The organism is Streptomyces sp. NPDC058665, from assembly GCF_042714995.1.
GTDB lineage: Bacteria > Actinomycetota > Actinomycetes > Streptomycetales > Streptomycetaceae > Streptomyces.
In genome coordinates this window covers 1-56488 of the sequence record NZ_JBHXRX010000017.1, presented here as the reverse complement: position 1 = coordinate 56488, position 56488 = coordinate 1, and the positions used below count along the sequence as shown (strand labels likewise).

Below are 56488 nucleotides of genomic sequence, written 5' to 3'. Positions count from 1 at the left end.
TCGCGACCGTACGGTGGCCGAGCACGGGCTGCGGCTCCATGTGGCGTCCGTGCAGGAGTACATCGACGCCGGCACGCTGCGCGAGCGCCCCGACGGCACCCGCAACCCGCTCCAGACGCTTCCGCTGACGGAGAAGATCCAGGCCGAGCGGTTCGACGCGGTCTTCGGCGGTGGCCGCCGCGACGAGGAGAAGGCGCGCGCGAAGGAGCGGGTGTTCTCGCTGCGCGACGAGTTCTCGCAGTGGGACCCGCGCCGGCAGCGCCCCGAGCTGTGGCAGCTCTACAACGGACGGCACGCGCCGGGCGAGCACGTCCGGGTCTTCCCGCTCTCCAACTGGACCGAGCTGGACGTGTGGCAGTACATCGCGCGCGAGGAGATCGAGCTGCCCGAGATCTACTTCGCGCACGAGCGTGAGGTCTTCAACCGGCACGGCATGTGGCTGACCGCCGGCGACTGGGGCGGCCCCAAGGACGGCGAGCCGACCGAGAAGCGCCTGGTGCGCTACCGCACCGTCGGCGACATGTCCTGCACGGGCGCCGTCGACTCCGAGGCCACCACACTGGACGCGGTCATCACGGAGATCACCGCGTCCCGCCTCACCGAGCGCGGCGCCTCCCGCGCCGACGACAAGATGTCCGAGGCCGCCATGGAAGACCGCAAGCGCGAAGGGTACTTCTAATCATGACGACCACCGGGCAGAGCAGCACCGAGCAGCGGGCCGAGCAGTTGTCGGCCACCACCCTGCTGCGCTTCGCCACCGCCGGATCCGTGGACGACGGCAAGTCCACGCTGGTGGGGCGGCTCCTGCACGACTCGAAGTCCGTGCTCACCGACCAGTTGGAGGCCGTGGAGCGCGCCTCGCTGGGCCGTGGTCAGGACACGCCCGACCTGGCGCTGCTGACAGACGGGCTGCGCGCCGAGCGGGAGCAGGGCATCACCATCGATGTCGCCTACCGCTACTTCGCCACGCCCCGGCGCCGGTTCATCCTCGCCGACACCCCCGGGCATGTGCAGTACACCCGGAACATGGTCACCGGCGCCTCCACCGCGGAGCTGGCCGTCGTGCTGGTCGACGCGCGCAACGGGGTCGTCGAGCAGACCCGCCGGCACGCGGCGGTCGCGGCCCTGCTGCGGGTCCCGCACGTGGTGCTGGCCGTCAACAAGATGGACCTCGTGGAGTACGCGGAGCCCGTGTTCGCCGCGATCGCCGAGGAGTTCACCGGGTACGCCGCAACGCTCGGCGTACCCGAGGTCACCGCGATCCCGATCTCCGCGCTGGCCGGGGACAATGTGGTGGAGCCGTCGGCGAACATGGACTGGTACGGCGGGCCGACCGTCCTGGAGCATCTGGAGACCGTCGCCGTCAGCCACGACCTGGCCGGCTGCCCGGCCCGTTTCCCCGTCCAGTACGTGATCCGGCCGCAGAGCGCGGAGCACCCCGACTACCGCGGCTACGCGGGCCAGATCGCCTCCGGTGTGCTGCGTGTCGGCGAGGCGGTGACCGTACTGCCCTCGGGCCGTACGAGCACGATCGAGGGCATCGACGCGCTCGGCGCGAGCGTCGACATCGCGTGGGCGCCGCAGTCGGTGACGATCCGGCTCAGCGACGACGTGGACGTCTCGCGCGGCGATCTGATCGCGCCCAGCTCCGGCGTCCCCGCCACCACGCGCGACGTCGAGGCGACCGTCTGCCACGTCGCCGACCGGCCGCTGACCGTGGGCCAGCGGGTGCTGCTGAAGCACACGACCCGCACGGTGAAGGCGATCGTGAAGGACATCCCGTCCCGGCTCACGCTGGACGACCTGTCCCAGCACCCCGCCCCGGGTCAGCTCGTCGCCAACGACATCGGCCGGGTGGTGATCCGTACGGCCGAGCCGCTCGCGCTCGACGCGTACCGCGACTCGCGCCGTACCGGCTCGTTCCTGCTGATCGACCCGGCCGACGGCACCACGCTGACGGCCGGCATGGCGGGCGAGTCGTTCGCCGCCGAGCCGCCGTCCGCCCCGGCGGCGGACGCCGCGGCCGACGACCAGGGCTGGGACTTCTGATGGCCACGAGTACGGCGGATGTGCTGGACATGTTCGCGACCTTCGCGAAGGAGGGCGGCCGGGTGGGCAGCGGCGCGCTCGGCGCGGGAACCGGCGGGGTGGCGCGATGTGCGTGCTGACGTACGCGCACCGCACGCGCGCCCAGCGAACCCCCGGCACCCCGGTGCCGAACCCGCCGTACCCGTCGTATCCGTTCCGCCGAAGACCCGCCGACCGCCCGGCCACGCAGCCTCGCCACCGAGGGACGTGAGCACGGGCCGACGAGAGGAAACCCTCCCGTGCCAGCCACCCGTACCGCCCCGTTCCGCCGACGCGCACTCGCCGCTGTCGCGGCCCTGCCCCTGCTCGCCGTGGCGCTCGGCGCCTGCGGCTACGGTTCCGAGAACGATACGAAGGACGAGAAGGTCGCCCCCGCCGCCGAGGGCGAGAAGGTCGGCGGTCTCGGCGAGGTGAAGATCGGCTACTTCGCCAACATCACGCACGCCACCGCGCTGGTCGGCCTCCAGGAGGGCCTGATCCAGAAGGAGTTGGGCGGCACCAAGATCAAGCCGCAGGTCTTCAACGCGGGGCCCTCGGAGATCGAGGCGCTCAACGCGGGCGCGATCGACATCGGCTGGATCGGCCCCTCCCCCTCGATCAACGGCTTCACCAAGTCGAAGGGCCAGAATCTGCGGATCATCTCGGGCTCGGCCTCCGGCGGTGTCTCGCTCGTCGTGAACCCGAAGAAGATCAAGTCCCTGGACGACCTCAAGGGCAAGCGCATCGCGACGCCGCAGCTCGGCAACACGCAGGACGTGGCGCTGCTCAACTACCTGTCGGAAAAGGGCCTGAAGGTCGACACCAACACGGGCAAGGGCGACGTCACCGTCATCCGCCAGGACAACAAGCAGATACCGGCGTCCTTCGAGTCCGGTTCGCTGGACGGCGCGTGGGTGCCCGAGCCGACCGCCTCGAAGCTGGTCGCGGGCGGCGGTTCGGTACTGCTGGACGAGAAGAAGCTGTGGAAGGACGGCAAGTTCGTCATCACGAACGTGATCGTCTCCCAGAAGTTCCTCAAGGAGCACCCGGACGTCGTCGAGGCGGTGCTGCGCGGCTCGGTGAAGACGAACGCCTGGATCAACGAGAACCCGGACAAGGCCAAGACCGCGGCCAACGCCAAGCTCAAGGCGGACTCCGGGGCGGCGCTGCCGCCCGAGGTGCTCGACCCCGCGTGGGAGAACGTCGACATCACTGACGACCCGCTGGCCTCGACGCTCGGTCTGTCGTCCGAGCACGCGGTGAAGGCGGGGCTGCTCGAAGACCCGCTGCTCGACGGCATCTACGACCTGTCGCTGCTCAACAAGGTGCTGAAGGCGGACGGCAAGCCCGAGATCGACGACGCCGGTCTCGGCGTGAAGTAGCCGGCACCCACCCGACCCGCCGCAACCGGACCGCCCCAGGACCCAGGAGGTGTGACTCATGACCACCACACTCGTCAAGCAGGCCACAACGGTCGGCACCGAGCCGTACGCCACCCGTCTCGACCATGTGTCCAAGTCGTTCGGCCGGCCCGGCAGCGCGCAACTCGTGCTGGACGACGTCAGCCTCGACGTGGCACCCGGTGAGTTCGTGACCCTGCTCGGGGCGTCCGGCTGCGGGAAGTCGACCCTGCTCAATCTGGTCGCCGGGCTCGACCTGCCGTCGGCGGGGGCGATCGATGTCCCCGGCGGCAGGCCGGCCCTGATGTTCCAGGAGCACGCGCTGTTCCCGTGGCTCACCGCGGGCAAGAACATCGAACTCGCCCTGAAGATGCGGGGCATGCCCAAGGCCGAGCGGCGCGGCGAGGCCGAGCGGCTGCTCGAACTCGTACGGCTCAAGGGCTCGTACGGCAAGCGGGTGCACGAGCTGTCCGGCGGTATGCGCCAGCGGGTCGCGCTGGCCCGCGCGCTGGCGCAGGACAGCCAACTGTTGCTGATGGACGAGCCGTTCGCGGCGCTCGACGCCATCACGCGCGATGTGCTGCACGAGGAGCTGACCCGGATCTGGGCCGAGACGAACGTGTCGGTCCTCTTCGTCACACACAACGTCCGCGAGGCCGTCAGGCTCGCGGAGCGGGTGGTGTTGATGTCGTCACGGCCGGGGCGGATCGCGCGGGAGTGGCGCATCGGCATCCCGCAGCCGCGCCGGATCGAGGACGCCGCGGTGGCCGACCTGTCCGTGGAGATCACCGAAGAGCTGCGTGGGGAGATTCGCCGACATGGCCAGCACTGAGGCCGACGTGGCCGGCACCAAGGTGTCGAAGGAGGACCATCTGGCGGGCCTGGAGGCCGGCCTGGACGCGCTGGACACCAGGACCGCCGAACGGGTGCCGCTGCGCACCGTGCTGCTCTCGAAGCTCGTTCCGCCGCTGGTGGCGGTCGTCCTGGTGATCACGGTCTGGCAGGTCGCCGCCGTCTCCGGGATCAAGCCCGACTACGTCCTGCCTGGGCCGCTCGACGTCTGGCACTCCATCGAGCGGATGTGGCTCGAAGGCACCCTGATCGGCTACATCTGGACCAGTGTGTCCCGGGGCGCGCTGGGCTTCGTGATCTCCGTCGCCATCGGTACACCGCTCGGGCTGCTGGTCGCGCGGGTGAAGGTGGTACGGGCCGCGATCGGACCCATCCTGTCCGGGCTCCAGTCGCTGCCGTCGGTGGCCTGGGTGCCCGCCGCGATCATCTGGTTCGGCCTGACGGACGCCACGATCTACGCGGTGGTGCTGCTGGGCGCCGTACCGTCCATCGCCAACGGCCTGGTCGCGGGTGTCGACCAGATCCCGCCCCTGTATCTGCGGGCGGGCCGCACCATCGGCGCCACCGGCGTCAACGGCATCCGGCACGTCCTGCTGCCCGCCGCGCTGCCCGGCTATCTGGCAGGCTTGAAGCAGGGCTGGGCGTTCTCCTGGCGCTCACTGATGGCCGCCGAGCTGATCGCGAGCTCGCCGGACCTCGGTACGGGACTCGGCCAGCTCATGGAGAACTTCCGCACCTACAGCGACATGTCCGGTGTGCTGGCCACGATCATCCTCATCCTGATCGTCGGCATCGGCATCGACCTGCTGTTCTTCTCTCCCCTGGAGCGCCGCGTCCTGCGCAGCCGCGGTCTCCTGGTCAGGAGCTGATCCTCGTGACCCGCATGACCCGTACGGCCCGTACGGCGGCTCGCCCGGTGCTGGTCGTCGTCGCGCACGGCAGCCGCGATCCGCGGCACGCCGCGACCGTGCGCGCACTCCTTCGCCGGGTGCGGGCGCTGCGTCCGGGGCTGCGGGTCGAGGCGGGGTTCCTGGACTTCAACACCCCCGCGGTGCCACGCGTGCTGGAGAGGCTGGAGGCGGAGGGCGTACGGGACGTGGTCGCCCTACCGCTGCTGCTGACGCGCGCCTTCCATGCCAAGTCCGACATCCCGGCCGTCCTGCACGAGGCACGGGCGCGGCTGCCCAGGCTCATCGTGCGGCAGGCCGATGTTCTCGGCCCCTCCGCACTGCTGACCGAGGCGCTGGAGCGGCGGCTGTACGAGGCCGGGCTCGGGCCCGGCGACAAGGGCTCGACCGGGGTCGTCCTGGCATCGGCGGGCTCCAGCGACCCGGAGGCGATCGCGGTGATCGCTCATGTCGCGCGGGAGTGGCGGCGCACCGGCTGGTGTGCCGTGCGGCCCGCGTTCGCCTCCGCCTCCCTGCCCCGCACGGAGGACGCGGTGCGCGAGCTGCGGGCGGCGGGGGTACGGCGGGTGGCCGTGGCCCCGTACGTGATCGCGCCGGGCCGCCTGCCCGACCGTATCGCGCGGGGCGCGCGCGAGTCGGGGGCGGACGTACTGGCCGATGTGCTGGGCCCGGCACCGGAGTTGGCGCGGCTGATCGTACGGCGCTACGAGGCGGCGATGGCCGCCAGGGAAGTCGCCGTACTCACCGCCTGAAAGGGGCCTGAGGGGCGTCAGACCGTCCAGAGCGGGTTACGGCCGCTTGCCGCGAGTGCCCGGTCGAAGGTCCCCGTCGTCCCGGGGACGGGTACGGGGTCGCCGAAGCCGTCGTACTGCCGGTACATCTCGGCGTACTCGTCGACAACGCCGAGTACGAACGCCGCCGTCTCCTCCGAGAGCCGGAACTCCTGCCCCGTGGCCCGTGCCAACTCCCAGCCGTGCAGGGCCATTTCCAGGGTCATGAGAGTGGCGACGGTGGTCGCCGGGGTGGCGCCGGCGCCCTCGCCGATCGCGCCCTCCCAGACAGCGGGCGGGGCCCACGCATCGACGGCGCGGTCCAGCGCGACCCGGTACCGCTCGGGCCAGTCCGCGTCCACGGTGAAGTCGCGCGTGGTGAGCGCCTCGGGCATCTCGGTACGCAGGGCGCGGTGCTCAAGTCCGTGCGAGGTGTAGAGCACCAGGTGGTTGACCAGGGCCCGGACGTCCCACTCCGCGCTGGGTGTGGGCGCCGCGAGCCGGTCGGCGGGTACGGCGCCGGCGATGCGGGCGGCCTCGGCGGCGCATTCCCGCATCGCGGGGTGGACGGTGCTGATGGCGTTCTTCGTGTCGCTGTTCATGCCGCTCACCGTAGGGAGGGCGGCGGGCACCGGTCTTGAAGAAAGGCGACAGGACAGGTGCTGGAAGGCGGGCGCACCACGCGCCGGTTCATACCCCCGCGTCGATGATCCTCAGCAGTTCGGCGATCGGCAGGGACCCCGCCGGCCGGTGCTCGCGGGCGAAGGTGTTGGCGACCCGCTGAAGGGCCTCGTTGACGGGCGTCGGCACCCCGTGCAGCCGCCCCAGCAGGGCGATCTCACCGTTGAGGTAGTCCGACTCGATCGTGCCGGTGCCCCGGCTGAGACTCTGCCAGGACGACCCGCCGCCGCCCTCCGGGACGGCGTAGGGGTCGAAGCTCATCAGGGCGCGGGCCTCGTCCTGCTCCGCCGTGCTCACGGCGTCCACACCGGCGGCGGCGAGCACCGCGCGACCCTCCGCCAGGGTACGGGCGGCGAGGTCACGGGCCTCGTCGCCGAGGAGACGGCCGGAGACCGCCTCCACCGCGTTGGCGAGGTTGGCGATCAGCTTCCCGTACTTCCAGCGCATCGGGTCCGGCACGACCGGGGCCAGCATCCGGGACTTCTCCAGGTCGGCGGCGATCCGGGTGACGGTCTCGTCGGTGCCCGAGGGGTAGCGCCCGATGTGCAGGGCGCCGGTGTACGGGGTGCCTGCGGCGGAGACCACACCCGGCTCGACATGGGTGGCGGGCAGCCAGACGCACATGGCGTACACGTGCCGGAAGCGGCGCAGGGCGAGCCGTTCGCTCTCCACCCCGTTCTGGGCGCAGACCAGCGGAAGCCGCTCGCCGGCGGTCCCGCCGCCGTCGACCGGCCGCACGGACCAGGCGTCCAGCGCTGCGACACTGTCCTGTGTCTTCACCGAGAGCAACAGGGCGTCGTCCGCGCGCAGTTCGAGCTCGTCGGGCCGCTCGATCACGGGCGGCCGGTGCACGCGGGTGCCGTCGGGCGTGGTGAGGCGCAGACCGTGGTCGCGCAGCGCCTCGTGGTGCGCGCCGCGCGCCACGAGTACGACGTCGTGCCCGGACTCGGTGAGCCGGCCGCCGATGCTGCCGCCGACGGCGCCCGCCCCGATGATGATGTAGCGCATCCCCGACTCCGTTCCGTTCGACCACGCGTCCGATTCCTGCCGAGCATAGATCCGGCGCGGGGCGGTGCGGAGAGCCGGGTCGGGTCGGGTCGGTGGCCTCGTACGGGAAAGGGCTGACCGGGGCGGGGGTGCGCGTCTAGGCTGCCGCCATGGCTGTCATGTCGCGCCTTTCGCCGCGCCGCTGTTGTTGTCGCTGACGCCTGTTTCTCTCCCGCTCTCCCCCTTTCCTGGACCCTTCCGTCCTCCCCTCCTTCGAGGAGTCATGTGATGAGCCCTGCTCGTCGTTCCGTACTGAAGCTGCTCGCCGCCGCGCCCGTCGCCCCGGTGGCCGCGCAGATCGCCACCGCCGCGCCCGCCACGGCCGCCCCGGCTGTTCCGAGCGCCGGGCCGACCGTGCCCGGCATCGTCAAGCCGCTCCCGCCCGAGCTGTTCACCGTTCGCGGCACCAACGCCGAGGCCAACTTCGCCGCCCTGCGCGACACCGGCCTCCACACACCCGTGGACCGCTTCTTCGTCCGGAACCACACGGCGACCCCCGTGCTGGACAAGGACTCCTGGAGCCTGACGGTCCGGGGCAGCGGTCTGCGCGGCGGCCCGGTCCGGTTCACGTACGACCAGCTGCGCCGGCTCCCCTCCGTCACCCGCGACGTGGCCGTCGAGTGCGCGGGCAACGGCCGCAGCTTCTACACCTCCCAGCAGGGCGACACCGCCACCGGTACCGCCTGGACGCTCGGGGCGATCGGGGTCGCCCGCTGGCGCGGCGCACGGCTCTCCGACGTGCTGCGCCGGGCCGGGATCGGCGCGCACGCGGTCGACGTGATGCCCATCGGACTCGACGCCGACTACGTCACCGAGGGCGTGAACCTGGGCCGGGTACGGCGCCCGCTGCCGGTGGCGAAGGCGCTGGACGACGTGATCCTCGCGTACGAGATGAACGGCGAGCCGCTGCCGTACGACCACGGGTATCCGGTCCGGGTCGTCGTGCCGTCCTGGGTGGGGATCGCCTCCATCAAGTGGGTCGGCGACATCGAGGTGAGCGCCGAGCCGCTGAACTCGCCCTGGAACACCGACTTCTACCGGCTCTTCGGTCCGTCCTACCCGCCCGGGGGCAGCGCCCCGCTGACCCGGCAGACCATCAAGTCCGGCATCGAGATCGCGCCGGACACGGTCCTGGCCGCCGGGCGCACCCATCTGCTGACCGGCCGCGCGTGGTCGGGCCACGCGCCGGTGCGTCAGGTCGAGTTCAGTACCGACGGCGGAACCCGCTGGCAGCGGGCACAGCTCCGGGACACCCCGCGGCGTAACAACTGGGTACGCTGGTCCGCCTCTTGGCGCCCGCACGCCACGGGGCCCACGCATCTGCTGGCGCGCGCCACCGACTTGGCCGAGAACTCCCAGCCCGAGCGCTCGGTGCCGAACACACAGGGCTATCTCTTCGACGCCGTGGTCAGGGTCCCCGTCACCGTGAACTGACGTACCGCTTCGTCCTGTTCCGTAACCCCTTCTGTGTCAGGCGTATAGCGGGGGTACGAAGCCATTGTTGCCGTATCGCACATCAGGACCGGGCCTCTTGCCCCTGGCTTCGTACCGCCGCTAGCTTCGCGAACATGTCCAGATCCCAGCGGCTGAGCAGACGGCGTGCCGTCGATTTCATGCGCGTCGCTACCGCTCTCTGTAGCTGACCTCACCACCTCGTTCCGTGACGGCCACAGCGATACAGAGAACCCGGGAACAGACATGCCCAGAGCACTCCGTGCTGCCCTGCTCGCCTCCGTACTGATCGGATCGGCCGTCCTCACCGGCTGCGCCGACAACACCGCCACCACCACCGCGTCCTCGAAGGATCTCTCCGACGTCGAGATTCCGAAGACGGTGGATCCGGACACCGAGATCACGATCGGGAGTCCGGAGACCGAGGTGGCGCTCAAGCTCTCCGGCCAGATCGACAAGCTCCCCTTCAAGGTCAAGTGGGCGAACCTCAGCGGCGGTCCGCAGTGCTCCGAGGCGTTCCGGGCCAATTCCCTGGACGTGTGCTCGGCCGCCGAGATCCCGTCGATCCACGCCCACTGGACCGGGCTCGACACCAAGCTGGTCGCCGCCGCGTTCCGTACGGACCCGGTCAAGAACCCGATATACGAGCTCGGCATCGCGCCGGGCGCCGACATCGACAGCCTCGCCGACCTGCGGGGCAAGCGGATCGCGTACAGCCCGGGACAGGCCCAGGGCGCGCTCGTGCTGCGTATCCTCGCCAAGGCCGGGCTCACCAAGGACGAGGTGAAGCTGGTCGAACTGCCGAGCACCGGTGATGTCTATCCCACGGCGCTCGGCGGCGGCCAGGTCGACGCGGCGCCGCTCGGCGGGGTCAACATCAAGCGCTATCCGGCGAAGTACGGCAAGGACGGCGGCAAGACGATCCCGCACGGACTGCGGGACGACCCCAGCCATCTCTGGGTGCCGACGGAGTCGGTGAGTGACCCTCAGAAAGCCGCGGCCATACGGGAGTTCGTCACCTACTGGGCCAAGGCGGAGGTCTGGATCGACACACACCCCGAGGAGTGGATCGAGGGCTGGTACATGAAGGACCAGGGGCTTTCGCGCGAGGACGGCGAGTATCTGGTCAAGACCGGCGGGCACCCCGCGATTCCGGGGGCCTGGACGGAGGCCATCGCCGACCAGCAGAAGACGATCGACCTGCTGGCGAAGGAGACCGGCAGGGAGTCGTTCGACGCGAAGATCCTCTTCGACCGGCGCTACGAGAAGACCGGGGCCGAGGCGGTCGCGGGCACCGGCGCCGGGACCGGGACCGGGAAGGGAGCCGGCTCATGAGCACCGAAGCAGCCGCGGAAGTCACCCTGAGCAAGGCAGAGTTGGCGACGGACCCCGGCCCGGCCCCCGCCACCTCCCCGTCGGCCGGTGACTCCCGCACCACCCGGCGGCTCCGGCCTCGCCGCCGGCTCGGTCTGGGGCGCCCCGTACCGTACGGCTGGGCACTCGGCCCGCTGCTGCTGCTCGCCGTATGGGCGGCGGGCTCCGCCACCGGCCTCATCGACGCCCGTAATCTCTCGGCCCCCTGGACCGTCGTGACGACGGCGGGCGATCTGATCGCGGACGGCCGGCTCCAGTCGAATCTCGCCACCTCGGCCCAACGCGCCGCGCTCGGCCTGCTGTTCGGCGTCGCGGCCGGTCTGTTCCTGGCGCTCGTCTCGGGCCTCAGCAGGATCGCCGAAGGGGTGATCGACGGCCCGGTGCAGATCAAGCGGGCCATCCCGTCGCTCGCGCTGATCCCGCTGCTGATCCTCTGGTTCGGCATCGGCGAGTCCATGAAGGTCATCACGATCGCGCTGGGCGTCTTCGTACCCGTCTACATCCACACCCACAACGGGCTGCGCACCATCGACAACCGCTATGTGGAGCTGGCCGAGACGGTGGGGCTGAGCCGTACGGCGTTCCTGCGGCATGTCGTGCTGCCCGGCGCGCTGCCCGGTTTCCTGCTGGGCATGCGATTCGCCGTGACCGGCGCCTGGCTGGCCCTGGTGGTGGTCGAGCAGGTCAACGCGACCAGCGGGATCGGTTACATGATGGAGCTGGCCCGGACGTACGGGCAGACCGACATCATCATCGTCGGCCTGGTCGTGTACGGGCTTCTCGGGCTCCTCTCGGACGCGCTGGTACGTCTCGTCGAACGGAGGACGCTGTCATGGCGACGCACGCTGGCGGGCTGACCGCCGACCACCCGGCCGCGACCGTACGGATCCGGAGTCTGGTCCGCTCGTTCGGCGACCGGAACGTCCTCGACGGGCTCGATCTCGACCTGGGCGCAGGGGAGTTCGTCGCGCTGCTCGGCCGCAGCGGCTCCGGCAAGAGCACGCTGCTGCGCGCGCTCGCCGGTCTCGACCACGACGTGAGCGGCACCGGCGAACTCGACTCCCCCGACCCGGTGTCGGTCGTCTTCCAGGACGCCAGGCTGCTGCCCTGGAAGCGCGTGCTCGACAATGTGGTCCTGGGACTCGACGGACCCGATCCACTGGCACGCGGGCGGGCCGCGCTCGCCGAAGTCGGCCTGGCGGGGCGGGAGAAGGCCTGGCCCGTCGAGCTGTCCGGCGGTGAGCAGCAACGCGTGTCGCTGGCCCGTTCGCTCGTACGCGAACCGGGACTGCTGCTCGCGGACGAGCCGTTCGGCGCGCTGGACGCGCTGACCCGCATCCGGATGCATGTCCTGCTGCGGCGGCTCTGCGCCAGGCACCGTCCGGCGGTCCTGCTGGTGACGCACGACGTGGACGAGGCGATCGTGCTCGCCGACCGGGTGGTGGTCCTCACCGAGGGCCGTATCGGCGCGGACATCCCCGTGGAGCTGCCCGCGCCCCGCGCCCACGGCAGCGCGGCGTACGCCGCGCTGCGTGAACGGCTGCTGGAGGAGCTGGGGGTGGACAGCGAATCGAGCCCGGCCGGCCATTGAGGGCACCGCGGCCGCGATCCGGCCTGGTCCGAACGACAGACCCTAGTGCGCGGCGGGAATCTCCAGGCCCTCCGTCAGCGGGCGGAAGTTCCGGTTGGTCTTGCAGCCCAGGTTCTCGTACGTGTTGACCTTGGTCTTCGGGTCGGTCTTCGTCAGGTGGTACTTGCACGCCTGCTTGACGAAGCGGCCGTTGATCCCGCCCGGGAAGTCGACCTCCTTGTTCCACAGGTACGGCGACTCGTAGCGGTTCAGCGCGGCCGTGGCGTTCACGTCGATGCCGCCGGGGGCGTCGATCTCGTACACCCAGCCGGTCTTCGCGGCGCCGTAGGTGGCGAACTTCTGCGCCACCCACTTCTCACAGCTGGTGCTGACGTGCGCGCTGTCCTGCCCGCCGCCCTTGACGATGTACTCGGCCAGCGGCACCATCGCATCGCCGCGCGGGGTGAAGCCCTTGTCGAAGAGGTCCTGCACGTTCTCGCGGGTGTCGCCGCGCCACAGGGTGTTGGTGTCGTCGCGCCACTGCCAGCGCTCGGACACCGAGGTCTGCCTGACGGTGTCGGCGATGAGCGGATTGGTCGTCGTACGCCACCAGTCCCAGGCGCGGTAGCCGGCGACCGGGCCGCAGGGCGCGGTGTCGAGTTCGGGGGCGAGGACCGGGGTGAGCTCGGGGGCGCGCGGCGCCGGAACGGGTGCCGCGGGAGCCGCGGACGCGGCGGTCGGGGCGAGCGCGGCAGTGGCGAGAGAGGCGGCGGCGAGGACCCGCAGAGCGGCCTTCAGCATGGTGGTGAGTACCCATCAGTCGAGCAACGTGACGGGCCCCTTTATAGCGGTGCAGGAGCCACATAACGGGCGCCAACGAATAGATCCACTCGAATGGTGGGCACCCGGCGTGGTCAGGAGCACTCCGGCGTGAAGGCCGTGCCCTGGTGGAAGTAGAGGAGCCAGCGCCCGTCGGTCAGCATCCACTGGGAACTGCGGTGGGCCCAGACCCCCTTGTGCTCGGTGTCGAACGTCAGCAGCACCAGGTGCGGGGCGAGTTCGACGCCGTGCATCCCGGTCGTCGTGACGGGATGGGCCGCGGGCGGGTCGTACGTGGTGAGGGCCGCGAGGATCGACCGCCGGTCCCAGCGCCGGCCCGACGAGCCGAGCGCCCTGAACTCCGGGTGGAGCAGCGCTCCCGTCAGCTCGCCCGACGAGCGGACGACCGGGTCGAGCAGGTGCAGTTCGGCCTCGATGGCGGCGACGACCGCGGGCGACTCAGTCATGGGTCAGCTCCACCAGCTTCGTGACGGTGTTCCAGTTACGGCTGGTGGCGACGGCTCCCTCGTACAGGCGCGGCCTGGAGAGCGCGTCGGCCAGTTTCGAGCGGCCGAGGCCGTCGGGGACGTACAGATACAGCGCCCTGTCGCCGAACCGGAACTCCTCAGGAAGGTACGACTCCTGGTCGATCGCGGCGAACCGCCCGGGGTCCACCGCCTCGGACAGATACGTGACATGGAGCTGCTTGGCCTGGAGGGAGGCGGCGGGGAAGGGGCAGGCGTCGGCGACGGCCTTCAGATAGGCGGCGTCACGCACCACACAGTCGACGGCGAAGCCGAACCTGTCGTGGATGGCGTCGCCGAGCGCGGCGGCGAGCGTGGAGTCGTCGGCACCCGTGCTGTCGGTGAAGACGGCGTTGCCGCTCTGGAGGTAGGTGACGACGCCGCTGTGGCCGAGGCCGGTGAGCACGTCACGCAGAGCCGCCATCGGAACCTTCCGGCTCCCGCCGACATTGATTCCGCGCAGCAGCGCCCCGTACCTGGTCGTCGTCATGGGTCCACGATAGGTCGGCGGGCGCCCCGGACCGCCCCGGCGCGGGGACGACGGCCGCCGCGCCCCGTGGGGGAGAGCGCGGCGACCGCCGGTCCGGCAGGCGGGGCCTGCTATCGGGCCTCGGTCACTCGACCACCTTCAGCAATTTGTTCGGGGTGCCCGGGTCGGCGTCGGTGATGGCGTCGGGGGTGGCTCCGTCCGTCAGGGCCGTGGCGACGTCGGCCGGCGCGGCGTCGGGGTGTCCGGCCAGATAGAGCGCCGCCGCGCCGACGACATGGGGCGTCGCCATCGACGTACCGGAGATGGTGTTCGTGTCGGTGTCGCTGCCGTTCCAGGTCGACGTGATGTCGGAGCCCGGGGCGTAGATGTCCACGATCGGGCCGTAGTTGGAGAAGACCGACTGCTGGTCGTCCACGGTGGACGAGGCGACCGTGATGGCTTCCTCCACGCGGGCCGGGGAGGTCTCGCCCGCGTCGCTGGTGTCGTTGCCCGCCGCGACGCCGAAGGTGACGCCCGAGGCGATGGCCTGGCGGACGGCCTCGTCGAGGGCGGGGTCGGCGCCGCCGCCGAGGCTCATGTTGGCGACGGACGGGCCCGTGTGGTTCGCGGTGACCCAGTCGATGCCGGCGACGACCTGCTCGGTGGTGCCGTTGCCCGAGTCGTCGAGTACACGGACGGCGACGATCTTCGCCTTCTTGGCGACACCGTGGGCCGCGCCGGCGACCGTACCGGCGACATGGGTGCCGTGGCCGTTGCCGTCGTCGGCGTTGTCGTCGTTGTCGACCGCGTCGAAGCCGGACGAGGCGCGACCCTCGAAGTCGGCGTGGGTGACGCGGACTCCGGTGTCGATGATGTACGCCGTGACGCCCTCGCCACCCGCGTCCGGGTAGGTGTAGGCGTTGTCACCGGCGGCGGCGGTCTGGTCGATCCGGTCCAGGCCCCACGACGGCGGGTTGTCCTGGGTGGCGTCGATGGAGAACTTCTTGTTCTGCACGACCTTGGAGACGGCCGGGTCGGCGGCGAGACGCCCCGCCTCGGTGGCCGAAAGGCCGCTGGCCGAGAAGCCGTTGATGGCGGAGCCGTAGGTGCGGTTGAGCTTCCCGCCGTACTCGGCGGCGAGGTCCTTCTTGTTGGCCTTCTGGTCCAGCAGCACGATGTAGCTGCCCGCGACCGCGCCCTTGGCGTCGGCCCCGTACACCGTGCCGAGGGGGGTGGCCGCCCCCGCCGTGGGGGAGGTGAAGGCGGTGATACCGGCCACCGCCGCCACCGCGGTTATCGCCGCGGTCAGTCTCATCCGGTTGGCGCGCTTGTGAGTTGACATGAAGAGGCTTCTCCTCGTGAACTTTTGTGGGGGGAAAGCCCGCCGGACGAAGAACTTCCGGCGAGCTGGTTCGAACCCTGGCTGATTGACGCGCTCAGATCAAGACCCCCTGGCCGCCGCGGCGTTGAGAACGACGTCTCTTCACACGAAATCGGCCAACCTCACCCAACTCGGACCGTGCCTTCCGCCTCCGTCGGCGGCGGGTTAGTTGTAAGGGGCTTCGATCCTCGTTGTCAGGGATGTGCCCTCCCCGTGAGGAGGAGAAAGTGCGCTCCCAGGCTCACCGGGTGGCAGGAGGAGAAGGCCGGAATCCGACCCTAAGTTCGAAGAGGGGCAGCGGCGCAGGGCCGCTCTCGGGCCCGAGGGGACGGACCGGCGATGGGTACGACAGAGGGAAGACGACGCGGACGCGAGCACGGCGGGCCGCCGGGGCGGGGGCCGGGAACGGCGCCCGCCCCGCGCGGGATCGCGGCACGCGCCGGTGGCTGGAGCGCGCGGCACCGGTGGACGGCGGTCACCGTATGGGTGCTGTTCGTAGTACTCGCCATGGGACTCGGCTCGGCGGCGGGCCGGGTCGACGTCAGCGACAGCGACCAGATGTCCGGCGAGATCAGCCAGGCGGAGCGGATCATCGAGGACTCGGGTCTTGAGGAGCCGGTGAGCGAGTCGGTCCTCGTCCAGGGTGTCGACTCGTCAACGTCCGCCACGGACAAGGAGTTCCGCGACGGGGTCGCGGCGGTCATGGCCGCCGTCGAGCGTACGGGTGAGGCCGTCGACGTCACGTCGCCGTACGACACCAGGACCATCTCGAAGGACGGGCGCAGCGCGCTGGTGCAGTTCAACATGCGCGGCGACCCGGAGACCGCGAGCGAACGCGTCGAGCCGGTGATCAAGGCCGTCGACGGCGTACAGGAACAGCACAAGGACACGCTGCGGATCGCCGAGATCGGCGGCGCCAGCATGAACAAGACCTTCGAGGACGCGTTCGGCGACGACTTCAAGCAGGCGGAGATCTCCGCGGTACCGGTCGCGCTGGGCATTCTGCTGATCGCCTTCGGCGCGCTGGTCGCCGCTCTGCTGCCGATCGCGCTGGCCCTCACCGCCATCATCGCGACGATGGGGCTCATGGGCGTGGTCAGCCATGTGATGCCGATGAGCGAGACGGCCAACTCGGTGATGCTGCTGGTGGGTCTGGCCGTCGGCGTCGACTACTGCCTGTTCTATCTGCGGCGTGAGCGCGAGGAGCGCGAGGCCGGCCGCGACGCGGCCACGGCGCTGCGGATCGCCGCGGCGACGAGCGGGCGAGCCGTCATCGTCTCCGGTGTGACGGTCTGTGTGGCCATGGCCGGCATGCTCTTCACCGGGCTGGCCGAGTTCAAGGCGATGGGGCTCGCTTCGCTGATGGTGGTCGCGGTGGCGATGGTCGGTTCGGTGACCGTGCTGCCCGCGCTGCTTTCCCTGCTCGGCGAGCGCGTGGAGCGGGGCCGGGTGCCGTTCCTGAACCGCCTCAAGCAGTCGAAGAAGCAGCGGGCGGCGGCCGGGGGCGCCGGGGCCGGCGGCACGGGTGAGAGCCGGGTCTGGCGCGCGGTGCTCGGTGGCGTGCTGCGCCGGCCGAAGACGGCGCTGGTGGTCGCCGGGGGCGCGCTTGTCGCCATCGCCCTGCCGGCCGTCGGTATGCAGACGCAGAACCTCACGCTGGACCAGGAGTTCGGCGACTCGCTGCCCATCGTCCAGACGTACGAGCGGGTCAACGAGGCGTTCCCGGGCGGAGCCGACCCGGCCGAGGTCGTGGTGCGGGCGGACGACATCAACGCCGCGCCCGTACGGCAGGCACTCGCCGACTTCCGTGCGCGGGCGGTGAGTTCGGGCGCCTCGCAAGGGCCTGTCGAGATCGTCACGCACGACGCGCAGAACATCGCGATCATCGAGGTGCCGCTGGTCGGCGGCTCCGACCAGGACCGGGCGGAGAAGAGCCTCGGGCTGCTGCGGGACACCGTACGGCCGGCCACGTTCGGCACGGTCGACGGCGTCGAGGCGCCGATCTCCGGCCAGGTCGCCGGGTCGAAGGACTTCAACGACCAGCTCGCCGGGGCGGTGGCACCCGTCTTCGCCTTCGTCGTGATCTTCGCCTTCGTCCTGATGCTGCTCTGCTTCAGGTCGCTGACGATCGCGGTGACGTCGATCGTGCTCAACCTGCTGTCGGTCGGCGCCGCCTACGGCATCCTGACCGCCGTCTTCCAGCACGGCTGGGGCGCGTCGCTGGTCGGCGCGGAGGGCGTCGGGGCGATCATCTCCTGGCTGCCGCTGTTCCTCTTCGTGATCCTGTTCGGTCTGTCGATGGACTACCACGTCTTCGTGGTGTCCCGGATCCGCGAGGCGCGGATGCAGGGCCGTACCACCCGGGAGGCCATCACCCACGGGGTGGTGACCACGGCGGGTGTGGTGACGAGCGCGGCGGTGATCATGGTCGCGGTGTTCGCCATCTTCGGGACGCTGTCGATGCAGTCGATGAAGCAGATGGGTGTGGGCCTGGCGGCGGCGGTGCTGATCGACGCGACGATCATCCGGGGCGTGCTGCTTCCGGCGATCATGGCGCTGCTGGACGAGCGCAACTGGTACTTCCCCAAGTGGCTGCGGTGGCTGCCCGACCTGACGCACGACGAGTCGGTCGTCGAGGGCGGGGCCGGTGCGGGTGACCCGTACGAGAAGGCCGGCGAGCAACCGGATCCGGTACGAATCTGACGTACCGTCACTGGTTTGGGCGTCGCATGGCGCCGTACGCCCGACCGGCCTCCACCGGCCGGGCGTACGGCGTCGTGCGGTGCGTGGGATCCGTACGGTGCGTCAGGCGGTACGTACCGGCAGGGCGTCCTCGATGATGTCGGCCGCCTGGCGCGCGCCGCCCTCCTTCGCCATGTCCTGCCTGATCTCCGCACCTCTGCGGGCGACTTCGGGGTCCGCCACGAGCGCGGTCACCGCCTCCCGCAGCGCCCCGGCCGTTACCTCGTCCATGGAAAGACGCCGGGCGACGCCGAGTTGGACGAGCATGTCGGCATTGCCGAACTGGTCGACGGCGAGCGGTACGGCGACCATCGGCGTGCCGGTGGCGAGCCCTTCCTGGCTGCCTCCGGCGCCCGCGTGGGTGATGAACGCGTCGGCCTTCCTGAGCACGGCGAGCTGCGGCACCCAGGAGTGCACCTCGATGTTCGCCGGGACCTCGCCCAGTTCGGCCGGATCGACGAACTTGCCGATCTGGAGCACGACATGCCAGCCGGGCAGCGCGCCGAACGCCTCGACGCAGGCGCGGTAGAACGCGGGCTGCTTGGTGTTCGCCGAGCCGAGCGAGACCAGGAGCACCTTCCCGGCCCCGGCCGGCCGCTCCCACTCGCCCTGGTCGGCCCGCTCCCCCTGGCACGCTCCGACGAAGGTGTGGACCGACTCGTCCACCCGGTCGGCGAAGAGCTGAAGTGCCCTGGGAATCAGCACGATCGAGCGCCCGGGACGCGCGACGAACCGGTCCTGGTCGACGCCCATCCCGTTCTCGTCCAGCCATGCCCGGAAGCGGGCGCGGTAGGCCCGGCCGCGCTCCGACCCGTCGAGCTGGGCGTTCTGGGCGGCGCCGACCTCCTCCTCGTACCCCTCCCAGGCGACCAGGTTCGGGGAGAGCTGGAGATACGGGACGCCCCACCGGCGCGCCAGGACCGGCGCGGGATAGGAGGTGATGTCGCTGATGACGAGGTCGGGGCGGTCGTTCTCGAACGCCTCGGCCAGCTGGGGCAGCGCCTGCATCCCGTCGGCGAGGAAGGGCTCCAGATGGTCGATCAGCTCGGTGCCCCAGGCCTCCGGGTCGTCGTCCGTCGGCAGGGTGGAGGTGTAGATCACCGGCTCCGCGCCGGTCCCGGCGACCTTCTCCGCGAACGAGGCCGGGATCCCGTAACTGACGCGGTGCCCGCGGGCGACGAGTTCCCTGATGACTTCGAGACTCGGGTTCACGTGTCCGTGGGCGGCGATGGAGAACATGGCGATGTGGGCACGCTGTCGTGAGGGCATGACCGCACCGTAGCATGTAGCGAGACGAGACGTCTCGTTGCTTCTGAGGGGCTCAGTCATGCCGCAGCCCCGCGTACAGAGCCAGCCAGGCCCGGGGTGGCACATGCGCGACGATCTCGGCGCGGTCCACGCGCGCGGCGTCGAATGCCGCGTCGAGCTGTCGACGCGGGTGCCCGGCCCTGCGCAGCGACGCGTACAGCGATCCGCCGACCCCGGAGAAGCCCAGCCCGACCAGACGCCGGTAGCAGGCGAGTTCGGCGGCGGGCAGCAGCGGGCGCGGGCGCCGCTCGATCCGCAGGATGCCCGCGTCCACGCGCGGCACCGGGCGGAACTCTTGCCGGCCGATCCGGCCGAGCAGCCGCCACTCGAACCGCGGCCAGGTCTCCACCGTCCGCAGGGACCAGCGGCCGAAGTCGCCGGTGCGCTTGCGGGCGTATTCGAGCTGCGTGATGAGGGTGGCATCGGTCAGCGCGGGTGCGCGCAGACACCAGCCGACGATGTCGGCGGTACGCGAGAAGGGCACGTTGCCGACGACGGCGAAGCGGGCGCGCGGCGGAACCACGGCGACGAAGTCGCCTTCGTACACCCGCACATGGGGTGTGGCGGCGAAGCGGGCACGGAGCGGCGGGACGAGCCCGGGGTCGATCTCGTACGCGCGCAGCTCGCGGCAGTACGGCGCGAGCGCGGCGGTCAACGCGCCCCGGCCTGGGCCGACTTCGAGCAGCAGCCCGGCGGGGTCGGGGCGGGCGGCGCGTACGAAGCGGGCCGCGGTGGCGGGATCGGTGAGGAAGTTCTGCGAGAGCGTGCGGGCACGGTGGTGCTGCCGGCTGCGGGCCATGGCCTGCGTCCTGTCTCCTGAAGGGCTTCGTGGGCAGACGAAGGCCCTGACCGGAGCAGGGTCGAGCGGTGCACGGACCACGGACCACGGGTCAACGGACCACGGGGCGTGGATCGGTGCGCTCGGGGATGCGCTGAATCAGCGGTCGAAGATCCCCTGGCCGGTCAGGGCGCCGGGGACGCGCCGCAGCCGGGTGAAGGCGGCGACGGAGCCCCGGACGGAGCGGATGCTTGCGATCTCCATGCAGGTGCAACCCATGGCGCGGACATTAGACAGACCGGATCGTCTCGCACAACTGATTACCGGGGGGCTCGGCGAGGGAGCTCAGCGCTGGTAGCGGGCCAGGAACCGGGTGCCCCGGCGGCCTTCGTCAGGGTGCTGACCAGTGAGGGGTTCATCGAGCGAACCCGCGTGAATGCGAGACTGAGGGCCGATCTCGCCGGAGCGACCGGAGAGTGACGGGAGGGGTCCGATGGACGAGGCACGGGCGCGCGCCGTACTGGACGCCACGGAGCTGCCGCACGGGCCGGGGCCCGACGCCGAGTTGCTGGCGCTGGGCGAGAACGCGGTGTTCGGCGTCGGCGAGCTGGTCGTCAAGGTCGGCCGGAGCCTGGCCGAAGCCCCGGAGCTACTGGCCCGCGCCGAGCGTGAACTGGCCGTCGCGGACTGGCTCGCGGCGAGCGGTGTCCCGGCGGTCCGGGCCGCGGAGCCCAAGGCCCGCACGGTGGACGGCCATCCGGTGACGCTCTGGCGGCGGCTGCCCGCTGCCGTACGGCCCGCGGGCCCCGCCGACCTGGCGGAACTGCTCCGGCTCGTCCACGCCCTGCCCGCGCCGCCCTTCGAACTGCCGCGCAGGGAGCTGCTCGGCGGCGTGGAGCGGTGGCTGCGGATCGCCGGCGACGCGATCGACCCGGCCGACGCCGGCTATCTGCGCGAGCGCAGGGACGGTTTCGCCGCTGCCGCGGCGGCGCTCACCCCGCACCTCGCGCCGGGGCCGATCCATGGCGACGCGCTGCCCCGCAACGTCCATGTCGGCCCGGACGGACCGGTCCTGGTGGACCTGGAGACCTTCGCCACGGATCTGCGTGAGCACGATCTGGTGGTGATGGCGCTGTCCCGGGACCGGTACGGGATGTCCTCGGAGGCGTACGACACCTTCACCGCCGTGTACGGCTGGGACGTGCGGGACTGGTCGGGCTGCGGGGTGCTGCGAGGGGCGCGGGAGACTGCGAGTTGTGCGTGGGTGGCCCAGCACGCGCCGACGAATCCGGGGGCGCTCGCGGAGTTTCGGCGGCGGGTGGCGTCGCTGCGGGACGGTGACGCCGGGGTGCGCTGGCGGCCCTTCTGACGGGTGGGCCGCTGCGCGGGGCTGTACCCCTACCCGCCCCTTCCCACAACCGGGGCTCCGCCCCGGACCCCGTACGGCCTCCGGCCGTGCCCTCAAACGCCGGGCGGGCGGATTTTCGGGGCTCTGCCCCGGACCCCGCGCCTCAAACGCCGGCGGGGCTAGGTGCGAGGCCGGACAGGCACGTTGCCCCCCGCGCTCAGCTTGTCGCGGGTACCAGTTCGCGCAGTGGCCAGTCCGCGTCCACCACCGCTTCCGCGTTGCCCTTGCGGCGCAGGAAGCTCTGGAAGTCGGCCGCCCACTCCGCGTACCAGGCGATCTGCCGCTCGTGCAGCGCCGCCGCCGTGAGGGACGCGACCTGGCGGTGGCGGGCCGCTATCGCCGTCGCCACCCGGACCGCCGCCAGCGCGTCCTGGCCCGCGTTGTGCGCGCCCTCCAGCACCACCCCGTACTCCGTGCAGACCGCCTCCAGATTCCGCTTGCCCCGGCGGTACTTGTCGACGGCGCGGTCGATCGTGTACGGATCGATCACCGGGCCGATCGGCCCGCCGCCCATCCGGTCGTTCAGCGACGGCAGCCCGTGCCGCGCCAACTCCGCCGCGAGCAGCGTCAGATCGAATGACGCGTTGTACGCCACGACGGGCACGCCCCGTGTCCAGTACCCCGTCAGCGTCGCCGCGATCTCGTCCGCCACCTCACGTGCCGGCCGCCCCTCCGCCGATGCCCGCTCGCTGGTGACCCCGTGGATCGCCGACGCCTGCTCCGGGATCCGGATGCCCGGATCGGCCAGCCAGTCCCACCGCTCCCCCACCGCGCCGTCCCGTACCGCGATCACCGCAGCGGTCACGATGCGCGCCTCCAGCGGCTCCGTGCCGGTCGTCTCCAGATCGAATCCGGCCAACGGCTCCCCGTGCCAGCTCATCCCCGTCCTCCTTCACGCTTCTCCCCGTTCGACATTCACCTTCGCACGCGGCACTGACAACGCCGGGCGGAGCCTTGACCCGGCCTCAGGAGACGGGGCGCGAGTCGGCCCACACCGACTCGAACTCCTCGCGGTACGTCTGGAACAGCCCGTGCTCGGTGTCCTGGCCCACCCGCACCACATCGCGTCCCGCGCCCCGCAGCACGAGCACCGGCGCCTCCATGCCGCGCGCCCGTCTCAGATACGACTGCACGACCGCGAGGCCGTCCGCGCCGTCCCCGTCGACCAGGTACGCGGTGAAGCGGGGCGTCTCGTCGAAGACATGGATCTCGAAGGCGTCCGGGTCCCGGAGCCGCGAGCGCACCCGGCGCATGTGCAGGATGTTCATCTCCACGGAGCGGCTCAGCTCGCCCTTCTTGAGGCCCAGTTCGCGCTCGCGGCGCTTGACCGAGCTGCTGGCCGGGTTGAGGAAGAGCAGCCGTATCCGGCAGCCGGACTCGGCGAGCCTGACGAGGCGCCGGCCGGAGAAGTTCTGCACGAGGAGGTTCAGGCCTATCCCGACGGCGTCGAGGCGCCGCGCGCCGCCGAAGAGGTCTTCGGCGGGGATCTGCCGCTGGAGACGGACCCGGTCGGGATGGACCGAGACCACGTCCGCGTACCGGTCGCCGACCAGATCCTCCACGGCGTCCACCCTGAGCCGGTCCGCGGACGGTACGGCCGTCCCGCTGCCCAGGATCTCCAGCAGCCGCGCGGACGCCCGCTCGGCCTGCGCGAGCACGGCCTCGGACAGCGCCCGGTTGCGGGAGACAACGTTACGGGCGACCTCCAGCTCGTCCAGGGCGAGCTCCACGTCGCGGCGGTCGTCGAAGTACGGCTGGAAGCCCGGCCAGTGCTGGACCATCAGCTCCCGCAGTTGCGGGAGCGTCAGGAAGCTGAGGACGTTGTCGTCGGCCGGGTCGAGCAGATAGCCCTTGCGGCGCGACACCTCGCGGACCGCGACGGCACGCTGGACCCACTCCTGGCCCGCCGGTCCGGCGGCGGCCACCACCCAGTCGTCGCCGTGCACCGGCTCATAGATCGGCTTGAGAATCGCCGAGACGACGGCACGCAGCCGCTGTTCGACCAGATTCAGCCAGATATAGGCCCGGCCGGCCCGCTGGGCGCGCGTACGCACCTCGCTCCAGGCCTCCGGACCCCAGTCCAGTTCCGCCCCGATCTCCATCGGCCGTGCGAGGGAGACCGCTCCGGGCGGGATGTCGCCGGAAACCCCCTCGTGACCTGGGTCACCTGGGGGTAGCTCCAGCCCTCCCGAGCTCACCCGCGCACCGCCTTCCCTCCCCTTTCAACGATCAAGGAAGGGTACTGCGCAAACGGGAGGAGGTGCAGCCGGATGCGCAGGCTCGTTTCTCAACTCCTGTGGCGCGGGCGGGCGTTCTGTGTGCCGATCTCGGCCGGAGTGGGATGATTCATAGGCATTGGGCCTGGTGACGGGGGGTCGGACGAGGGGCATCGTATGGTCTGAATCCGGCCATATGCCACGTCAGGACACGGTCCGGCAACGGGGTGGTGCCCGAAGAACCCGAAGTTGACCCACCGCTTCGTTCGACAGCTTCCGGCCCGGCTTCCGAACGGGCCTCCTAGGAGGTTGCGCCTCTTTCGGGGAGTATCTGATCGAAGAAGGCCCCCGCACCCGGATCAGAAATGGAAGAGTCATATCTATGCAGGTCTGGCCGGGACAGACGTATCCCCTCGGCGCCACCTACGACGGCGCCGGAACCAACTTCGCGGTCTACTCAGAGGCCGCGCACCGGATCGAGTTGTGCCTCCTGCACGACGACGGATCAGAAACGGCGGTGGAGCTACGCGAGACGGACGCCTTCGTCCGGCACGCCTATCTGCCGGGGATCATGCCCGGCCAGCGGTACGGCTTCCGGGTCCACGGGCCGTACGCGCCCGAGAACGGGCAGCGCTGCAACTCGGCGAAGCTGCTCCTGGACCCGTACGCCCGCGCGATCAGCGGCAGCATCGACTGGAACGAGTCGGTGTACGGCTACCACTTCGGCAGGCCCGACTCGCGCAACGACATGGACTCCGCCCCGCACATGATGACGGCCGTCGTGGTCAACCCGTACTTCGACTGGGGCGACGACCGCCGCCCGCGGACCGACTACCACCGCACCGTGATCTACGAGGCCCATGTGAAGGGCCTGACGATGCTGCACCCGGAGCTGCCCGACGAGCTGCGCGGTACGTACGCGGGGCTCGCCCATCCGGCGGTGATCGAACACCTCACGGAGCTGGGGGTCACCGCGCTGGAACTGATGCCGGTGCACCAGTTCGTCAACGACCACCGGCTGGTGGACGCCGGTCTCAACAACTACTGGGGCTACAACACCATCGGTTTCTTCGCCCCGCACAACTCCTATGCCTCCTGGGGAGACCGGGGCGAACAGGTGCTGGAGTTCAAGCAGGCGGTGAAGGCGCTGCACGAGGCGGGCATCGAAGTGATCCTCGATGTCGTCTACAACCACACGGCCGAGGGCAACCATCTGGGCCCGACGCTCTCCTTCAGGGGCCTCGACAACGCCTCCTACTACCGTCTCGGCGCCGACAACCCCCGCTACTACACGGACACCACCGGCACCGGGAACTCGCTCCTGATGCGCAGTCCGCACGTGCTCCAGCTGATCATGGACTCGCTCCGGTACTGGGTGGAGGAGATGCATGTCGACGGCTTCCGCTTCGACCTCGCCGCCACGCTGGCCCGCCAGTTCCACGAGGTGGACCGGCTTTCGTCGTTCTTCGACCTGGTCCAGCAGGACCCGGTGGTCAGCCAGGTGAAGCTGATCGCCGAGCCGTGGGACGTCGGCGAGGGCGGTTATCAGGTGGGGAACTTCCCGCCGCTGTGGACCGAGTGGAACGGCAAGTACCGCGACACGGTCCGTGACCTGTGGCGGGGCGAGCCGCGCACCCTGGCGGAGTTCGCGTCGCGGCTCACCGGCTCGTCGGACCTGTACCAGGACGACGGGCGGCGCCCGCTGGCCTCCATCAACTTCACGACCTGCCACGACGGCTTCACCCTGCACGACCTGGTCGCCTACAACGACAAGCACAACGAGGCGAACGGCGAGGGCAACAGGGACGGCGAGAGTCACAACCGCTCCTGGAACTGCGGGGTGGAGGGCGAGACCGACGACCCGGAGGTGCGGGAGCTGCGCGACCGTCAGGTGCGCAACTTCATCGCGACGCTGATGCTGTCCCAGGGCGTGCCGATGCTCAGTCACGGCGACGAGTTCGGCCGTACGCAGGGCGGCAACAACAACGCGTACTGCCAGGACAACGAGGTCGCCTGGGTGCACTGGCCGGAGAAGGGCGACGAGAAGAACAAGGGCCTGCTCGCCTTCACCCAGACGATGGTCTGGCTGCGGCGCGACCACCCGGTGTTCCGGCGGCGGCGGTTCTTCCACGGCCGTCCGGTGGAGGGGATGCACGACGAGCTGTCGGACATCTCCTGGTTCACCCCTGAGGGTGAAGAGATGATCCAGGGCGACTGGCAGGCGACCGACGCGAAGGCCATGTCGGTCTTCCTGAACGGGCAGGCCATCTCGGAGCCGGGGCCGCGCGGTGAGCGGATCTCCGACGACTCGTTCCTGCTGATGTTCAACGCGAGCGCTCAGACGCTGGAGTTCGCCGTGCCCGTGGATCACGGCAGCCAGTGGCGGATCGTCGTGGACACCTCGCGTCCGGAGGGCGTGCCGCCGGGTGACGGTCCGAAGGTGGACGCGGGCGAGCGGATCACGATGATCGGCCGCAGCATGACGGTGCTGATGCGGTCTGTGTAGGCGGGGTGCGGACGGGCCTGGGCGCTTACGGACGGGCCGGGGCGGGCGCACGGAGTCCGTACCCGGTCCCGGCCCGTCGCGTGCGCCGTGGCACGATGGCATCCGTGTCGTGGCCGCTCCCGTGGCCGGTCGGCTGCCGAACGCATGACCGGATGACACAGAAGCCGTTGAGCGGGGTACGTACGTTCGCATGACGCCCTCTGCCACCTACCGGCTCCAGCTCCAGCCGGACTTCCCCTTCGCAGCCGCCGCCAAGGCGGTGCCGTACGTGGCCGCGCTCGGGGTCTCGCATCTGCATCTGTCGCCGGTGCTGGAGGCCATGCCGGGCTCGACCCACGGATACGACGTGGTCGACCACTCGCGCGTGCGCGCGGAGCTCGGCGGTGAGGAGGGGCTGCGGCGGCTGGCCGACCGGGCCCGCGAGTACGGGCTCGGGATCGTTCTCGACATCGTGCCCAACCACATGGCGACCGCGCCCTCGCAGAACAGGGCCTTGTGGGAGGTGCTGCGGGAGGGTCCGGCGTCCCCGTACGCCCGGTGGTTCGACATCGACTGGGAAGCCGGCGGCGGAAAGCTGCTGCTGCCCGTCCTGCCGGGCCCCGTAGGCGGTGAACTCGGCGAACTGCGCGTCGCCGACGGCATGTTGCACCACGGCGAATTGCGTTTCCCGCTCGCCGATGGCACGGCGGAGCTGCCGCTGCCCGCGCTCCTCGACGCCCAGCACTACCGGCCCGCGTGGTGGCGCCTGGGCCGTACCGAGCTCAACTACCGCCGCTTCTTCACCATTTCGGAGCTGATCGGGGTACGTGTGGAGGACCCGGAGGTCTTCACCGCGACCCACGCCAAGATCCTCGAACTCGTACGGGACGGGGTCGTCGACGGTCTGCGAATCGACCATCCGGACGGTCTCGCCGACCCCGAGGAGTATCTGCGGCGGCTCAACGAGGCCACGGGCGGCGCCTGTTGGACGGTGGTGGAGAAGATCCTCACCGGTGACGAGCCGCTGCCCGCGAACTGGCCGGTGGCCGGGACGACGGGCTACGACGCGCTGCACCGCATCGATGGGCTGTTCACCGACCCGGTCGGCGCCGACGAACTGGCCCACCGTTTCCGGGACTTCACCGGGCCCGCGGGCGACCGGGGCGGCTACTGGGAAGCGACCGTGCGGCGCGCGATGTACAAGGTCGTCATCGACGAACTGGCCGCCGAGACCTCGGCGCTGGCCCGCATCGCGGAGCGGATCTGCGCGAGCGACGCCGCGTTGCGCGACCACGCGCCGTGGGCGCTGCGGACGGCCATCAGGGAGTTGCTGGTACGGGTGCCCGTCTACCGGCCCTACACGGTCGCGGGCGGCCCGTGCCGGGAGTCCGACGAGGCGGCGGTGTCCAAGGAGGCGGCGCGGCAGGCCAAGGCGGCGTTCGCCGTGCCGGAGGAGGCGGCGGCCGTCGACGTCGTACGGGAGCTGGCGCTCGGCCGGCTGGGGGGCGGCCCCGACCGGGCGGCGTTCTGCGCGCGTTTCGCCCAGACGTCGTCCGCGCTGCGCGCCAAGGCCGTCGAGGACACGGCCTTCTACCGCCATGTGCCGCTGCTGTCCGCGAACGAGGTCGGCGGCGACCCTGGGCGGCCCGCGGTGAGCCCGGAGCGCTTCCACGACTACTGCGCGCGCCTGGCCCGCGACTGGCCGGCCACCGGCACCGTACTGACGACGCACGACACCAAGCGCAGCGCGGACGTACGGGCCGCGATCGCCGTCCTGTCCGAGTGCCCCGAACGGTGGGACGCGCTGCTGCGGCAGCTTGCGGGGGTTCCCGCGCCGGACGCCCAACTGGCCTGGCAGGCCTGGCAGACGGCCATCGGCTTCACCCCGTCGGAAGCGCCGCCGGGCGGCGCCCGGATGGAGCCCGCGCTGCTCAAGTCCGTACGGGAGGCGGGGCTGCACACGAGCTGGACCGAGCCCGATCCGGTGTACGAGCAGGCGGTACGGGACTTCGTAGCGGCGGGTCCGGCGGGCCGACCGCGCGAGGCGGTGGCCCGTCTCACCCGTGAACTCGCCCCGTACGTAAGGGCGAACACGCTCGGGGCTGCGCTGGTCCATCTCACGATGCCGGGTGTGCCGGACATCTACCAGCGGACCGAGCGGGAGTATCTGGCCCTGGTCGACCCGGACAACCGCGAACGCTTCCGTACGGGCCCGCCCGACGAGAAGACCGTGCTCACGGTGGCGGCTCTGCGGCTACGCCGCGAACGCCCGCACGCCTTCGCGGAGTCGTCCACGTACACGCCCTTGAAGGCGACCGGTCCGGCGACGGACCACTGCACGGCGTTCTCCCGTTCCGGCGAGGTCATCTCGGTGGTGACGAGGCTGTCGCTGCGCCTGGCTTCGTCGGGCGGCTGGTCGGGCACGGTGCTGGAACTGCCCGCGGGCCGCTGGACGGACGCGCTCTCCCCGGACCGGGAGTTCGCCGGCGGGCCGATCTCCCTGACGGAGCTCCTGTCGGCGAGCCCGGTGGCGCTGCTGTCGCGGCGCGAGTAGCCGGGCGACCGGGCGGAAGCCGGCTGTCGCTCACGCGTCCGGGGCCCGGGGCGCGGGGAACTCGTCCTCCGGGTAGTCCTCGGTGATCAGCTCGCGTACGTCCGCGTCCGCCGACGCCAGCCCGAACTGCCGGAAGCGGGCGATCAGTTCCGTCGCCCCGATGTCCTCCAGCAGCATCCCCAGCGCGCGCAGGGCGAGCGAGTCGTCGCCCTCCTCGCGCAGTGTCCGCTCCATCAGCTCACCGATCTCCTCGTGCAGGCCCTCCGTGCACGGGTCGCCCGAGCGGGCCAGCCGGCGCAGGACCAGCCGGGCGAAGACGCCGGCCCTGCCGAGGCTCAGCGAGGACGCGTACAGCTCGGGCACGAGCGCGCGCACCAGCCGCGGCCGGTTCCACCCGACGTCCATCAGCAGATTCAGCGCCGCGAACAGGCCGGGCCCGCCAGTCAGTTCCTTGCGCACCAGAGGCAGCGGATCGGTTTCGAACAGCCTCCTTCGCGCGGAGGACAACTCGTCGCTCGCCCGGACGTAGGCGTCCCACGCCCGTTCCTCGTCCGTTCCGCTGTCGGTGTCGGACCGGCCCATGCGCTCCCCCTTGCCACGCCCGCCGTTTCAGTGCGCCGCGAGCCGGAAGCTCAGTTCGCCGAAGCTCACCATGTCCCCGTCGCGCACCACGACCGTCCCCGTCACCCGGCGCCCGTTGACCGTCGTGCCGTTGGTCGACCCGAGATCCCTCAGGATCCACCGCCCGCCCTGCATCCCCAGCTCGGCGTGGAGCCGGGAGACGGTGTCGTGGCTGAGCCGCAGCCCGTTCATGGGATCGCGGCCGATACGCAGCGGGAACGGGCCCGGGTCGGGCAGCAGCAGCTTCGGCAGCCGCTCGACCTGCCAGGCCCTGCGCAGCCGCGCGGAGAACGCGGAGGCCCGCCCCACCGCGCCGAACAGCCGCCGCGCCCAGCGGCCGTCGGTGTCCAGGTCGGCCGTGAGCACTTCCAGCTCGTCGGACCTGCGCGCGGCCAGCGCCAGGTCCATCCGCCGTATGAACGTGTCGTGCGACAGCCTGCCCTGCGCCATTCCTTCTCTCAGGACGGCGAGCACACGATCGCGCTCGGCGTCGGAGAGCCGCGCGGGATACGTGTGGAACTCGAACGAGGACGTCACACAACTGATTGTCGGGCCGAGTCCTTGACGTGTCCAGAAGGGGCCTGTTCAGACCCGGACTTCTTCCGCCGCTGCCCGTCGCCCTCGTCCGACCGGAACCCGACCGGAACACGACCGGGAACCCTCTGGAGTGACGCGTTCACCGAATCGACGCGATCACCAGGCCTCCCGCCTGCCCCCTTGTCACCATGTGGGTGAAGAGTGCCGACGACAGAGGGGGACGACCCGTGCAGTTCGAGGTCTGGGCACCGCAGGCGCAGGACCGTGTCACGCTCCGGATCGGCGAGCCGGCCGGCAGCTCCGCAGGCGAGGGGGGCGGCGCCGACCACGCCATGGCCCGCGACCCGCTGCGCGACGGCTGGTGGACCGCCGACGCCCCCGCGGCCGACGGCACGCGCTACGGCTTCGCGCTGGACGGCGGCCCCGTGCTGCCCGATCCCCGCTCCCGCCGCCAGCCGGACGGCCCCGACGGGCTCAGCGCGGTCGTCGACCACGCCTCGTACGAATGGTCCGCGCCGTGGCACGGCCGGGCGCTCCCTGGCGCCGTCCTCTACGAGCTGCACGTGGGCACCTTCACCGCCGAGGGCACCCTCGACGCGGCGGCGGCCCAGCTCGCGCCGCTGGCCGAACTCGGCATCACGCACGTGGAGCTGATGCCCGTGTGTCCGTTCCCGGGGACGCACGGCTGGGGGTACGAGGGTGTGTCGCTGTGGGCGGTGCACGAACCGTACGGCGGCCCCGGGGCGCTGAAGCGTTTTGTCGACTCGGCGCACGAGCTGGGGCTGGGCGTCGTGCTCGACGTCGTGCACAACCACCTTGGCCCGTCCGGCAATTACCTGCCCCTGTTCGGCCCGTACTTCACCGATACCCACCACACCCCCTGGGGATCGGCGGTCAATCTCGACGCCCCCGGCTCGGACGAGGTCCGCGCGTATCTGCTTCGGAGCGCGCTCGCCTGGCTGCGGGACTACCGCTTCGACGGGCTGCGCCTCGACGCGGTCCACGCGCTCGCGGACACCCGCGCGCTGGCCTTCCTGGAGGAGCTGTCCGCCGCCGTCGACGGGCTCTCGGCGGAGCTGGCCAGGCCGCTGTTCCTGATCGCCGAGTCCGACTTGGGCGATCCTCGTACGACAACACCGCGTGCGGAGGGCGGTATCGGGCTGCACGGCCAGTGGAACGACGACTTCCACCATGCCGTGCACGCCGCGCTCACCGGCGAATCGCAGGGCTACTACGCGGACTTCGCGGCCGAGCCGCTCGCCGCGGTGGCCAAGACCCTGACGCGTGCCTTCTTCCACGACGGTACGTATTCGAGTTTCCGGGGCCGGACACACGGCCGCCCTCTCGACCCCGCCAGGACCTCCTCGTACCGCTTCCTCGGCTACGCGCAGACGCACGACCAGATCGGCAACCGGGCGCTCGGCGACCGGCTTTCGGCGACGCTCTCCCCCGGTCTGCTGGCGTGCGCCGCGGCGCTCGTACTCACCGGCCCGTTCACGCCGATGCTCTTCATGGGTGAGGAGTGGGGGGCCCGTACGCCCTGGCAGTTCTTCACCGACCACCGGGACCCTGAGCTGGCGGAGGCCGTACGCACCGGCAGGCGGCGGGAGTTCGCGGCGCACGGCTGGGCGGCCGAGTCCATCCCCGACCCGCAGGACCCGGCGACGCGCGACCGCTCGTGCCTGGACAGGACCGAGGCACAACGCGAGCCGCACGCCCGTCTGTTGGCCTGGCACCGCGATCTGATCGCCCTGCGCCACAGCCATCCGGATCTGTCGGACCCGGACCTGGCGACGGTGAAGGTGGCGTACGACGAGGGCGCGCGCTGGCTCGCGTACCGGCGCGGCGACGTACGGGTCGCCCTGAACCTGTCCGCGCGCCCTGCCGAGATCCCGCTGGGGGACCGGAGTGGTCAGGTGCTGCTGGCCTGGGATCCGGTGGAGGCGCCCGGTCCGGAGGGCGTGCTGCGGCTGCCGCCCGAATCGTGCGCGGTGCTCGCGGGAGGCTGAACCGGTGGAATCAGCGGTGAGTGAAACCACCCGTGTTCGTGTGCGCTCGAACGTCTAGCGTTCACATCATGAAGCAGCGAAATCTGGGCAGGACCGGGCTCCGCGTCAGCGAACTCTGTCTCGGCACGATGACCTTCATGAAGGACGACGAGGCGGGCGCGCACCGGATACTCGACACCTTCACCGAGGCCGGCGGCACTTTCCTGGACACGGCCGACGCGTACGGCCGGGGCGTCTCGGAGGAGGTCATCGGCGGCTGGCTGAAGGGGCGCGACCGCGACGGGCTCGTCATCGCGACGAAGGTGGCCCTCCCGATGGGCGAGGGGCCCAACGAGGGGGGCCTGAGCCGCAAGCACATCATCGCGTCGGTGGAGGCGAGCCTGCGGCGGCTCGGCACCGACCACATCGACCTCTACCAGACGCATGTCTGGGACGTCAGGACACCGATCGAGGAGACACTCGGCACGCTCGACACCCTGGTCAAGGCGGGCAAGGTCCGCTACCTGGGCGCGAGCAACGTCTCACCCGGCCAGCTCCAGCGGGCGCGCGACGTCGCCGACCGGCGGGGCTGGGAGCCGTACGTCTGCCTCCAGCCGATCTACAACCTCCTGGCGCGCGAGGTGGAGTGGGAGCTGCTGCCCCAGAGCGAGGCGGCGGGAGTCGGTGTCATCCCCTACAGCCCGCTTCAGGGCGGCTGGCTGACGGGCAAGTACCGGCGCGGCATGACGTCGGTCCCGGCCGGCAGCCGCGAGTCCCACGGCGACGGCGAGAGCTGGCGGGCGCGGGACAACGAGGAGACCTGGCGGGTCGTGGAGACGGTCCAGGCGGTCGCCGCCGAGACGGAACGCACACCCTCCCAGGTGGCACTGCGCTGGCTGCTGGACCGGCCGGGCGTCACGGCCCCGATCATCGGCGCGCGGACGCTCGACCAGCTGACGGACAATCTGGGCGCGGTTGACTGGGAGTTGACGGCCAGTCAGACATCCCGGCTGGACGAGGCGAGCGCACGCCCGCTGCCGTATCCGTACAGCGTGCTGTCGCGCTTCAGCTGAAGGCTTCGGGGCCGTCGGGCTCCGACGGTGAGACCAGTCGCTCCAGCAGCTCCTGGAAGTCCTCGCCGACGACGATGCGCAGCCCGCCCGCCTCGTGGTTCCCCTCGTCCTTGTCGCTGAGCTGGGTCAGCGTGCCGTCGCGCCACCAGTAGACGTACGGGCTGATCGCGCCCGGCGTGTCCTCGAAGCCGGACGCGGCGAACGACGCCATCGCGTTCAGCGACGGGATGAGGCCGGCGTCACGTATGACATGGAACGCGAGCTGGTGGCGGAACGGGAACGCCACCAGCGCGCCGTCCGGGCCGAGTTGCCGCCCGGTGATCTGGTGTACGAGGCTGTCCAGCGCCAGGACGCGGCTCGCGGTGTAGAAGGAGTCGCCCATGACGACCTCGAACCGCATGCCCCCCGCGTCCTTGACCGTCTCCCGTCCCTCGACGGGCAGTTGGCGCAGATTGCCGAGGGCCTGCGCCCGCAACTCGTGCAGCGGGCCCAACGGTTCCAGCGCCTCGTCGGTGAGCATCATGACACTCTCGGGGAGGTCGAGCGCGAGGATCTCGTACAGTCCGGGGGCGACGGAGCGCGCGTACGCGAAGGCCTGCGCGTCGAGGCTGTCGCCGCTGATCACCCGGGGGTAGAGCTGGGCCCGGATCTGCGCGGGCGACAGGGTGTCGAGGGCGGAGGGGCCGTCCATGGTCCGCAGCACCATCCCGGCGTGCTGCCGGACGAGTTCGCCCCAGACGCGGGCGCCGCGGTCGTCGTTGTGACAGACGGCGGCGAGGTTGGAGAGCCCGAACTGCCGTCCCGCGCTGTCGGTCACCAGGTCCGAGTAGACGGTGACCTCCAGGCCCCGCTCGGCGAACGCCTCACGCACCTGGCTGCGGAAGAGTGCGGCCTCGTCGGTCGAGAAGAAGGTGAATTCGGGATCGCGAGGCATCTCGCGCCCGTCTCGTTTCGGCCCGCGCCTGAACAACCCCACGTCGTCCGCCTCCCCATGATCCCGCTCGGCTTCGCGCCCCGGTCCCCGTTGCCCCTGTGATCGTCACGTCCGTCGAACGTTCGATGGTAGGCCCTCAGCACCCCCAGATGGCGGTTCGGGGGCATACGATGCGGCTCAGCCGGGGCCGACCGTGATCGGAATCACCAGGTCCGCGCGGTGCCTGCCCCGTGCGACGAGCCGGGCGTTGGCCTCGTCGGAGTCCCTGACCCAGCGCTCGGCGTAGGGGCGCTCCTTGCCGAAGCGCACATGCCGGTCGACCAGACGCCGTAGGCGTACGGCGTCGTCGAGCTCCAGGAACCACGCCTCGTCGATGAACGCGCGGACCGGCGCCCACGCGCCGTCGTCGTGCAGCAGGTAGTTGCCCTCGGTGATGACGAGCGGTACGTCCGGACCGACCGGGATGCTGCCCGCCACGGCCTCCTCCAGGGCGCGGTCAAACGCGGGCGCGTAGACGACGACCCCCGGCGCGGGCGCCCTCAGGCGCCCGAGCAGCGCGGCGTAGCCGACAGCGTCGAAGGTGTCGGGCGCACCCTTGCGCTCGGCGCGGCCGAGCCGGTGCAGCTCGGCCTGGGCGAGGTGGAAGCCGTCCATGGGCACGAGCACGGCACTCCCGCCGAGCGCCGCGACGAGCTCCCCCGCGAGCGTGGACTTCCCCGCACCCGGCGCGCCCGCGATGCCGAGGATCCGGCGCTGCCCGGTGGCGGCGAGCCCCCGGGCGCGACGGATGAGTACGTCGAGCTGCCGCGCGTCCATGGCGGCATTGTTCCATCCGGGGCGGTGGGGGCCAGGTGGCCCTTCCGCCGCCTTGCCCGACCAGTAGTCATACGTATAACCTTCCCGCCATGCCTCATATCGCCCTGGTCACCCTCGTCGTCCGCGACTACGACGAGGCCATCGCCTTCTACACCGGATCCCTCGGCTTCGAGCTGGTGGAGGACACCGACCGGGGCGACGGCTCCCGCTGGGTCGTCGTACGGCCGCGCGGCGGCGCCGGGGCGCTCCTGCTGGCCCGCGCGGCCGACGACGCCCAGCGGGCGAGCGTCGGCGCGCAGACCGGCGGCCGGGTCGGCTTCTTCCTGCACACGGACGACTTCGCGCGGGACCACGCCCGGATGACGGCGGCGGGGGTGCGCTTCCTGGAGGACCCCCGGCACGAGCCTTACGGCACGGTGTCGGTCTTCGAGGACTTGTACGGCAACCGCTGGGACCTCCTCCAGCCGGCTCCGGACAGGGCCTAGTTGCCCGGCAACGGGAAGGCGACCGGGCTGCGTTTGCCGTTGTGGTTGACCGCTCGGACGCCGAAGAAGACGTTGTCCTTGGACAGGTCCACCGTGTGCGTGGTCACAAGACCGACCTTGATCACGTGCGTCCACTCGGAGTCCGTCGTCTCGCGCCACACCACCTCGTAGCCGGCCAGGTCCGGCTCCGTGCCCAACTCCCATTTCAGCTCGGTGTCGTTGGTGAGGTTGCTCGTGACGATCCGCGCCTCGCGCGGTGTGCCGGGTGCCTGCGCCAGGGTCCACAGCACCGCGCCGTTCACCCGAGTCACACGCGCGATGTAGTCGAAGTCGCAGAACTCGGGCAGGTCGCCGTACTGCTTGCCGTCCTCGACCCGTACGTCCTGGTGCTGGTGCGCGAAGTCCTCGGCGGGTTCGGTGAACCGGGCCGCCGGATAGCCCTGTTCGAGGAACGGGATGTGGTCGCCGCCCCGCAGATAGCGGTCGCGCCGGTAGACCACGCGTACGTTCATGCCCGTCGCGTCGTTGGACCCCACGTCGCTGACGAAGCGAGCGAGCTGCCGGGTCGCCGAGTCGTTCTCGCCGCCCACCGAGCGGCGGGTGTTGGCCTGCGCCGGGGTCTCGGACGTCGGCACACCCTCGGTGAACAGCCGCACCGTGTACGGGTCGCGGGTGCCGTCGTCGGCGCGCGAGCTGCCGATGATGTCGTTGGTGAACATGCCCTGGACATCGGCGCCCGCCGCCTTGAACTGCCGTGCGGCGTACCCCGATCCGTACAAGCCCTGCTCCTCGCCGGCGACCGCGACGAACACGATCGTCGCCGCCGGCCGCCGCTTCGCCAGCACCCGCGCCAGCTCCATCACGAGCGCGACACCGGACGCGTCGTCGTCGGCGCCGGGCGCGTCGCTGGTCGCGTCCATGACGTCGCTGACCCGCGAGTCGTAGTGGCCGGCGACGACGTACACCCGGTCGGGATCGACCGAACCACGCAGTGTGGCAACGACGTTGGTGATCCGCGTAGCCACCGGGATCCGCGACGCGGGCTCCTGGATGTACGACTGGAGCTCGGCGGTCATCCGGCCACCGGACACCGCCGCGTACTTCTTCATCTCGGCCAGGATCCAGTCCCGCGCGGCGCCGATCCCACGCTCGGGGTCGTCCTGGACGGACAGCGTGTGCCGGGTCCCGAACGCGGCGAGCCGCCGCACGGTCGCCTCGATACGGTCGGCGTCGATCTCCTTGAGCAACGTGCGCAGTTCCCGGTCGGGCGCCTGCGCGGTGACCGGGCGTCCCCCGTCGCTGGGCGCGGCGGCGGCCTGACCGGCGGCGGTCAGCGGTACGGCTGTGGCGGCGGTAACGGCGGCGGCCGACGTCAGTACGGTCCTTCTGCGCGGCATTCCAGCGGGCTGCTCAGACATGGAAATTCCTTTCCAGAACGATGAACCGGCGCCTCATCGTCATGGACAGGACAACTTCCACACAAGCCCACGGCTCGTGAAGGGCCAGCCGGCGCGGAAGGGAACGCCGCACGGCGGAAAGCTCCGTAAGGGCCTTGTGGAAAGGCCCTTACGGAATCGCGGTCAGGCCCCGTCGGGAGTCAGTCGCAGGGAGATCGAGTTGATGCAGTACCGCTGGTCCGTCGGTGTGGCGTAGCCCTCGCCCTCGAAGACGTGGCCCAGGTGCGAGCCGCAGCGGGAGCAGCGGACCTCCGTGCGGACCATGCCCATCGAGCGGTCCTCGATGAGCTCGACCGCGTCGGTGTCCTTCGGGTCGTAGAAGGACGGCCAGCCGCAGTGGGACTCGAACTTCGTGCCGGAGCGGAACAGCTCCGCGCCGCACGCGCGACAGGAGTAGACGCCCTCCGTCTTGGTGTCCGTGTACTCACCGACGAAGGCGGGCTCCGTGCCGGCCTCGCGCAGCACCCTGTACTCGGCCGGGGACAGTTCCTCGCGCCACTGCTCGTCGGGCTTGTCGATGTCGTACGCCATGGCTTCCTCTCTCGCTCCTCAGTGGGGCAGCCGGGCCAGAATCTCCGGACCGAGGTCCGTGACATCCCCGGCCCCCATGGTGAGAACGAGATCCCCGGGCCCCGCCATTCCCGCCACGGTCCCGGCCACCGCGCCCTTGTCGTGCACGGCCCTGACGTCGGCGCCCGCGCGCTCCGCCGCCTCGATGATCAGCGCGCTCGTGATGCCGGGGATCGGGTCCTCGCGGGCCGGATAGATGTCGAGTACCACCGACGCGTCGGCCAGCGCGAGCGCCTGGCCCATCTCCGTACCGAGCTCCTGCGTACGCGAGAAGAGGTGCGGCTGGAAGACGACGAGCAGCCGGGAGCCGGGTTCGGCGGCGGCGCGCATCGCCTCCAGGTCGGCGGTCATCTCGGTGGGGTGGTGGGCGTACGAGTCGATGACCTGCACGCCGTTCGCCTCGCCCTTGAGCTGGAGGCGGCGCTTGACGCCGGTGTACTTGCCGAGCGCGGAGGCGAGGTTGTGCGCGGGGACGCCGAGCGCGACGCCTGCCGCGAGGGCGGCCACGGCGTTGTGCGCGTAGTGGCGGCCGGGGACCGAGACCGTGAAGGTGAGGAAGCGGCCGGCCAGGACGACGGTGACCTCGCTGGTCAGACCGCGCGGGGTGACCTTGTGGACGCGTACGTCGGCGTCCGCCGCCTCGCCGTACGTCACGACCTTGAGCGAGGCCCGGTCGCGCACCTTCGCGGTCAGCTCGACCGCGCCCGGCTGGTCGGCGGCGACGACCAGCGTGCCGCCGGGGGCGATCTTGCCGACGAACGTCTCGAAGGACTCGTAGATCTCGTCCATGGACGCGTAGTTGGCGTGGTGGTCAAGCTCGACGTTGAGGACGATCGCGACCTCGGGGTCGTACTTCTGGAAGCTGCGGTCGCTTTCATCCGCCTCGGCGACGAAGATGTCGCCCGCGCCGTGCCGGGCGTTGGTACCGGGCCCCTCCAGGTCGCCGCCGATGGCGTACGACGGGTCGAGGCCCAGCTCCGTGAGGGCGACGGCCAGCATGGAGGTCGTCGTCGTCTTGCCGTGCGTACCGGCGACGGCGATGGACCGCAGGCCGCCGCCCATCAGGGCGGCGAGCGCGTCGGAACGGTGTACGACCGGGACGGACAGCTCGGCGGCCCGCACCAGCTCCGGGTTGTCCGCCCTGATCGCGCTGGAGACGACCACGCACGAGGCGTCGTCGGCGAGATGCTCCGCCGCGTGGCCGATGTGGACCGTGGCGCCGAGGGCACGCAGGGCCTCGGCGGTGCCGGACTCCTTCGAGTCACTGCCCGCGACCTTCGCACCGCGCTGGGTGAGGATCTTGGCGATACCCGACATTCCGGCGCCGCCGATGCCGATGAAGTGCGGCCGTTCCATGGCGGTGGGGATACCGGGTGCCATACGTGTTCTCCCAGGTGGTGCGGTGCGGGTGCGGTGAGAGCTGTGCGCTTTCGCGGGCCGCCGGCCGGGTGCCGTCGACGCTCTCCCAGCCTATTCGCTCCGGTCCGCCCCGTTGGTCTCCCCTTCGGTCCTGCCCCGGGCGCTGTCGCCGTTCCGCGTACCGTTCCCGGTGTCGTCCTCCGCGCTGTGCGCGAAGAGTTTGAGCACCGGCACACCGACCTTGTGACGTGCGCGCGATGTCCAGTCCCGGTGGAAGAACTCCTCCACGTAGTGCGGCGCGGTCAGCACGATCACCTCGTCGGCCGCCGCCTCCTCCACGACCGACTTGAGGTGGTCGAGCGGGTGCTTCTCGACCACCACGCCGTTGGCCTGCCGGCCCGCCGCTCTCAGGGCGGCCAGGGAGTGCGCCAGCGCCATCTCGGCGGGCTCGCGCGCCTCGGCGCCCTCCAGTACGTCGCCTTCGCGGCCGGCCTCCCCCAGCTCGCCGAACGCGACGTCGTCGATGGCGCGCAGCAGTGCGTCGACCTGGTCGCCGCGGGGCTGCATGAGCACGATGAAGCGGACCTCCTCGTCGCCGTGGAGGGTGGTGACGAATTCGACGTCCACGGACGACAGGGCCTTCTCGATCATCAATACGCTTGTGAACACGACAGGCGCCCTTCGTCGTTCAGGGGCCGCTGCGGCCCACTGCGTAAACCATCCTTCCCCGTGTCCGCACGGGGTCTGCGTGAGTAAGTGTGCCCAGCGGGGGCTAACCGGAACGGAGAATTCCGCTCAATGTCGGATCCGACGGTATCGGGTGAAAAGGAACCCGGACTCCTCCAATACCGCCGCAAGGTCGAAGCGCTCGGGGTCCGCGAGATCCGGCCCGCCGGTGATGCGCTGGGCACTGCCCACCGTGAGCAGGGGCGCGACCGTCAGGCAGAGCTCGTCCAGTACGTCGGCCGCCACGAACTGGCCGAGCAGCCGGGGTCCGCCCTCCGCGAGCTGCCGTACGAGTCCCATGTCCGCCAGGGCCCCGACCGCCCTGTCCGCGTCGACGCCGGGCCCGTCCCCGGCGATCAGCACGCGCACGCCCGCTTTCTCCGCGTCGCGGATCCGGTCGGGGGACGCGGCGGCGCCGGTCAGGACCAGGGTCTGGACGAGGGGCGAGGTGAAGAGGGGGAGCGAGAAGTCGAGATTCAGGCTCGCGGTGACGACGGCGATCGCGGGCGCGGCCGTCTGCCCGGCGGCGGCGCGCCGCTCGGCGAACGCGTCGCGTGCGCGGGCGGGACGGTAGCCCTCCAGGCGAACCGTTTCCGCACCGACGAGTACGACATCGGCCAGCCCTCGCAGGGTGCCGAAGATCCGCATGTCGGCGTCGGACGAGATCCCCTGCGAGCGCCCGTCGTGCTGGGCGGCGCCGTCGAGCGTGGAAACCATGTTGGCGCGCAGCCAGCGGGGGGAGTCGGTGGTCGGGGTTGGGTACGCGTACGCCTCGGCGAGCTCGTCCAGCGTCCAGTCGCGGTCCACGGGGGTGGGGGCGGATGCGGTCGGATCGGTGACGGGGAAGAGACGTCGCATGCGCAGCAGTCTGACACGCGAGGTCGCACACAGTCACAGGGCTCCACGCCCCGCGCGCGCCGGTCGGGGGCGGGGTGTTCTGTCCTCAACCGCCGGACGGGCAGGGTGCGCTGCCCGCGCACGCCACCGGGCGCGGCAGGCACGCCCTGCCGGGCCACCTCCCGTGCGGGGGTCCTCAAACGCCGGACGGGCTGAGTGTGCTGCTGCCCGCACGTGGCGGGCGAACCGGCTGGCCGCGTCCGCCCACGCCGACAGACGGTCCGGCCCGGCCGCCCCGTGGGCCCCCCGGCCGGGCGGGAGTCTTCAGCCCGTCCGGCGTTTGAGGACAACCCCGCTCCGGCGATCGGATCCCCGAACAGCCGACCACCTCAGCCCGTCCGGCGATTGAGGACACCCGCCACCACCGCAGGGGCACACCCGCCCGCCCCGTTCCCCACGAGCCGGGCGGCCGTTTGGTGCCCGCGCCCCACCAGCCCGTCCGGCGATTGAGGACGCCCACGCCCGGCAGGGCGAGGGCACCGTCGGCGTAGCGCTTACAGTTGGGGACCGTGTCAGCCTCCTCCGCCGAACCGGTGTCCGCCGCTCCCGTGAGCGGGCCCGTCTCGCTGTGCGCGCGGGAGCCGCGGGTCGATGCCGGGCGGCTGGTCGCCGAGCTGGTGCCGCCGCCGCGCTTCGACTCCGTGCGGTTCGCGACGTACGTCCCCGACCCGGGCCGGCCCGGCCAGGCCGAGGCCGTCACCGTCCTGAGCGCGTTCGCCGCCGGGCTCGGCCACGGCAGGGGCCAGGAGGGCAAACGGCGCTGGTTCGGCCGGAGGCCCCAGGCAGCCACCGGCCCGCGCGGCGTGTACCTCGACGGCGGTTACGGCGTCGGCAAGACCCACCTCCTCGCCTCCCTCTGGCACGCCACCCCGGCCGCCCCCGAGGAAAAGGCGTTCGGCACCTTCGTGGAGCTGACGAACCTCGTCGGCGCGCTCGGTTTCCAGCAGACCGTACGGACCCTCGGCGGCCACCGGCTGCTCTGCATCGACGAGTTCGAGCTGGACGACCCGGGCGACACCGTCCTCGTATCGAGCCTGCTGAGCCGACTCGTCGAAGCGGGCGTGGCGCTCGCCGCCACCTCCAACACCCTGCCCGGCAAGCTCGGCGAGGGCCGCTTCGCCGCCGCGGACTTCATGCGGGAGATCCAGGGGCTCTCCGCGCGCTTCCGCCCCCTGCGTATCGACGGCGACGACTACCGGCACCGGGGACTGCCCGAGGCGCCCGCCCCGCTCACCACCGAGCAGGTGACACGCGCCGCCCACGCGACCGCACGCTCGACCGGGGCCGGCGCCGCCAGCCTGGACGACTTCCCCGCTCTCCTCGCCCACCTCGCCACCGTCCACCCCAGCCGCTACGGCGCGCTGACGGAGGGGCTGCGGCTGGCCTGCTTCACCGACGTGGGCCCGGTGCCCGACCAGTCGACGGCGCTGCGTCTCGTCGTCCTGGCCGACCGGCTGTACGACCGGGAGATACCGGTTCTCGCCTCCGGGCTGCCCTTCGACCGGCTGTTCGGCGAAGAGATGTTGAACGGCGGCTACCGGAAGAAGTACTTCCGCGCGATCTCCCGTCTCACCGCCCTGGCACGCGACGCGAAGAGCGTGATCGCCGAGTAAGTTCGGAGCCGTAACGAAGTGCGGTGCGTGAGGTGCGTTCGATCAGCTCCCGCGTGCCCGATACAGAAGGGTTCCCATCACCATGGCTACCACGCGCCAGGCACACACCGTCTGGGAAGGCGACCTCCTCAAGGGCAGTGGCGTCGTCACCTTCGACTCCTCCGGCATCGCCGACCAGCCGGTTTCCTGGGCCTCCCGCGCCGAGCAGGCGAACGGCAAGACCAGCCCGGAGGAGCTGATCGCCGCCGCTCACTCCAGCTGCTTCTCGATGGCCCTGTCCAACGGTCTCGCCAAGGCCGGCACCCCGCCGACCAAGCTGAACACCCAGGCCGACGTCACCCTGGTGCCCGGCACCGGCATCACCGGCATCCACATCACGGTGCGGGGTGAGGTCGAGGGGATCGACGAGGCGGACTTCGTCAAGGCCGCCGAGGACGCGAAGGCCAACTGCCCGGTCAGCCAGGCGCTCGCGGGCACGAGCATCACGCTCACCGCTTCGCTCGCCTGAGCAGCAAGGCTCCTCCGATCAGCACGTCACCTGCGATCAGCGGGTCTCCTCTGATCAGCTGATCTCTCAGGACACATCAGGCCCAGTGGCCCGCACAGTTCACGTGTGCACGACACCCGTGATACACCGTGCGGGTCACGTCTCTGTCCGCCAACAGGGAGTTGCCTTCTATGTCCGCAACACGACGTCAGGTTCTGGCCACCGGAGCATCGGTGGCGGGAATCGCATTCACCGGAGCGGTGTCGGAGTTGTTCGCCGGCACCGCTGTCGCACAGGAAGTGGGACGCAGCGGCTACGGCCCGCTCGTCCCCGACCCCGACGGCCTGCTGGATCTGCCGAAGGGTTTCCGCTACCGCGTCCTGTCCAGAACGGGCGACGCGCTCCGTTCGGGCGAGGGCGAAGTCCCCAGCAATCCCGACGGTATGGCCGCCTTCGCCGGCCGGCGAGGCCGCGTCCATCTGGTCCGTAACCACGAGAACCGCGCCGACGGCAAGATCGGCGTACCGACCGTCGACGGCCTGACCTACGACCCGATGGGCAAGGGCGGCTGTACGGCGCTCGAACTCGACGGGCGGAACCACGTAATCGGCGAACGCGTCGCCATCGCCGGCACCGCCGTCAACTGCGCGGGCGGGCCCACCCCTTGGGGCACCTGGCTGACCTGCGAGGAGACCGAGGACAAGGCCGGCACCAACGGCTACACCAAGGACCACGGCTTCATCTTCGAGGTCGACGGCGCCGATCCGCACCGCAGCGGAGCCGTACCGCTGAAGGCGATGGGCCGCTTCCAGCACGAGGCGATCGCGATCGACCCGCGTGAGGGCGTCGTGTACGAGACGGAGGACGCGTTCGACAGGCCCTTCGGGCTCTTCTACCGCTTCCTGCCCGACAAGCCCCTCGGCGGCCAGGGCTCGCTGCGCGCGGGCGGCACGCTGGAGGCCATGCGCGTCCCCGGCGTACCCGACCTGTCGGCCGTCCAGGAGCCGGGCACGGCCTTCGACCGTATCGAGTGGGTGCCGGTCCCGGACCCGCAGGCGAAGGAGACGCCCATCCGGCTCCAGGACTTCGGCAAGAAGGGCATCACGCACGCCCAGAAGCTGGAGGGCTGCTACTGGGGCGACCGGTCCGTCTACTTCGTGTCGAGCTTCGCGAAGAGCGCGGAGGGCTCGGCGGCCGACCACTTCGGTCAGGTGTGGAAGTACGAGCCGCATCGGCGTCGGCTCACACTGGTGATCGCCTTCGGCCCGGACACCGACATCCAGCTGCCCGGCGAATCCCCGGACAACATCTGCCTCGCGCCCAGCGGCGGCCTGATGGTGTGTGAGGACGGCGGTGGCGCGCAGCATGTGTACGGGCTGACGCGCGGCGGCGAGCTCTACGAGATGGCGCGCGGGGCGGAGAACATCGGGACGCCCGAGGAGCCGGAGTGGGGTGAGTTCGCGGGGGTCACGTTCGCACCGGACGGCGGGACGATGTACGTGAACTGCTACACGCCGGGTACGACGTTCGCGATCACGGGACCCTGGCGCTAGGACCCTGTCTTGAAGGTCGCCGGACGGGCCGTTCGTGGCCCGTCCGGCGACCGACCGGGGTTCAGCCCGGTCAGTGGTCGCGCCCGGCCTCCAGGCCGTTGTCGCCGACGCCGACGCCACTGCCGTCATCGACGCCACTGCCGTCGCCGGCCCCGGCCCCGCCGTCCTCGGCGGCACCACCGGCGTCACCTGCGCCGCCCGCGCCGATCTCCGCGCCCACTGCGGCCAGCGCCGTCGAGACCGGCTGGAAGAACGTCTCGCCGCCCGACGTGCAGTCGCCGCTGCCGCCCGACGTCAGGCCGATCGCCGTGCCGTCCGCCGTGAACAGGGGGCCGCCGCTGTCGCCGGGCTCCGCGCAGACGTTGGTCTGGATGAGACCGCTGACCGAGCCCTCCGCGTAGTTCACGGTGGCGCCCAGCCCGGTGACCGAACCGTCGGCGAGCCCGGTGGTGCTGCCCATCCGGACGACCTCCAGGCCCACCGCGGCCTCGCCCGCCTGCCCGATCGGCAGGGTCTGCCCGTCGCCGAGGTCCACCTCGCTGGGCGCGGCGGTGGCCGGGTCGTCGTACGTCACGAGCGCGAAGTCCCCGTCGCCGGGGAACGTCGCGGCCTGGACCGTACCGACGGCCGCGCCGTTCTGCTCCTCGGACCACTGCTCGGCCGCGACACCGCAGTGCCCGGCGGTGAGGAACCCGGGGGTGCCGTCCTGCGTAAGGACGTTGAAGCCGAGCGAACAGCGGGCCCCGCCGCCGAAGATGGCGTCGCCGCCCTCCAGGAACGGTTTGAACTCGCCCGCCGACTTCTGGATACGGGCCATACCGTCGCCCAGCGAGGCCACGGTCGACTCCAGCGTGTCCCAGCGCTCACCGGTGACCGTCGTGTCGGCGGTGACCAGGATCTGGTTGGTCCGGGGGTCAACGGCCCACGCGGTACCGGGGATGGTGGCGTCCCGGCTCAACGTGCCTGTGGCGGACCGGAGTTCGCCCATGCTGTTCTCGACGCTTCTCGCCACGGCACCGGCGTCGCGCACCCGCGCGGTCGAGTCGCCTTCGCTGTCGCCGCCGTCCGCGACATTCACCACGACCTGCTTCTTCTGCGCGTCGTAGTACGCCCCCGCGTACTCGTCGCCGAGCTGTGAGGACAGCCGCGCGACGAGTTCCGGCGCCGAAGCGGCGCTGACCGTTCGCACGTTCTGCCCGGAGCCGCCGCCCGCGCCGTCGTCCGTGCCGGACTGTGACGCGTTGGCGTTCGGCAGCAGGATGGCCGCAGCCGCGACACCCACCGCCCCGGCTCCCGCGAGTGCGGCCTTGCTCTTGGATATTCGCCTGTGACTCAACTCGTCGCCTCCTGTGGGGGATTACGGAGTCCGACCCCTTGATACGGGCGGTACGGGAGTTGCGTTCAACGGGCGCGACAGACGATCGGCGGTGAACACGTGAGGGGCCGACCGGACAGCGGTCCGGCCGGCCCCTCACCCGCCACGAACTGACGACTGATCAGCCGCTGATCTCGATCTTCTTGTTGTTCTCAGACGCCTCGACCGGCTCCGCCGAACTCGTACGCTCCGAGAGGTTCTTGAGGAGTGCGGCGATGTCGACGCCGGTGGTCGACGTGAGCAGTTCCATACCCTGCGCGACGTTGTCGGTGACCGTACGCGAGAGCTGGCTCGCGCCGTCCGTGGAGATGACCGTCAGCTTGTCCACGGCGCTCAGCGGCTCGGCCGCCTTGCCCACGACGGAGGGCAGCACCTCGACGAGCATCTGGAGCACGGCCGCGTCGCCGTACTGCCGATACGCGTCCGCCTTCTTCTGCATCGCCCCGGCCTCGGCCGTACCGCGCGCCGCGATGGCGTCGGCCTCCGCCTCACCCTCGATCCGTACGGCCTCGGCCAGCGCCGCACGGCGCAGCTTCTCGCCCTCACCGGTGAGCCGCGACCGCTCGGCGTCCGCCTCGGCCTCCTTGACCAGCGCGATCCTGCGGGCCTCCGCCTCCTGCTCGGCCTGGTAGCGGGCGGCGTCGGCCGGCTTACGCACCTTGGTGTCGAGCTGACGGTCCGTCAGTGCTGCCTGACGCTGCGCCACCTTCTCCTGCTCGCCGAGGACTTCCTGCTGGCGCGCGGCCTCGGCGAGCGGTCCCGCCGCGTTGGCCTTGGCCTTGGCCGCCTCGGTCTCGACCTTGATCTCGGCCTGCTTCAGATAGAAGGTCCGCTCGGCCACCGCGATCTCCTCGGCGGCCTTGAGCCTGGCCTGCTCGGAGGCCCGCTTGGCGATCGCCTCGGCGATGTCCGCCTCCTGGCGGGCGCGGGCGGCCTCGGGCCGGCCCAGGTCCTCCAGGTACGAGCCCTCGGTGGTGATGTCCTGGATCTGGAAGGCGTCCAGGATCAGGCCCTGCCCGGACAGGCTCGCCTCGGCCTCCTCGGCGACCTGTCCGGCGAAGGCGGCGCGGTCGCGGATGATGTCCTCGACGGCCATCCGGCCGACGATGGCGCGCAGCGCACCGGAGAGCACTTCCTGGGTGAAGCCGACGATGCCCTTCTGCTGCCGCAGGAAGCGCTGGGCGGCGGCGCGGATGGCGTCCTCGTTGCCGCCGACCTTGACGATGGCGACGCCTTCGAGATGTGCCTTGACGCCGCGCAGGGTCACCGCGCCCCGTACGGCGACCGGGATGTGCCTGCTGGACAGGTCGAGCGTGAACTTCTGCTGGACGAAGGGGACGACGAAGACGCCGCCGCCCACCACGACCTTCTGGCCGCTGTTGTCGGTGCTGACCCGGCCGGTGACCGGGTCGGTGGACGACTTGCCCCGGCGGCCGGTGATGATGAAGGCCTCGCTGGGGCCCGCGACCTTGTAGCGGGTGATGACGACGAGAGCGAGCAGGACGAGAAGTACGACGACTCCCGCCACCGCGATGATCACTGGACTCATATGGGTGCCCCCCTGTTGACGTACGAGCTGTCGGCGTCGCACATGGGGGACGCCCACAGCTGAGCGGTGGTTCGGTATTTCGGCGCTTTTGCGCTTCTGCGCTTCGATGTTCCGGCGGTGGGGATCAGCGCTCGACGGGGCGGACGCCGACCGAGGTGGACGACAGCGTCGACTCCACCCAGACCTCGGCGCCCCGCGCCAGCGGCACCGTGCTCTTCGCGGCGAACTTCACCGGCTGGCCCGCCACCCGGAGCATCACCTCGCCGTAGCCGTCGGCCGGGATGGCCGTGACCACGGACCCCGACGTGCCGAGGAGATCCGCTCCCCGTGGCGTGGCATCGGTCTGCTCGCGCATCAGCACCCGGCTGAGTTTCCAGGCCAGCCAGCCGGTGACGGCACCGGCGACGGCGCCCGCTGCGATGGCGGGGCCGACCCCGAGGTCGGTCGTACCGAGCACGATCGCGCCGCCGAACCCCAGCATCGCGACGAATCCCGCGACGACGGGCAGCGACAGCAGGCCCGCGAACAGACCGTCGAGCACTCCGCCGAACAGGCCCTCGAAGATCCCGTCGAAGATCAGCGCCACGGCGAGCAGGACAACGCCCGCGATACCGAGACCGAGAAACACATCCATGGGTCGCCCCTCCCCCGGCTTCCGCCGGTCCCCCTCGAACCCCTGAACCCTTGAATGGGAGAAGAATTTTCTCACGGTCCGTCACGGCAGAGCACTGCCCGGTTCCGGCAATCTTCGAGTGCCGAAACCGCAGGATGAACATTTAGTCCTATATTTTTCCTTTATGCCCACATATGCACCGAGACTATTGCCCCTCGCCCTGCTGGGAACCGTCATCGCGGGATGCGCCGGCGACACCGATACGCGGCTGGCCCCCGCCCCGTCGGCCAGACCCACGACGCACCAGCCGGCCGGGCCGGAACGCCCGGCGACCACGCCGGTCTTCCTCCGCGCCGCGGACCCCCCGGGCAAGACTCGTGCCAGTACGGCCGCCAAGACCGTCGCGCTCACCTTCGACGCCGACATGACGGCCGACCAGGGCGCCCGCGCGGCCCGCGGCGAGCGCTTCGACAACCCGACCCTGATCTCGTCGCTGCGCCGCCTCGAAGTGCCCTCGACGATCTTCATGACGGGCCGGTGGGCGGAGGAGTACCCGTTCCAGGCAAGAGAGATCGGCTCGGACCCCCTGTTCGAGGTCGCGAACCACTCGTACAGCCACCACTCCTTCACGGCCAACTGCCACGGGCTGCCGGTGCTTCGGAAGAAAGACATGGCCGCCGACGTGGAGCGGGCCTTCCGCGCGTTCCGTGAGGCGGGGGTGCGCCAGGTGGTGCCGTACTTCCGCTTTCCCGGCGGCTGTTACGACCAGTCGGCGCTGCGGACCCTGGCGCCGGCGGGCCTGACGGCGGTCCAGTGGGACGTCGTCAGCGGCGACGCCTTCGCCACGGACGCGGACGCGGTGGCGGAACAGGTACTCGCCGAGGTACGGCCGGGCTCCCTGGTGGTCATGCACTGCACAACGAGCGCGGCACCGGTGACGGACGAGGCGGTCCGGATGATCGTCCCGGCGCTGCGCGAGCGCGGCTACCGCTTCGTCAAGGTGTCGGAACTGATGAAGGGCTGAAGGGCTGGCGCGGTCGGGCCCCGCCGCCGGGGCCGCCGGCACCGTGGCGGCGGCCCACTCCTCGCGGCTCCAGGCGTTCGGTCAGCTTCCGGACGTCTTCGGCGGCGTCAGCTCGCTCGGCCGGACGATGACGAAACCCTCGCCCTGGAGCATCAGTTGGACGGCCTCGCCGGAACCGCCGCGGATCATCGAGCCGACGGACTGTGAGCGGTGCAGCGAGGTGCTCAGCTGGGCGCTCCAGCCGACGACGGCGTCCGTGTCGACGTACACCGGCGCCTGAGCGGTGACGGGGATGACGATGGGGGTGCCCTCGCAGATGACGGCGAGCTTCCCGTAGCCGGTGAAGAGGCTGTTGAAGAGACCGCCGCCGGTCATGCCGGCGCCCTTCACCGTCTTGATCTCGTAGGAGAGGGTGGAGTCGAAACAGAGGACGTTGCGGCCGTTGACGGTGAGCGCGTCGCCCTGGTCGATGTCGACGATGAAGCAGTTGTTCGCCTCGTGCGCGAACCACGCCTCGCCCTGGCCCTTGACGGCCATCAGCGGCAGCCCCTCGCCGGTGACGGCGCGCTTGAGCATTCCGCCGATGCCCTGGCCCTTGCGTTCGAACTGGAGATTGCCCCGGAAGGCGATCATCGACCCCTGACGGGCGTGCATCTCACCGTTGACGGCGTATTTGACGGATTTGGCGTTCTGGAGGCTCATCCCGGGGGTCGTGGCCTGTTGCGCCATGTTCTCGCTGGCAAAGAGATCGCTTTTCATGTCGAGCATGGTCACCCGGAGGCGACGGTTCCGCCAACAGAACGGCGAGCCGGGGCTGGCACACTTGCCACGTGAGCATCGACAACACCTCCGGCGGCGCGGCCGACAGCCCGTTCCGGCATGAGCTGACAGCGCGCGACGAGGCCCCGCAGTTCGTCCTGCCGCTGGTGGTACGGATCGAGAGGGCCGCGCCGCCGACCCGTACCGACGCGCTGGAGGCCGCCGCCCGCGCCGTACTCGTCATGCTCGCCGACGAGCGGTCGAACGGGGACGGCGAGTGGGCGCGGGCGATGCGGGACTGGCAGGACGCCCGGATCCGCAAGGTGGTGCGCAGGGCGCGCGGCTCGGAGTGGCGCAAGGCGTCGCAGCTGCCGGGGATCACGGTGACCGGCCCCGAGGACACGGGCCCCGAGGGCGCGGCCGAGCCGGCCGAGGGCGCCGCCTTCGCCCCGTACGCGGAGGTACGGGTCTTCCCGCCGGTCCCGCTGGACGGCTGGCCCAAGGAGCTGGCCAAGCTCCAGGTCTCCGGCACCGACCTGGCCGATCCCGAGGAGCCGCCGGCCGCCGACCTGTCCGCCCCCGTGCTCTGGCTCAGCCCCGACGTCGGCATGTCGGCGGGCAAGGCGATGGCCCAGGCCGGCCACGGCGCGCAGCTCGCGTGGTGGGAACTGTCGGAGACGGAGCGCAAGGCGTGGCAGGAGGCCGGGTTCCCTCTCTCCGTACGTACTCCGGACGCCGCGCGCTGGCGTCAACTGACCATCAGCGGGCTGCCGTTGGTCCGTGATGCCGGTTTCACGGAAATCGCGCCGGGGTCGAGCACGGTGGTCGCCGATCATCCCGCGCGGCGGCGTTGAACACTCCCGTTCCGGGATTCGTATCTCCCAATACCGCTAAGTAGGTTGAACGACCGGCCAGCGAACGGTTGATTCTGCGGTGGTACGCGGTGGTAGTACATCGGCCCGGGAGAACACTTTGTTGCGACGTATCAATGGCACGGCACTCATCATCGCGGCGCTCGTCGCGACGGTCGGGGCGCTCGCCTTTCCTGTCTGGTCGTACGCCGACCGGTCCGGCACGGGGGAGGCGAATCTCGCGGCGTCGAGCGTGTCGACCCAGTGGGGTCCGCTCTCGGCGACGGACCGCGACTTCCTGGTGAAGGTGCGGCTCGCGGGGCTGTGGGAGCTGCCCGCCGGGCAGCAGGCGATCGAGCGTGCCCCGAGCCAGGCCATCAAGGACGCGGGTGACCATCTCGTCGTCGGCCACACCGATCTCGACGCCCGTTCGCGCGACGTGGCGGCGAAGCTCGGTGTCGCGCTGCCGAACCAGCCCAACGACCAGCAGCAGGGCTGGCTCAGGGAGTTGTCGGCGGCCACGGGTGCCGAGTACGACCGGAAGTTCGCGAACCTTCTGCGTAACGCGCACGGCAAGGTGTTCGCGCTGATAGCCGAGGTCAGACATACGACCAGAAACACCCTGATACGGCAGCTCGCGACCGACGCCAACCAGACGGTGCTCGACCACATCACCATGCTGGAGGCCACGGGGCTCGTCGACTTCGACAGCATCGCGCGGGAGGCTGCGGGCACCAAGACCGCCAGTCCCACGGGTCCGCCGCCGCCGAACGGCAACCTGCCGCCGTCGCCGCCCGCCGCGTCGCCGACCGGGGACAGCTCCTTCACCTCCCGGCCCTCCACGCAGCCGGGCGCGCCGACCGCCGTCAACACCAACCGTCCGGAGCCGAGCATCAAGGCGACGCCGTGAATCCCGCCCCGTACGCCACCTGAGGCGGGAACCTCAAATGATGCTCTGAACGTCCCTTTCTCTGGATTCACCGGCGCCCGGCGGGGCCATTACCCCTGAACCGGCACTCGCCGAGGCACGGAGGAGGGGGAGATTCATGAGCCACGCGCCACAACTGGGGAACCCGGCGGAACTGGGGATCGGCATCGGCTGGCGGCCCGAGATCGCGGCGGCGGTGGAGGCGCTGCCCGGTATCGACTGGGTCGAGGCCGTCGCCGAGAACGTCTGCGCCGACCATCTCCCCGACTCGCTCCTCCGGCTCCGCGCACGCGGGGTCACCGTCGTCCCGCACGGCGTCTCCCTCGGCCTGGGGGGCGCCGAGCGGCCCGACGCCCGGCGGCTGGCCGATCTCGCTGAGCGGGCCGAGGCGCTCGGCTCGCCGCTGATCACCGAACACATCGCCTTCGTACGGGCCGGCGGCCCGCTCACCGCCTCCCCCGCTCTGCAAGCCGGCCATCTGCTGCCGGTCCCCCGCACCAAGGACGCGCTGCGGGTGCTGTGCGAGAACGTACGGATCGCGCAGGACTCCCTGCCGGTGCCGCTCGCGGTGGAGAACATCGCCGCGCTGATCAACTGGCCGGACGAGGAGATGACGGAGGGCCAGTTCCTGGCGGAGCTGGTGGACCGCACGGGCGTACGCCTGCTGATCGACGTCGCGAACCTGCACACCAACCACGTCAACCGCGGCGAGGACCCGGCGAAGGCGCTCGACGAACTGCCGGTGGAGGCCATCGCGTACGTCCATGTCGCGGGCGGCATGGAACGCGACGGCGTCTGGCACGACACCCACGCCCACCCGGTGACGGCCCCGGTGCTCGATGTCCTCGCCGAGCTGCGCTCCCGGGTGTCCCCGCCGGGAGTCCTCTTGGAACGTGACGACAACTTCCCGCCCCCGGCGAAACTGGCCGCGGAGCTGACGACGATCCGCGAGACGCTCCGGGGCCCGGGGCCAACCGCTGTGCGGGGTACGGGGGTTGCCCCCACGCCCCGCCCTTCGGAGCGGGCGGGGCCCGAAGAGCAGCCCACGGATCGGGCTCGGGAGCGGCTGGCGCTCGCGCAGGTCGCTCTGTTGTCCGCCCTCGTCGCCGGGACTCCCGCGCCCGAGGGGTTCGACTCGCGGCGGCTGGGGGTGCAGAGCCGGGCGCTCGCCGGGAAGCGGGCCGAGGTGGTCGCCAAGGTGGCGCCCGAATTGCCGGAGATCCTCGGGGGCGGCTATCGCGCCGCGTTCCTCGCGTACGCCAAGTCCCGGCCCATGCGTGCCGGTTACCGGCGTGACGCGCTCGACTTCGCCGAGCATCTGCTCTTCGCCGACCTGCCCGAGGACGCGGCGGCGCGGCGTGAGCTGACGCGATGGTGGCGGGACCGGGCCGGGGCGCGCCCGCCGGGGCGGGCGACGCGTATCGCGCGGGTGGCCCGTTCCGTACTCGTGGGGCGGTGACCGGCCATGGACCTGCTCTCGGCCATGTTCCAGATAGCCATCGGCCTGTCCGTCGTCTCGCTGATCGTCGGAGTGATCAGCCTGCGCTCACGCGGCGGCAGCCAGGAGATCCACAGCCTCATGGACGCCGCCTTCCTCGGCGGCGGTCCGGGCCGGGTCGCCGAGACCGCCCTCGTCGCGATGCACGCGGACGGGCGGCTGGGCATCGGCGGACCCGGCATCGTCGCCGTGTACAGCGATGTCGCGCGTGACCCGGTGGAGCACGCCGTCCTCCAGGAGCACGCCCGCGCGCCGCACGGCGCCCTGCACTCGCTGCGCCTGGCGGTGATGCGCAGCCGCGCCGTCCAGGACGTCGGCGACTCCCTCGCGGCGCGGGGTCTGCTGATCCCGGCCGCCAACGCCCGCCTCTGGGTGTACTGGGGGCTGACCCAGGCGCTCCTGTGCCTGCTGCTCATACCGGTGACCATCGTGATGCTGGTGAGCTCGGGCTCGCCGGCGGCCATCCCGACCCTGCCGCTCGCGTTCATCGGGGTCTTCTCCGGGATCTTCTGCGCCGCGCTGGCCAAGCGTCGGCTCACCGCCGCCGGGATCAAGGCACGAGCCGGCTTCCGTACGGCGTACACGCACATCACCGCCCCTGCCCATCTGGTCGCCCTGGACGGGCCGTCGGCGCTCCCGGACACGCTGTTGCGGGAGCAGTTGACGGTCGCGACGCTGATGCGGCCGGGGCGTGACTTCCAGCCGGACGCGCATCTGGCCGCCGCGACGGTGGAGTGGTGCGCGAGCGCGGGCTTCGCGGACGGGAGTTCGGGCGGCTCCGGCGGCTGCGGGGCCTCGGGAGGCGGGGGCTGCGGCAGCTCCGGAGGGTCGGGCTGCGGCGGGGGCAGCGGTTCCGGCAGTGGTGGCTGCGGGGGTGGCGGAGGCGGAGGCTGCGGAGGGGGAGGCGGCGGGGGCTGACCGGCACCCCCGCGGGCCCCCGCAGGCACCCGCGCACGGAGCACGCCCCGCCCGATCCCGCACCCCGAACGGGCCTATTGAGTGACTGTATGACGCATCGGAGTCATGCGCCCCGACACCGCTCACAGATCCTTTACCTGCCTCAGGCACCGGAGATGATCGCCTTCCCCCACCGCGGCACGCCTGAAGGGAAAGCGATGAGAGCAGTTGCGAAGTACGGGGCCCTGGCCACCCTCGGCTCCTTGGTCCTGTCCACCCTCTCCGCCGCCCCGGCGGGCGGCGCGGACTTCGCCGGCGCCTCGTCGGAGGAGCGCGGCACGGTCGTCGCCGCCAAGCGCGCCGCCGCCGCCGGAATCACGTTCCGTACGTGCCCCAAGGCGGAGATGCTGCCCGCTCCCCTCACCTGCGGCACCGTCGAGGTCCCCCTCGACTACGCCCGGCCGGACGGCGAGCGGATCCGGCTCACCGTCAGCCGTGTGAAGGCGTCCGGCAAGACGGGCGCGGCGGGCGGCGACGGCAAGGCCGTGGAGACCGTCGCGCGCCAGGGCGCCCTCGTCTACAACCCCGGCGGCCCCGGCGCCTCCAGCATGGCCTTCCCGCTGGCGGCCGGCCTGCCCGAGTGGAAGCGGATCGCGGCGGCGTACGACGTCGTCGGCTACGCCCCGCGCGGCGTCGGCCGCTCCGCGCCGCTGTCCTGCCAGCAGCCCGCGGACTTCGCGAAGGCCCCCACCCTCGCGCCGACGCACCCCTCGGAGTCGTACAAGAGGGAGCGGATCTCCCGCGCGAAGGCGTACGCCCAGGGCTGCGCCCGCAACGGGGGACACGCGCTGCGCCACTACACGTCGCTGAACAACGCCCGCGACCTCGATGTCCTGCGGGCCGCACTCGGCGAGAAGAAGCTGACCTTCATGGGCGCCTCCTACGGAACGTACTTCGGCGCGCTCTACGCCTCGCTCTTCCCCTCCCACGTGCGCCGGATGGTCTTCGACTCGGCCGTCAACCCGGACCCGGAACAGATCTGGTACCGCAACAACCTCGACCAGTCCCTCGCCTTCGAGGAGCGCTGGGCCGACTTCCGGGCCTGGGTCGCCAAGCACGACGCGACGTACCACCTCGGTGTCACGCCCGAGGAGGTGCAGCGCAGTTACGAGCGCGTACGGGCGTCGGTCGCGCTCAAGCCGGCGGGCGGCAAGGTCGGGCCCGGCGAGCTGCACGCGACGATGCTCGGGGCGGGCTACTACGACGACTACTGGGCGATGCGCGCGACGGCGCTCTCGGAGTTCCTGAAGGGCAACACGAAGCCCCTGCTCGACCAGGCCACGCCGCGGCCGGCCGCGGCCGTCGACAACGAGAACGGCAACGCCGTCTACACGGCCGTGGAGTGCAACGACGCGCCGTGGCCGACGGACTGGAAGGTATGGGACCGCGACAACACGGAACTCGCCGCGCGGGCCCCGTTCGAGACCTGGGACAACGCGTGGATGAATCTGCCGTGCGCGTTCTGGTCGGCCCCGCGCCAGCGGCCCGTCGACATCCGCACCGCTCCCGGTGAGCTGCCGCCGACGCTGATCCTGGCCGCCGAGCGGGACGCGGCGACGCCGTATCCGGGGGCGCTGGAGTTGCAACGGCGCCTGTCCGGTGCGGCGTTGGTGACCGAGCGCGACGCGGGCACGCACGGCATCGCGGGCGGCCCCAACGCGTGCGTCAACGACCACGTGGAGGCGTATCTGCTGGCCGGAAAGACGCCGGGGGAGCACGCGGAGTGCAAACCGCACGCGGAGCCCAACCCGGTGTCGCTGGAAGAGGACGAGACCCGCTCCGAGCTGCGGCGGAGGCTGAACCCGGGCGCTCAACTCTGAGCGCGTGAAGGCGAAGGCCCTGCCCACCGCGGATGCGCGGTGGGCAGGGCCTTCGCCTTACCCGTCGGTCGGTCGGTCGGGGATCAGGCCGCGTCCAGCTCCGCCACCTCGGCGGGCGTGAGTTCGAGCTCGGCGGCGCCGACCGAGTCGGTGATGGTCTCGGGCCGGCTGGAGCCCGGGATCGGTACCACGACGGGCGACTTCGCCAGCATCCAGGCCAGGCAGACACGCTGCGGGCTCACTCCGTGAGCCTCGGCGACGCGGTTGAACGCGCCGAAGGACGTGCCGAGTCCGGCCGCGTTCCTGATGCCGCCGAACGGGCTCCACGGCAGGAACGCGATCCCCAGCTCCGTACAGAGGTCGAGCTCCGGCTCGCTGGAACGGAACGCCGGCGAGAACTGGTTCTGTACGGAGACGAGCCGGCCGCCCAGGATCTCGTTGGCCGCGCGGATCCGCTCCGGGTCGGCGTTGGATATGCCGGCCTGCTGGATCTTGCCTTCGTCGAGCAGCTCACGCAGCGCGCCGACGGACTCCTCGTACGGCACCTTCGGGTCGGGCCGGTGGAACTGGTACAGCCCGATCGACTCCACCCCGAGCCTGCGCAGCGACTCCTCGCAGGCACGCTTGATGTACTCCGGCGAGCCGTTCAGCGTCCAGGAACCGTCACCGGGCCGCAGGTGACCGCCCTTGGTCGCCACCAGGACCTCGCCGCCCGCGCTGTGTGAGGACAGCGCCTTGGCTATCAGGGACTCGTTGTGGCCCACGTCGGTGGCGAGCAGATGGTAGGCGTCCGCCGTGTCGATGAATGTCACGCCGGCGTCCAGGGCCGCGTGGATGGTGGCGACGGAACGGGCCTCGTCGGGCCGTCCCTCGATCGACATCGGCATTCCGCCCAGCCCGATGGAGCTGACTTCGACGGTGCCGATACGACGAGTCTTCATGGTGTGACGCACTCCTTGCCGCTGCTGCGACCGGCCGGTTCCGGCGGGCCTCGGACAGTCTCGCCCCCTCCCGGACAGGGCGTCCAATAGAAGAAAACGAACGCATTGAGCGCTCCGGCTTCTCAATGCGCCCGGTGCGCGGAACGGTCTCGCTTAGTACTCCAGTTGCACTTCTCCATTTGTCCTGGTCACAGGGCCTTTCCGGAGTCTAGTTTGCTGACGCCGTGTCAGGGTGGCGGTGGTTCGTGACTC

The 56488-nt window shown here is 71.1% G+C and carries 49 protein-coding genes and 1 pseudogene (1 of these 50 cut by a window edge); 26 read left to right on the top strand and 24 right to left on the bottom strand.

Annotation, left to right across the window (positions count from 1 at the left end; all coding sequences use genetic code 11):
• The 6 genes from cysD to ACFWV8_RS13460 form a co-directional block, all read left to right on the top strand.
• Window positions 1-679 carry the 3' portion of a sulfate adenylyltransferase subunit CysD gene (gene cysD / locus ACFWV8_RS13485; protein WP_384200616.1) on the top strand. The gene continues 293 nt to the left of window position 1, outside the view, so only the last 679 of its 972 coding nucleotides appear in the window; its start codon lies beyond the left edge, outside the window; it ends in the stop codon at window positions 677-679.
• 2 nt (window positions 680-681) lie between these two features.
• Window positions 682-2049 carry a sulfate adenylyltransferase subunit 1 gene (locus ACFWV8_RS13480; RefSeq protein WP_384200614.1) on the top strand — a complete coding sequence of 456 codons (1368 nt, stop codon included), beginning with the start codon at window positions 682-684 and terminating at the stop codon, window positions 2047-2049.
• A 278-nt stretch (window positions 2050-2327) separates the two neighbouring features.
• Window positions 2328-3449, top strand: coding sequence for an aliphatic sulfonate ABC transporter substrate-binding protein (locus ACFWV8_RS13475; RefSeq protein ID WP_384200612.1), 1122 nt, complete (start codon window positions 2328-2330; stop codon window positions 3447-3449).
• Between the two features lie 58 nt (window positions 3450-3507).
• A complete protein-coding gene (locus ACFWV8_RS13470; protein WP_329379740.1) occupies window positions 3508-4299 on the top strand; it encodes an ABC transporter ATP-binding protein in 792 nt (263 codons plus the stop codon).
• Window positions 4286-5188 carry an ABC transporter permease gene (locus ACFWV8_RS13465; protein WP_384200610.1) on the top strand — a complete coding sequence of 301 codons (903 nt, stop codon included), beginning with the start codon at window positions 4286-4288 and terminating at the stop codon, window positions 5186-5188. Before ACFWV8_RS13470 ends, ACFWV8_RS13465 begins: the two co-directional genes overlap by 14 nt.
• 14 nt (window positions 5189-5202) lie before the next feature.
• Window positions 5203-5979, top strand: a complete 777-nt coding sequence (locus tag ACFWV8_RS13460; RefSeq protein WP_384200751.1) for a sirohydrochlorin chelatase — start codon at window positions 5203-5205, stop codon at window positions 5977-5979.
• 17 nt (window positions 5980-5996) lie between these two features.
• Here ACFWV8_RS13460 and ACFWV8_RS13455 read toward each other — a convergent pair whose 3' ends face one another.
• Complete coding sequence (locus ACFWV8_RS13455; protein ID WP_384200608.1) at window positions 5997-6599, bottom strand: TIGR03086 family metal-binding protein; 603 nt, start codon at window positions 6597-6599, stop codon at window positions 5997-5999.
• Between the two features lie 88 nt (window positions 6600-6687).
• A complete protein-coding gene (locus ACFWV8_RS13450) occupies window positions 6688-7686 on the bottom strand; it encodes a ketopantoate reductase family protein (RefSeq protein WP_384200606.1) in 999 nt (332 codons plus the stop codon).
• Window positions 7687-7953: 267 nt separating this feature from the next.
• Between ACFWV8_RS13450 and ACFWV8_RS13445 the strand changes: the two genes are divergently transcribed.
• From ACFWV8_RS13445 to ACFWV8_RS13430, 4 genes are all read left to right on the top strand, one after another.
• Window positions 7954-9159: a sulfite oxidase gene (locus ACFWV8_RS13445; RefSeq protein ID WP_384200604.1), complete on the top strand. Its 1206-nt coding sequence runs from the start codon at window positions 7954-7956 to the stop codon at window positions 9157-9159.
• Between the two features lie 264 nt (window positions 9160-9423).
• Window positions 9424-10512: an ABC transporter substrate-binding protein gene (locus tag ACFWV8_RS13440; protein WP_384200602.1), complete on the top strand. Its 1089-nt coding sequence runs from the start codon at window positions 9424-9426 to the stop codon at window positions 10510-10512.
• Window positions 10509-11408, top strand: coding sequence for an ABC transporter permease (locus ACFWV8_RS13435; RefSeq protein WP_384200600.1), 900 nt, complete (start codon window positions 10509-10511; stop codon window positions 11406-11408). The genes ACFWV8_RS13440 and ACFWV8_RS13435 overlap by 4 nt, the downstream gene beginning before the upstream one ends.
• A complete protein-coding gene (locus ACFWV8_RS13430) occupies window positions 11384-12142 on the top strand; it encodes an ABC transporter ATP-binding protein (RefSeq protein ID WP_384200598.1) in 759 nt (252 codons plus the stop codon). Before ACFWV8_RS13435 ends, ACFWV8_RS13430 begins: the two co-directional genes overlap by 25 nt.
• Before the next feature lie 42 nt (window positions 12143-12184).
• Here ACFWV8_RS13430 and ACFWV8_RS13425 read toward each other — a convergent pair whose 3' ends face one another.
• The 4 genes from ACFWV8_RS13425 to ACFWV8_RS13410 form a co-directional block, all read right to left on the bottom strand.
• A complete protein-coding gene (locus ACFWV8_RS13425) occupies window positions 12185-12922 on the bottom strand; it encodes a hypothetical protein (protein ID WP_384200596.1) in 738 nt (245 codons plus the stop codon).
• 113 nt (window positions 12923-13035) lie between these two features.
• A complete protein-coding gene (locus tag ACFWV8_RS13420; protein ID WP_384200594.1) occupies window positions 13036-13407 on the bottom strand; it encodes a DUF4440 domain-containing protein in 372 nt (123 codons plus the stop codon).
• Window positions 13400-13954, bottom strand: a complete 555-nt coding sequence (locus ACFWV8_RS13415; RefSeq protein WP_329379771.1) for a DUF1697 domain-containing protein — start codon at window positions 13952-13954, stop codon at window positions 13400-13402. The genes ACFWV8_RS13420 and ACFWV8_RS13415 overlap by 8 nt, the downstream gene beginning before the upstream one ends.
• A gap of 124 nt (window positions 13955-14078) precedes the next feature.
• Window positions 14079-15275 carry a S8 family serine peptidase gene (locus tag ACFWV8_RS13410; RefSeq protein ID WP_384200592.1) on the bottom strand — a complete coding sequence of 399 codons (1197 nt, stop codon included), beginning with the start codon at window positions 15273-15275 and terminating at the stop codon, window positions 14079-14081.
• A gap of 378 nt (window positions 15276-15653) precedes the next feature.
• Here ACFWV8_RS13410 and ACFWV8_RS13405 point away from each other — a divergent pair, with 378 nt between their 5' ends.
• Window positions 15654-18017: an MMPL family transporter gene (locus ACFWV8_RS13405; RefSeq protein ID WP_384200590.1), complete on the top strand. Its 2364-nt coding sequence runs from the start codon at window positions 15654-15656 to the stop codon at window positions 18015-18017.
• A 102-nt stretch (window positions 18018-18119) separates the two neighbouring features.
• Here ACFWV8_RS13405 and mgt read toward each other — a convergent pair whose 3' ends face one another.
• Both mgt and erm read right to left on the bottom strand, forming a co-directional pair.
• Window positions 18120-19325, bottom strand: a complete 1206-nt coding sequence (gene mgt / locus ACFWV8_RS13400; RefSeq protein WP_384200588.1) for a macrolide-inactivating glycosyltransferase — start codon at window positions 19323-19325, stop codon at window positions 18120-18122.
• A gap of 52 nt (window positions 19326-19377) precedes the next feature.
• Window positions 19378-20163 (bottom strand): ErmE/ErmH/ErmO/ErmR family 23S rRNA (adenine(2058)-N(6))-methyltransferase, encoded by a 786-nt coding sequence (gene erm, locus ACFWV8_RS13395; RefSeq protein WP_384200586.1) that lies wholly within the window; start codon window positions 20161-20163, stop codon window positions 19378-19380.
• A gap of 472 nt (window positions 20164-20635) precedes the next feature.
• Between erm and ACFWV8_RS13390 the strand changes: the two genes are divergently transcribed.
• The gene (locus ACFWV8_RS13390; RefSeq protein ID WP_384200584.1) at window positions 20636-21511 is read left to right on the top strand and encodes a phosphotransferase enzyme family protein; all 876 of its coding nucleotides are present in this window, start codon (window positions 20636-20638) and stop codon (window positions 21509-21511) included.
• Between the two features lie 196 nt (window positions 21512-21707).
• Here ACFWV8_RS13390 and ACFWV8_RS13385 read toward each other — a convergent pair whose 3' ends face one another.
• Together ACFWV8_RS13385 and ACFWV8_RS13380 are read right to left on the bottom strand one after the other, a co-directional pair.
• Complete coding sequence (locus tag ACFWV8_RS13385; RefSeq protein ID WP_384200582.1) at window positions 21708-22430, bottom strand: 3'-5' exonuclease; 723 nt, start codon at window positions 22428-22430, stop codon at window positions 21708-21710.
• Between the two features lie 85 nt (window positions 22431-22515).
• Window positions 22516-23748: an SAV2148 family HEPN domain-containing protein gene (locus ACFWV8_RS13380; RefSeq protein WP_384200580.1), complete on the bottom strand. Its 1233-nt coding sequence runs from the start codon at window positions 23746-23748 to the stop codon at window positions 22516-22518.
• 400 nt (window positions 23749-24148) lie between these two features.
• Here ACFWV8_RS13380 and glgX point away from each other — a divergent pair, with 400 nt between their 5' ends.
• Window positions 24149-26272, top strand: coding sequence for a glycogen debranching protein GlgX (gene glgX, locus ACFWV8_RS13375; RefSeq protein ID WP_384200578.1), 2124 nt, complete (start codon window positions 24149-24151; stop codon window positions 26270-26272).
• Window positions 26273-26462: 190 nt separating this feature from the next.
• Window positions 26463-28805 (top strand): malto-oligosyltrehalose synthase, encoded by a 2343-nt coding sequence (gene treY, locus ACFWV8_RS13370; protein ID WP_384200576.1) that lies wholly within the window; start codon window positions 26463-26465, stop codon window positions 28803-28805.
• A 30-nt stretch (window positions 28806-28835) separates the two neighbouring features.
• Here treY and ACFWV8_RS13365 read toward each other — a convergent pair whose 3' ends face one another.
• Entirely contained in the window at window positions 28836-29387 is a 552-nt protein-coding gene (locus ACFWV8_RS13365; RefSeq protein ID WP_384200574.1) for a hypothetical protein, read from the bottom strand.
• Between the two features lie 27 nt (window positions 29388-29414).
• On the bottom strand, window positions 29415-29963 hold the full coding sequence (locus ACFWV8_RS13360; RefSeq protein WP_384200572.1) for a DUF1707 and FHA domain-containing protein: 549 nt from the start codon (window positions 29961-29963) through the stop codon (window positions 29415-29417).
• Window positions 29964-30190: 227 nt separating this feature from the next.
• Between ACFWV8_RS13360 and treZ the strand changes: the two genes are divergently transcribed.
• The gene (gene treZ / locus ACFWV8_RS13355; RefSeq protein ID WP_384200570.1) at window positions 30191-31972 is read left to right on the top strand and encodes a malto-oligosyltrehalose trehalohydrolase; all 1782 of its coding nucleotides are present in this window, start codon (window positions 30191-30193) and stop codon (window positions 31970-31972) included.
• A gap of 68 nt (window positions 31973-32040) precedes the next feature.
• A complete protein-coding gene (locus ACFWV8_RS13350; RefSeq protein ID WP_384200568.1) occupies window positions 32041-33024 on the top strand; it encodes an aldo/keto reductase in 984 nt (327 codons plus the stop codon).
• Here the strand turns inward: ACFWV8_RS13350 and ACFWV8_RS13345 are convergent.
• Window positions 33017-34000: a hypothetical protein gene (locus ACFWV8_RS13345; protein WP_384200566.1), complete on the bottom strand. Its 984-nt coding sequence runs from the start codon at window positions 33998-34000 to the stop codon at window positions 33017-33019. The two genes, ACFWV8_RS13350 and ACFWV8_RS13345, sit on opposite strands and share 8 nt — an antisense overlap.
• Before the next feature lie 135 nt (window positions 34001-34135).
• The gene (locus tag ACFWV8_RS13340; protein WP_384200564.1) at window positions 34136-34774 is read right to left on the bottom strand and encodes a nucleoside/nucleotide kinase family protein; all 639 of its coding nucleotides are present in this window, start codon (window positions 34772-34774) and stop codon (window positions 34136-34138) included.
• A gap of 89 nt (window positions 34775-34863) precedes the next feature.
• On the opposite strand from ACFWV8_RS13340, the gene ACFWV8_RS13335 reads away from it, so the two are divergent.
• A complete protein-coding gene (locus tag ACFWV8_RS13335; RefSeq protein ID WP_384200563.1) occupies window positions 34864-35259 on the top strand; it encodes a VOC family protein in 396 nt (131 codons plus the stop codon).
• Here the strand turns inward: ACFWV8_RS13335 and ACFWV8_RS13330 are convergent.
• The 5 genes and pseudogenes from ACFWV8_RS13330 to ACFWV8_RS13310 all read right to left on the bottom strand — a co-directional run bounded on the left by ACFWV8_RS13330 (window position 35256) and on the right by ACFWV8_RS13310 (window position 40229).
• Window positions 35256-36677, bottom strand: a complete 1422-nt coding sequence (locus ACFWV8_RS13330; protein ID WP_384200561.1) for a M20/M25/M40 family metallo-hydrolase — start codon at window positions 36675-36677, stop codon at window positions 35256-35258. The two genes, ACFWV8_RS13335 and ACFWV8_RS13330, sit on opposite strands and share 4 nt — an antisense overlap.
• A gap of 162 nt (window positions 36678-36839) precedes the next feature.
• Complete coding sequence (msrB, locus tag ACFWV8_RS13325; protein WP_329379826.1) at window positions 36840-37247, bottom strand: peptide-methionine (R)-S-oxide reductase MsrB; 408 nt, start codon at window positions 37245-37247, stop codon at window positions 36840-36842.
• An 18-nt stretch (window positions 37248-37265) separates the two neighbouring features.
• Window positions 37266-38666, bottom strand: coding sequence for a UDP-N-acetylmuramate--L-alanine ligase (gene murC / locus ACFWV8_RS13320; protein ID WP_384200558.1), 1401 nt, complete (start codon window positions 38664-38666; stop codon window positions 37266-37268).
• 183 nt (window positions 38667-38849) lie between these two features.
• A pseudogene (locus ACFWV8_RS13315) lies at window positions 38850-39314 on the bottom strand (indole-3-glycerol phosphate synthase); the annotation flags it as partial.
• 126 nt (window positions 39315-39440) lie between these two features.
• Entirely contained in the window at window positions 39441-40229 is a 789-nt protein-coding gene (locus ACFWV8_RS13310) for a pyrimidine reductase family protein (RefSeq protein WP_384200556.1), read from the bottom strand.
• 548 nt (window positions 40230-40777) lie between these two features.
• Between ACFWV8_RS13310 and zapE the strand changes: the two genes are divergently transcribed.
• The 3 genes from zapE (at window position 40778) to ACFWV8_RS13295 (ending at window position 43921) form a co-directional block, all read left to right on the top strand.
• A complete protein-coding gene (gene zapE, locus ACFWV8_RS13305) occupies window positions 40778-41881 on the top strand; it encodes a cell division protein ZapE (protein ID WP_384200554.1) in 1104 nt (367 codons plus the stop codon).
• Window positions 41882-41963: 82 nt separating this feature from the next.
• Window positions 41964-42389 carry an OsmC family protein gene (locus ACFWV8_RS13300; RefSeq protein ID WP_384200552.1) on the top strand — a complete coding sequence of 142 codons (426 nt, stop codon included), beginning with the start codon at window positions 41964-41966 and terminating at the stop codon, window positions 42387-42389.
• A gap of 170 nt (window positions 42390-42559) precedes the next feature.
• The gene (locus ACFWV8_RS13295; RefSeq protein ID WP_384200550.1) at window positions 42560-43921 is read left to right on the top strand and encodes an alkaline phosphatase PhoX; all 1362 of its coding nucleotides are present in this window, start codon (window positions 42560-42562) and stop codon (window positions 43919-43921) included.
• 70 nt (window positions 43922-43991) lie between these two features.
• On the opposite strand, the gene ACFWV8_RS13290 is transcribed toward ACFWV8_RS13295, so the two are convergent.
• The 3 genes from ACFWV8_RS13290 to ACFWV8_RS13280 all read right to left on the bottom strand — a co-directional run bounded on the left by ACFWV8_RS13290 (window position 43992) and on the right by ACFWV8_RS13280 (window position 47479).
• Window positions 43992-45257 carry a S1 family peptidase gene (locus ACFWV8_RS13290; RefSeq protein WP_384200548.1) on the bottom strand — a complete coding sequence of 422 codons (1266 nt, stop codon included), beginning with the start codon at window positions 45255-45257 and terminating at the stop codon, window positions 43992-43994.
• A 160-nt stretch (window positions 45258-45417) separates the two neighbouring features.
• The gene (locus ACFWV8_RS13285; protein ID WP_384200546.1) at window positions 45418-46845 is read right to left on the bottom strand and encodes a flotillin family protein; all 1428 of its coding nucleotides are present in this window, start codon (window positions 46843-46845) and stop codon (window positions 45418-45420) included.
• 124 nt (window positions 46846-46969) lie between these two features.
• Window positions 46970-47479 carry a hypothetical protein gene (locus ACFWV8_RS13280; protein WP_384200544.1) on the bottom strand — a complete coding sequence of 170 codons (510 nt, stop codon included), beginning with the start codon at window positions 47477-47479 and terminating at the stop codon, window positions 46970-46972.
• A gap of 163 nt (window positions 47480-47642) precedes the next feature.
• On the opposite strand from ACFWV8_RS13280, the gene ACFWV8_RS13275 reads away from it, so the two are divergent.
• Complete coding sequence (locus tag ACFWV8_RS13275; protein WP_384200542.1) at window positions 47643-48482, top strand: polysaccharide deacetylase family protein; 840 nt, start codon at window positions 47643-47645, stop codon at window positions 48480-48482.
• A gap of 81 nt (window positions 48483-48563) precedes the next feature.
• On the opposite strand, the gene ACFWV8_RS13270 is transcribed toward ACFWV8_RS13275, so the two are convergent.
• Window positions 48564-49241, bottom strand: coding sequence for an AIM24 family protein (locus tag ACFWV8_RS13270; protein WP_384200540.1), 678 nt, complete (start codon window positions 49239-49241; stop codon window positions 48564-48566).
• Window positions 49242-49312: 71 nt separating this feature from the next.
• On the opposite strand from ACFWV8_RS13270, the gene ACFWV8_RS13265 reads away from it, so the two are divergent.
• The 5 genes from ACFWV8_RS13265 to ACFWV8_RS13245 all read left to right on the top strand — a co-directional run bounded on the left by ACFWV8_RS13265 (window position 49313) and on the right by ACFWV8_RS13245 (window position 55295).
• Complete coding sequence (locus ACFWV8_RS13265) at window positions 49313-50095, top strand: peptidyl-tRNA hydrolase (RefSeq protein WP_384200539.1); 783 nt, start codon at window positions 49313-49315, stop codon at window positions 50093-50095.
• A 121-nt stretch (window positions 50096-50216) separates the two neighbouring features.
• Entirely contained in the window at window positions 50217-51002 is a 786-nt protein-coding gene (locus ACFWV8_RS13260; protein ID WP_329379859.1) for a DUF4142 domain-containing protein, read from the top strand.
• Between the two features lie 136 nt (window positions 51003-51138).
• Entirely contained in the window at window positions 51139-52479 is a 1341-nt protein-coding gene (locus ACFWV8_RS13255; RefSeq protein WP_384200537.1) for a DUF692 domain-containing protein, read from the top strand.
• Window positions 52480-52485: 6 nt separating this feature from the next.
• Window positions 52486-53436, top strand: a complete 951-nt coding sequence (locus ACFWV8_RS13250) for a TIGR04222 domain-containing membrane protein (RefSeq protein ID WP_384200535.1) — start codon at window positions 52486-52488, stop codon at window positions 53434-53436.
• A gap of 197 nt (window positions 53437-53633) precedes the next feature.
• Window positions 53634-55295, top strand: a complete 1662-nt coding sequence (locus tag ACFWV8_RS13245) for an alpha/beta hydrolase (protein WP_384200534.1) — start codon at window positions 53634-53636, stop codon at window positions 55293-55295.
• Between the two features lie 83 nt (window positions 55296-55378).
• Here ACFWV8_RS13245 and ACFWV8_RS13240 read toward each other — a convergent pair whose 3' ends face one another.
• Window positions 55379-56236 carry an aldo/keto reductase gene (locus tag ACFWV8_RS13240; protein ID WP_384200532.1) on the bottom strand — a complete coding sequence of 286 codons (858 nt, stop codon included), beginning with the start codon at window positions 56234-56236 and terminating at the stop codon, window positions 55379-55381.
• Window positions 56237-56488 lie beyond the last annotated feature (252 nt).

Excerpts from the sequence above, each read along its gene's own strand:
- ACFWV8_RS13335 (WP_384200563.1), top strand. The coding sequence starts at position 34,864 with ATGCCTCATATCGCCCTGGTCACCCTCGTCGTCCGCGACTACGACGAG.
- ACFWV8_RS13430 (WP_384200598.1), top strand. The coding sequence starts at position 11,384 with ATGGCGACGCACGCTGGCGGGCTGACCGCCGACCACCCGGCCGCGACC.
- ACFWV8_RS13405 (WP_384200590.1), top strand. The coding sequence starts at position 15,654 with ATGGGTACGACAGAGGGAAGACGACGCGGACGCGAGCACGGCGGGCCG.
- ACFWV8_RS13240 (WP_384200532.1), bottom strand. The coding sequence starts at position 56,236 with ATGAAGACTCGTCGTATCGGCACCGTCGAAGTCAGCTCCATCGGGCTG.
- ACFWV8_RS13470 (WP_329379740.1), top strand. The coding sequence starts at position 3,508 with ATGACCACCACACTCGTCAAGCAGGCCACAACGGTCGGCACCGAGCCG.
- ACFWV8_RS13245 (WP_384200534.1), top strand. The coding sequence starts at position 53,634 with ATGAGAGCAGTTGCGAAGTACGGGGCCCTGGCCACCCTCGGCTCCTTG.
- erm (WP_384200586.1), bottom strand. The coding sequence starts at position 20,163 with ATGGCCCGCAGCCGGCAGCACCACCGTGCCCGCACGCTCTCGCAGAAC.
- ACFWV8_RS13300 (WP_384200552.1), top strand. The coding sequence starts at position 41,964 with ATGGCTACCACGCGCCAGGCACACACCGTCTGGGAAGGCGACCTCCTC.
- ACFWV8_RS13415 (WP_329379771.1), bottom strand. The coding sequence starts at position 13,954 with ATGACGACGACCAGGTACGGGGCGCTGCTGCGCGGAATCAATGTCGGC.
- ACFWV8_RS13455 (WP_384200608.1), bottom strand. The coding sequence starts at position 6,599 with ATGAACAGCGACACGAAGAACGCCATCAGCACCGTCCACCCCGCGATG.
- ACFWV8_RS13255 (WP_384200537.1), top strand. The coding sequence starts at position 51,139 with ATGAGCCACGCGCCACAACTGGGGAACCCGGCGGAACTGGGGATCGGC.
- glgX (WP_384200578.1), top strand. The coding sequence starts at position 24,149 with ATGCAGGTCTGGCCGGGACAGACGTATCCCCTCGGCGCCACCTACGAC.
- ACFWV8_RS13425 (WP_384200596.1), bottom strand. The coding sequence starts at position 12,922 with ATGCTGAAGGCCGCTCTGCGGGTCCTCGCCGCCGCCTCTCTCGCCACT.
- ACFWV8_RS13275 (WP_384200542.1), top strand. The coding sequence starts at position 47,643 with ATGCCCACATATGCACCGAGACTATTGCCCCTCGCCCTGCTGGGAACC.
- ACFWV8_RS13480 (WP_384200614.1), top strand. The coding sequence starts at position 682 with ATGACGACCACCGGGCAGAGCAGCACCGAGCAGCGGGCCGAGCAGTTG.
- ACFWV8_RS13280 (WP_384200544.1), bottom strand. The coding sequence starts at position 47,479 with ATGGATGTGTTTCTCGGTCTCGGTATCGCGGGCGTTGTCCTGCTCGCC.
- ACFWV8_RS13295 (WP_384200550.1), top strand. The coding sequence starts at position 42,560 with ATGTCCGCAACACGACGTCAGGTTCTGGCCACCGGAGCATCGGTGGCG.
- ACFWV8_RS13385 (WP_384200582.1), bottom strand. The coding sequence starts at position 22,430 with ATGAGCTGGCACGGGGAGCCGTTGGCCGGATTCGATCTGGAGACGACC.
- ACFWV8_RS13340 (WP_384200564.1), bottom strand. The coding sequence starts at position 34,774 with ATGGACGCGCGGCAGCTCGACGTACTCATCCGTCGCGCCCGGGGGCTC.
- ACFWV8_RS13420 (WP_384200594.1), bottom strand. The coding sequence starts at position 13,407 with ATGACTGAGTCGCCCGCGGTCGTCGCCGCCATCGAGGCCGAACTGCAC.
- murC (WP_384200558.1), bottom strand. The coding sequence starts at position 38,666 with ATGGCACCCGGTATCCCCACCGCCATGGAACGGCCGCACTTCATCGGC.
- ACFWV8_RS13365 (WP_384200574.1), bottom strand. The coding sequence starts at position 29,387 with ATGGGCCGGTCCGACACCGACAGCGGAACGGACGAGGAACGGGCGTGG.
- ACFWV8_RS13460 (WP_384200751.1), top strand. The coding sequence starts at position 5,203 with ATGACCCGTACGGCCCGTACGGCGGCTCGCCCGGTGCTGGTCGTCGTC.
- ACFWV8_RS13435 (WP_384200600.1), top strand. The coding sequence starts at position 10,509 with ATGAGCACCGAAGCAGCCGCGGAAGTCACCCTGAGCAAGGCAGAGTTG.
- ACFWV8_RS13440 (WP_384200602.1), top strand. The coding sequence starts at position 9,424 with ATGCCCAGAGCACTCCGTGCTGCCCTGCTCGCCTCCGTACTGATCGGA.
- ACFWV8_RS13390 (WP_384200584.1), top strand. The coding sequence starts at position 20,636 with ATGGACGAGGCACGGGCGCGCGCCGTACTGGACGCCACGGAGCTGCCG.
- ACFWV8_RS13445 (WP_384200604.1), top strand. The coding sequence starts at position 7,954 with ATGAGCCCTGCTCGTCGTTCCGTACTGAAGCTGCTCGCCGCCGCGCCC.
- mgt (WP_384200588.1), bottom strand. The coding sequence starts at position 19,325 with ATGCCCTCACGACAGCGTGCCCACATCGCCATGTTCTCCATCGCCGCC.
- ACFWV8_RS13465 (WP_384200610.1), top strand. The coding sequence starts at position 4,286 with ATGGCCAGCACTGAGGCCGACGTGGCCGGCACCAAGGTGTCGAAGGAG.
- ACFWV8_RS13250 (WP_384200535.1), top strand. The coding sequence starts at position 52,486 with ATGGACCTGCTCTCGGCCATGTTCCAGATAGCCATCGGCCTGTCCGTC.
- ACFWV8_RS13350 (WP_384200568.1), top strand. The coding sequence starts at position 32,041 with ATGAAGCAGCGAAATCTGGGCAGGACCGGGCTCCGCGTCAGCGAACTC.
- ACFWV8_RS13410 (WP_384200592.1), bottom strand. The coding sequence starts at position 15,275 with ATGTCAACTCACAAGCGCGCCAACCGGATGAGACTGACCGCGGCGATA.
- ACFWV8_RS13330 (WP_384200561.1), bottom strand. The coding sequence starts at position 36,677 with ATGTCTGAGCAGCCCGCTGGAATGCCGCGCAGAAGGACCGTACTGACG.
- ACFWV8_RS13450 (WP_384200606.1), bottom strand. The coding sequence starts at position 7,686 with ATGCGCTACATCATCATCGGGGCGGGCGCCGTCGGCGGCAGCATCGGC.
- ACFWV8_RS13285 (WP_384200546.1), bottom strand. The coding sequence starts at position 46,845 with ATGAGTCCAGTGATCATCGCGGTGGCGGGAGTCGTCGTACTTCTCGTC.
- ACFWV8_RS13270 (WP_384200540.1), bottom strand. The coding sequence starts at position 49,241 with ATGAAAAGCGATCTCTTTGCCAGCGAGAACATGGCGCAACAGGCCACG.
- ACFWV8_RS13310 (WP_384200556.1), bottom strand. The coding sequence starts at position 40,229 with ATGCGACGTCTCTTCCCCGTCACCGATCCGACCGCATCCGCCCCCACC.
- treY (WP_384200576.1), top strand. The coding sequence starts at position 26,463 with ATGACGCCCTCTGCCACCTACCGGCTCCAGCTCCAGCCGGACTTCCCC.
- msrB (WP_329379826.1), bottom strand. The coding sequence starts at position 37,247 with ATGGCGTACGACATCGACAAGCCCGACGAGCAGTGGCGCGAGGAACTG.